The 57,179-nt window shown below is 58.6% G+C and carries 54 protein-coding genes (1 of these 54 running past the window's edge); 34 read left to right on the top strand and 20 right to left on the bottom strand.

The window, feature by feature from the left end:
* Both PMI36_RS21570 and PMI36_RS21575 read left to right on the top strand, forming a co-directional pair.
* Window positions 1-404, top strand: partial view of a LysE/ArgO family amino acid transporter gene (locus PMI36_RS21570; RefSeq protein ID WP_008069553.1) — the 3' portion only. The gene continues 199 nt to the left of window position 1, outside the view; 404 of the gene's 603 nt are visible here — the last part of the coding sequence; its start codon lies off the left edge, out of view; its stop codon occupies window positions 402-404.
* 176 nt (window positions 405-580) lie between these two features.
* Window positions 581-1,177 (top strand): superoxide dismutase, encoded by a 597-nt coding sequence (locus tag PMI36_RS21575; RefSeq protein ID WP_007898423.1) that lies wholly within the window; start codon window positions 581-583, stop codon window positions 1,175-1,177.
* Window positions 1,178-1,393: 216 nt separating this feature from the next.
* On the opposite strand, the gene PMI36_RS21580 is transcribed toward PMI36_RS21575, so the two are convergent.
* On the bottom strand, window positions 1,394-1,762 hold the full coding sequence (locus PMI36_RS21580) for a DUF6124 family protein (RefSeq protein WP_008069551.1): 369 nt from the start codon (window positions 1,760-1,762) through the stop codon (window positions 1,394-1,396).
* An 851-nt stretch (window positions 1,763-2,613) separates the two neighbouring features.
* Between PMI36_RS21580 and PMI36_RS21585 the strand changes: the two genes are divergently transcribed.
* The 7 genes from PMI36_RS21585 to PMI36_RS21615 all read left to right on the top strand — a co-directional run bounded on the left by PMI36_RS21585 (window position 2,614) and on the right by PMI36_RS21615 (window position 14,580).
* Window positions 2,614-4,662 (top strand): putative bifunctional diguanylate cyclase/phosphodiesterase, encoded by a 2,049-nt coding sequence (locus PMI36_RS21585; protein WP_008069547.1) that lies wholly within the window; start codon window positions 2,614-2,616, stop codon window positions 4,660-4,662.
* 247 nt (window positions 4,663-4,909) lie between these two features.
* Window positions 4,910-6,253 (top strand): imelysin family protein, encoded by a 1,344-nt coding sequence (locus tag PMI36_RS21590; RefSeq protein WP_008069541.1) that lies wholly within the window; start codon window positions 4,910-4,912, stop codon window positions 6,251-6,253.
* A 322-nt stretch (window positions 6,254-6,575) separates the two neighbouring features.
* Window positions 6,576-8,003, top strand: a complete 1,428-nt coding sequence (locus PMI36_RS21595; protein ID WP_008069540.1) for a di-heme oxidoreductase family protein — start codon at window positions 6,576-6,578, stop codon at window positions 8,001-8,003.
* Between the two features lie 27 nt (window positions 8,004-8,030).
* The gene (locus PMI36_RS21600; protein WP_008069539.1) at window positions 8,031-9,095 is read left to right on the top strand and encodes an imelysin family protein; all 1,065 of its coding nucleotides are present in this window, start codon (window positions 8,031-8,033) and stop codon (window positions 9,093-9,095) included.
* A gap of 14 nt (window positions 9,096-9,109) precedes the next feature.
* Entirely contained in the window at window positions 9,110-10,210 is a 1,101-nt protein-coding gene (locus PMI36_RS21605) for a DUF1513 domain-containing protein (RefSeq protein ID WP_008069538.1), read from the top strand.
* A 169-nt stretch (window positions 10,211-10,379) separates the two neighbouring features.
* Complete coding sequence (locus tag PMI36_RS21610) at window positions 10,380-11,528, top strand: efflux RND transporter periplasmic adaptor subunit (protein ID WP_008069537.1); 1,149 nt, start codon at window positions 10,380-10,382, stop codon at window positions 11,526-11,528.
* A 13-nt stretch (window positions 11,529-11,541) separates the two neighbouring features.
* Window positions 11,542-14,580, top strand: a complete 3,039-nt coding sequence (locus tag PMI36_RS21615; RefSeq protein ID WP_008069530.1) for a multidrug efflux RND transporter permease subunit — start codon at window positions 11,542-11,544, stop codon at window positions 14,578-14,580.
* 241 nt (window positions 14,581-14,821) lie between these two features.
* Here the strand turns inward: PMI36_RS21615 and PMI36_RS30335 are convergent, their stop codons facing one another.
* From PMI36_RS30335 to colR, 5 genes are all read right to left on the bottom strand, one after another.
* Window positions 14,822-15,049, bottom strand: coding sequence for a hypothetical protein (locus tag PMI36_RS30335; protein ID WP_026331876.1), 228 nt, complete (start codon window positions 15,047-15,049; stop codon window positions 14,822-14,824).
* A 2-nt stretch (window positions 15,050-15,051) separates the two neighbouring features.
* The gene (locus tag PMI36_RS21620) at window positions 15,052-15,765 is read right to left on the bottom strand and encodes a lipopolysaccharide kinase InaA family protein (RefSeq protein ID WP_008069529.1); all 714 of its coding nucleotides are present in this window, start codon (window positions 15,763-15,765) and stop codon (window positions 15,052-15,054) included.
* A 4-nt stretch (window positions 15,766-15,769) separates the two neighbouring features.
* Entirely contained in the window at window positions 15,770-16,438 is a 669-nt protein-coding gene (locus PMI36_RS21625) for a class I SAM-dependent methyltransferase (protein ID WP_008069528.1), read from the bottom strand.
* A gap of 148 nt (window positions 16,439-16,586) precedes the next feature.
* Window positions 16,587-17,867, bottom strand: a complete 1,281-nt coding sequence (locus PMI36_RS21630; protein ID WP_008069527.1) for a sensor histidine kinase — start codon at window positions 17,865-17,867, stop codon at window positions 16,587-16,589.
* Window positions 17,857-18,540, bottom strand: coding sequence for a two-component system response regulator ColR (gene colR / locus PMI36_RS21635; protein ID WP_008069526.1), 684 nt, complete (start codon window positions 18,538-18,540; stop codon window positions 17,857-17,859). Before colR ends, PMI36_RS21630 begins: the two co-directional genes overlap by 11 nt.
* Before the next feature lie 217 nt (window positions 18,541-18,757).
* Here colR and PMI36_RS21640 point away from each other — a divergent pair, with 217 nt between their 5' ends.
* Window positions 18,758-19,501 (top strand): phosphatase PAP2 family protein, encoded by a 744-nt coding sequence (locus PMI36_RS21640; RefSeq protein WP_008069525.1) that lies wholly within the window; start codon window positions 18,758-18,760, stop codon window positions 19,499-19,501.
* A gap of 193 nt (window positions 19,502-19,694) precedes the next feature.
* Here PMI36_RS21640 and groL read toward each other — a convergent pair whose 3' ends face one another.
* The 4 genes from groL to PMI36_RS21660 form a co-directional block, all read right to left on the bottom strand.
* A complete protein-coding gene (gene groL / locus PMI36_RS21645) occupies window positions 19,695-21,338 on the bottom strand; it encodes a chaperonin GroEL (protein WP_008069524.1) in 1,644 nt (547 codons plus the stop codon).
* Window positions 21,339-21,387: 49 nt separating this feature from the next.
* Entirely contained in the window at window positions 21,388-21,681 is a 294-nt protein-coding gene (locus tag PMI36_RS21650; protein ID WP_007898444.1) for a co-chaperone GroES, read from the bottom strand.
* Window positions 21,682-21,928: 247 nt separating this feature from the next.
* A complete protein-coding gene (locus PMI36_RS21655) occupies window positions 21,929-22,405 on the bottom strand; it encodes an FxsA family protein (RefSeq protein WP_008069522.1) in 477 nt (158 codons plus the stop codon).
* 66 nt (window positions 22,406-22,471) lie between these two features.
* Window positions 22,472-23,203: a HugZ family pyridoxamine 5'-phosphate oxidase gene (locus PMI36_RS21660; protein WP_032830189.1), complete on the bottom strand. Its 732-nt coding sequence runs from the start codon at window positions 23,201-23,203 to the stop codon at window positions 22,472-22,474.
* Between the two features lie 169 nt (window positions 23,204-23,372).
* On the opposite strand from PMI36_RS21660, the gene PMI36_RS21665 reads away from it, so the two are divergent.
* Window positions 23,373-24,131 carry an SDR family oxidoreductase gene (locus PMI36_RS21665; RefSeq protein WP_008069518.1) on the top strand — a complete coding sequence of 253 codons (759 nt, stop codon included), beginning with the start codon at window positions 23,373-23,375 and terminating at the stop codon, window positions 24,129-24,131.
* A 130-nt stretch (window positions 24,132-24,261) separates the two neighbouring features.
* On the opposite strand, the gene apbC is transcribed toward PMI36_RS21665, so the two are convergent.
* Window positions 24,262-25,356, bottom strand: a complete 1,095-nt coding sequence (apbC, locus tag PMI36_RS21670; protein WP_008069516.1) for an iron-sulfur cluster carrier protein ApbC — start codon at window positions 25,354-25,356, stop codon at window positions 24,262-24,264.
* Window positions 25,357-25,723: 367 nt separating this feature from the next.
* Here apbC and metG point away from each other — a divergent pair, with 367 nt between their 5' ends.
* The 8 genes from metG to PMI36_RS21710 all read left to right on the top strand — a co-directional run bounded on the left by metG (window position 25,724) and on the right by PMI36_RS21710 (window position 32,714).
* Entirely contained in the window at window positions 25,724-27,775 is a 2,052-nt protein-coding gene (metG, locus tag PMI36_RS21675) for a methionine--tRNA ligase (protein WP_008069514.1), read from the top strand.
* Window positions 27,776-28,018: 243 nt separating this feature from the next.
* The gene (locus PMI36_RS21680; protein WP_008069513.1) at window positions 28,019-28,588 is read left to right on the top strand and encodes an Rnf-Nqr domain containing protein; all 570 of its coding nucleotides are present in this window, start codon (window positions 28,019-28,021) and stop codon (window positions 28,586-28,588) included.
* A complete protein-coding gene (rsxB, locus tag PMI36_RS21685; RefSeq protein ID WP_008069512.1) occupies window positions 28,585-29,592 on the top strand; it encodes an electron transport complex subunit RsxB in 1,008 nt (335 codons plus the stop codon). Before PMI36_RS21680 ends, rsxB begins: the two co-directional genes overlap by 4 nt.
* Window positions 29,579-30,571, top strand: a complete 993-nt coding sequence (locus tag PMI36_RS21690; protein WP_008069510.1) for an RnfABCDGE type electron transport complex subunit D — start codon at window positions 29,579-29,581, stop codon at window positions 30,569-30,571. The genes rsxB and PMI36_RS21690 overlap by 14 nt, the downstream gene beginning before the upstream one ends.
* Window positions 30,568-31,179 (top strand): RnfABCDGE type electron transport complex subunit G, encoded by a 612-nt coding sequence (locus tag PMI36_RS21695; protein ID WP_008069506.1) that lies wholly within the window; start codon window positions 30,568-30,570, stop codon window positions 31,177-31,179. The genes PMI36_RS21690 and PMI36_RS21695 overlap by 4 nt, the downstream gene beginning before the upstream one ends.
* Window positions 31,172-31,762, top strand: a complete 591-nt coding sequence (locus PMI36_RS21700; RefSeq protein ID WP_008069504.1) for an Rnf-Nqr domain containing protein — start codon at window positions 31,172-31,174, stop codon at window positions 31,760-31,762. Before PMI36_RS21695 ends, PMI36_RS21700 begins: the two co-directional genes overlap by 8 nt.
* A 25-nt stretch (window positions 31,763-31,787) precedes the next feature.
* A complete protein-coding gene (nth, locus tag PMI36_RS21705; protein ID WP_007938911.1) occupies window positions 31,788-32,426 on the top strand; it encodes an endonuclease III in 639 nt (212 codons plus the stop codon).
* Between the two features lie 108 nt (window positions 32,427-32,534).
* Window positions 32,535-32,714, top strand: coding sequence for a PA3496 family putative envelope integrity protein (locus tag PMI36_RS21710; RefSeq protein WP_007898493.1), 180 nt, complete (start codon window positions 32,535-32,537; stop codon window positions 32,712-32,714).
* Between the two features lie 86 nt (window positions 32,715-32,800).
* Here the strand turns inward: PMI36_RS21710 and PMI36_RS21715 are convergent, their stop codons facing one another.
* Window positions 32,801-33,427, bottom strand: a complete 627-nt coding sequence (locus PMI36_RS21715; RefSeq protein WP_008069501.1) for a response regulator transcription factor — start codon at window positions 33,425-33,427, stop codon at window positions 32,801-32,803.
* Window positions 33,428-33,974: 547 nt separating this feature from the next.
* Between PMI36_RS21715 and PMI36_RS21720 the strand changes: the two genes are divergently transcribed.
* On the top strand, window positions 33,975-34,556 hold the full coding sequence (locus PMI36_RS21720) for a hypothetical protein (RefSeq protein ID WP_008069500.1): 582 nt from the start codon (window positions 33,975-33,977) through the stop codon (window positions 34,554-34,556).
* A gap of 174 nt (window positions 34,557-34,730) precedes the next feature.
* Here PMI36_RS21720 and PMI36_RS21725 read toward each other — a convergent pair whose 3' ends face one another.
* On the bottom strand, window positions 34,731-35,948 hold the full coding sequence (locus tag PMI36_RS21725) for an argininosuccinate synthase (RefSeq protein WP_008009296.1): 1,218 nt from the start codon (window positions 35,946-35,948) through the stop codon (window positions 34,731-34,733).
* Between the two features lie 129 nt (window positions 35,949-36,077).
* Entirely contained in the window at window positions 36,078-36,986 is a 909-nt protein-coding gene (locus PMI36_RS21730; RefSeq protein ID WP_032830193.1) for a flagellar protein MotY, read from the bottom strand.
* 157 nt (window positions 36,987-37,143) lie between these two features.
* On the opposite strand from PMI36_RS21730, the gene pyrC reads away from it, so the two are divergent.
* Both pyrC and rnt read left to right on the top strand, forming a co-directional pair.
* A complete protein-coding gene (gene pyrC / locus PMI36_RS21735; protein WP_008069498.1) occupies window positions 37,144-38,190 on the top strand; it encodes a dihydroorotase in 1,047 nt (348 codons plus the stop codon).
* Window positions 38,187-38,864 carry a ribonuclease T gene (gene rnt, locus PMI36_RS21740; RefSeq protein ID WP_008069497.1) on the top strand — a complete coding sequence of 226 codons (678 nt, stop codon included), beginning with the start codon at window positions 38,187-38,189 and terminating at the stop codon, window positions 38,862-38,864. Before pyrC ends, rnt begins: the two co-directional genes overlap by 4 nt.
* Window positions 38,865-39,074: 210 nt before the next feature.
* Here rnt and PMI36_RS21745 read toward each other — a convergent pair whose 3' ends face one another.
* A complete protein-coding gene (locus PMI36_RS21745; RefSeq protein ID WP_007898510.1) occupies window positions 39,075-39,677 on the bottom strand; it encodes a peroxiredoxin in 603 nt (200 codons plus the stop codon).
* A gap of 325 nt (window positions 39,678-40,002) precedes the next feature.
* Here PMI36_RS21745 and PMI36_RS21750 point away from each other — a divergent pair, with 325 nt between their 5' ends.
* Window positions 40,003-40,221, top strand: coding sequence for a bacterioferritin-associated ferredoxin (locus PMI36_RS21750; protein WP_007898511.1), 219 nt, complete (start codon window positions 40,003-40,005; stop codon window positions 40,219-40,221).
* A gap of 198 nt (window positions 40,222-40,419) precedes the next feature.
* Window positions 40,420-40,893: a bacterioferritin gene (gene bfr, locus PMI36_RS21755; protein ID WP_008069496.1), complete on the top strand. Its 474-nt coding sequence runs from the start codon at window positions 40,420-40,422 to the stop codon at window positions 40,891-40,893.
* 197 nt (window positions 40,894-41,090) lie between these two features.
* Here the strand turns inward: bfr and grxD are convergent, their stop codons facing one another.
* From grxD to PMI36_RS21770, 3 genes are all read right to left on the bottom strand, one after another.
* Complete coding sequence (gene grxD / locus PMI36_RS21760; RefSeq protein ID WP_007898513.1) at window positions 41,091-41,432, bottom strand: Grx4 family monothiol glutaredoxin; 342 nt, start codon at window positions 41,430-41,432, stop codon at window positions 41,091-41,093.
* A gap of 97 nt (window positions 41,433-41,529) precedes the next feature.
* Window positions 41,530-43,635: a molybdopterin oxidoreductase family protein gene (locus PMI36_RS21765; RefSeq protein WP_008069495.1), complete on the bottom strand. Its 2,106-nt coding sequence runs from the start codon at window positions 43,633-43,635 to the stop codon at window positions 41,530-41,532.
* Between the two features lie 134 nt (window positions 43,636-43,769).
* Entirely contained in the window at window positions 43,770-44,060 is a 291-nt protein-coding gene (locus PMI36_RS21770; RefSeq protein WP_008069494.1) for a hypothetical protein, read from the bottom strand.
* 406 nt (window positions 44,061-44,466) lie between these two features.
* Here PMI36_RS21770 and argF point away from each other — a divergent pair, with 406 nt between their 5' ends.
* Together argF and PMI36_RS21780 are read left to right on the top strand one after the other, a co-directional pair.
* On the top strand, window positions 44,467-45,387 hold the full coding sequence (gene argF / locus PMI36_RS21775; protein WP_032830187.1) for an ornithine carbamoyltransferase: 921 nt from the start codon (window positions 44,467-44,469) through the stop codon (window positions 45,385-45,387).
* Window positions 45,384-46,493 (top strand): ABC transporter ATP-binding protein, encoded by a 1,110-nt coding sequence (locus PMI36_RS21780; RefSeq protein WP_008069492.1) that lies wholly within the window; start codon window positions 45,384-45,386, stop codon window positions 46,491-46,493. Before argF ends, PMI36_RS21780 begins: the two co-directional genes overlap by 4 nt.
* A 115-nt stretch (window positions 46,494-46,608) precedes the next feature.
* On the opposite strand, the gene PMI36_RS21785 is transcribed toward PMI36_RS21780, so the two are convergent.
* On the bottom strand, window positions 46,609-47,391 hold the full coding sequence (locus PMI36_RS21785; protein ID WP_008069491.1) for a PhzF family phenazine biosynthesis protein: 783 nt from the start codon (window positions 47,389-47,391) through the stop codon (window positions 46,609-46,611).
* 116 nt (window positions 47,392-47,507) lie between these two features.
* Complete coding sequence (ybaK, locus tag PMI36_RS21790; RefSeq protein WP_007938929.1) at window positions 47,508-47,978, bottom strand: Cys-tRNA(Pro) deacylase; 471 nt, start codon at window positions 47,976-47,978, stop codon at window positions 47,508-47,510.
* 371 nt (window positions 47,979-48,349) lie between these two features.
* On the opposite strand from ybaK, the gene PMI36_RS21795 reads away from it, so the two are divergent.
* The 8 genes from PMI36_RS21795 to PMI36_RS21830 all read left to right on the top strand — a co-directional run bounded on the left by PMI36_RS21795 (window position 48,350) and on the right by PMI36_RS21830 (window position 57,163).
* The gene (locus PMI36_RS21795) at window positions 48,350-49,201 is read left to right on the top strand and encodes an MIP/aquaporin family protein (RefSeq protein WP_008069485.1); all 852 of its coding nucleotides are present in this window, start codon (window positions 48,350-48,352) and stop codon (window positions 49,199-49,201) included.
* Window positions 49,202-49,277: 76 nt separating this feature from the next.
* Window positions 49,278-50,783 (top strand): glycerol kinase GlpK, encoded by a 1,506-nt coding sequence (gene glpK, locus PMI36_RS21800; protein WP_008009318.1) that lies wholly within the window; start codon window positions 49,278-49,280, stop codon window positions 50,781-50,783.
* 83 nt (window positions 50,784-50,866) lie between these two features.
* Window positions 50,867-51,622 carry a DeoR/GlpR family transcriptional regulator gene (locus PMI36_RS21805; RefSeq protein ID WP_008069483.1) on the top strand — a complete coding sequence of 252 codons (756 nt, stop codon included), beginning with the start codon at window positions 50,867-50,869 and terminating at the stop codon, window positions 51,620-51,622.
* Window positions 51,623-51,915: 293 nt separating this feature from the next.
* A complete protein-coding gene (gene glpD, locus PMI36_RS21810; protein ID WP_008069481.1) occupies window positions 51,916-53,454 on the top strand; it encodes a glycerol-3-phosphate dehydrogenase in 1,539 nt (512 codons plus the stop codon).
* 452 nt (window positions 53,455-53,906) lie between these two features.
* Window positions 53,907-54,821 (top strand): glutamate/aspartate ABC transporter substrate-binding protein, encoded by a 915-nt coding sequence (locus tag PMI36_RS21815; protein ID WP_008069479.1) that lies wholly within the window; start codon window positions 53,907-53,909, stop codon window positions 54,819-54,821.
* 193 nt (window positions 54,822-55,014) lie between these two features.
* A complete protein-coding gene (locus PMI36_RS21820; RefSeq protein ID WP_008069477.1) occupies window positions 55,015-55,761 on the top strand; it encodes an amino acid ABC transporter permease in 747 nt (248 codons plus the stop codon).
* On the top strand, window positions 55,761-56,432 hold the full coding sequence (locus PMI36_RS21825) for an amino acid ABC transporter permease (RefSeq protein WP_008069476.1): 672 nt from the start codon (window positions 55,761-55,763) through the stop codon (window positions 56,430-56,432). Before PMI36_RS21820 ends, PMI36_RS21825 begins: the two co-directional genes overlap by 1 nt.
* Window positions 56,429-57,163, top strand: coding sequence for an amino acid ABC transporter ATP-binding protein (locus tag PMI36_RS21830; RefSeq protein ID WP_008069475.1), 735 nt, complete (start codon window positions 56,429-56,431; stop codon window positions 57,161-57,163). The genes PMI36_RS21825 and PMI36_RS21830 overlap by 4 nt, the downstream gene beginning before the upstream one ends.
* Window positions 57,164-57,179: the final 16 nt, after the last annotated feature.

The following is a 57,179-nucleotide window of genomic DNA, read 5'->3' as shown; positions in this document are numbered from 1 at the left end:
CCCTGCTGGCCATCGCCCGCTGGGGAGGCGCGGCGTTTCTGCTGTGGTATGGCAGCCTGGCGTTGCGTCGGGCCTGCTCGAAACAAAGCCTGCAACAGGGTGAAAACCAGACCGTGCGCTCGCTGCGGGCAGTGCTGCTCAGTGCGTTGGCGGTGACGTTGCTCAACCCGCACGTTTATCTGGACACCGTGTTGCTGATCGGCTCCCTCGGCGCTCAACAAACCGAGCCCGGTGCTTATGTGGTGGGCGCGGCCAGTGCGTCATTGCTGTGGTTTTTTACTTTGGCCCTTGGCGCGGCATGGCTGGCGCCGTGGCTGGCACGGCCAAGCACCTGGCGAATTCTCGACCTGTTGGTTGCCGTCATGATGTTCACCGTAGCGTTCCAGTTAATCAGCGCCGGGTGATTTATTCCAAAAGGCTCTGGAACCTCTATTCCACACAGTTGTTGCGTGGTTATGCCGCACCCCCGGTGCTATGATCCGATCCCTGCGCCGCAAAGAGTACAAACTCCCCGGCGCATGTCTGGCCGCCCGTGATCGGCCTTGCGCTCACCGCAACTGACCTGATTAGGAGAATCATCATGGCTTTCGAATTGCCGCCGCTGCCTTACGCACACGATGCCTTGCAGCCGCACATTTCAGAGGAAACTCTGCAGTATCACCACGACAAGCACCACAACACCTACGTCGTGAACCTGAACAACCTGGTGCCAGGCACCGAGTTCGAAGGCAAGACCCTGGAAGAAATCGTCAAGACTTCCTCGGGCGGTATCTTCAACAACGCCGCTCAGGTCTGGAACCACACGTTCTACTGGAACTGCCTGGCGCCAAACGCCGGCGGTCAACCAACCGGCGCGCTGGCTGATGCCATCAACGCAGCGTTCGGTTCGTTCGACAAGTTCAAGGAAGAGTTCAGCAAAACGTCGATCGGCACCTTCGGTTCCGGTTGGGGCTGGCTGGTGAAAAAGGCTGACGGTTCCCTGGCCCTGGCCAGCACCATCGGCGCCGGCAACCCGCTGACCAGCGGCGACACCCCGCTGCTGACCTGCGACGTCTGGGAACACGCTTACTACATCGACTACCGCAACCTTCGTCCGAAGTACGTCGAAGCGTTCTGGAACCTGGTCAACTGGAAATTCGTGGCTGAGCAGTTCGAAGGCAAAACCTTCACCGCTTAAGCTTCGCGCCAGTCAAGAAACCCGGCTTTTGCCGGGTTTTTTTGTGGGCTGTGGGAAAGCTCGGGAACCTGGTTTGCCTGACAAGAATACGACGCCTGCCAAGCCGCCTTCGCGAGCAAGCCCGCTCCCACAGGGGTTCATCGTTGCCCACAAATTCCGTGTACAACACAAATCAACTGTGGGAGCGGGCTTGCTCGCGAAGAACGATAACGCGGTCTATGCCGGATCGACGTTATCCAGCGCCCGGTTCACCGCCAGCTCCGCCAGCATGATGACCTGCTGAATCGCCATCGCCGTATGGCGCTGCGGGCCGATCAGATTGTTGGCAAAATCGCTGGCCAGGACACTCGCTGAGGCTAACGATTCACAGGCGTGGGCCAGCAGGCTTTCGGTGCCGGCATCCGGGGCGACCAAGAACAGGGTGCTGGGGCGACGGGGTTTTTCGGTGTATTGCGCCGGAGGATCGAGGTAGCAGTCGAGGGCGCGTTTGATGGCTTCGCGGTCTTTGAGCAATTCTTCGGTGCGCAAGGCTTCGGCGTTGGGAGTGGTGGTGTTGAAAGGTGGGTCGGGAATCAATTTGTCCATTGGAAATTCTCCAGCGTTGGAGCCTCCACTTGCCGCTTCTCACACGGCGAAGAGGTGGCAGCTATGTGCGAGGTGAGAAGACCGGTTATGGACACCCGGCCGGACCGAAGTCCGCCCGCACACAGCCGCCATAACGCATTTTCCGGCAGCAATAAGCTGGCGGCGATTATGCGTGTACAGACACTGGATGACCATAAGTTGCCGGGCTCTCACACCCGATCGCTGAGTTTTCAGCGACAGCCCAAGGCTAGAGGGCTCGCTTCCGACGAACAACCTGAAAAATGCATGGGAAAGTTCTAGGTTTTGACACATCCATCAAACATTCAAAAGCGGAACGCGAGCGTCCCTGGCGGCATTCCCACGCAGAGCGTAGGAACGATCGGTCGAGTGCAGCAGAAAGAAATTAGTCGGCTGTCAGGACGCTATCGCGAGCAGGCTCGCTCCCACAGGGTTTGTGTCGTACACAGTTTTTTGTATATGACCGCTTCCCCTGTAGGAGCGAGGCTTGCCCGCGAAGAACGATAACGCGGTCCATACCATTTCATAATGGGATTGGCGGGGCTTCCATTAAAAATCAGGGCGCTTTCCCACAAATGCGAGTGGCATTCGCCCTCTTGCCCCCACACCACAGCCGTCTAACATCAACCACAAGGAAAAATTGTCCCGTTCCCCTCAAGTTGAGGGCCTCAACAACCGACACAGTGCTAATAGGGCAAATACTCCAAACAACAGCCTATCGGCCAAGCTACCGGCAAAATCCCCTGGGTTGGATTGTCCCTTTGACTGACCTCACGGGATTGCCAATACTCATGGCAACTTGACGCTAGCCGCACGGAACAAGGAATAACCCTTTGAAGCTGGAACTCAAGAACAGCTTGTCGGTGAAGTTGCTTCGGGTCGTGCTCCTGTCGGCATTGATCGTCGGCGTGGTCTTGAGCTGCGCGCAGATCGTTTTCGATGCCTATAAAACACGTCAGGCCGTAGCCAGCGATGCCCAGCGCATACTCGATATGTTCCGTGACCCTTCGACCCAGGCCGTCTACAGCCTGGACCGGGAAATGGGCATGCAGGTGATCGAGGGCCTGTTTCAGGACGACGCCGTGCGCATGGCCTCCATCGGCCACCCTCACGAAGCTATGCTGGCGCAAAAAACCCGTGAATTGCAGCACTCCAACAGCCGCTGGCTGACCGATCTGATCCTCGGCCAGGAACGCACCTTCACCACCCAACTGGTGGGCCGCGGGCCCTACAGCGAATACTACGGCGACCTGAGCATTACCCTCGACACTGCCACCTACGGCAAGGGCTTCATTGTCAGCTCGGTGATCATCTTCATCTCTGGCGTATTGCGCGCCATGGCCATGGCCCTGGTGCTGTATCTGGTCTATCACTGGCTGCTGACCAAACCGCTGTCGCGGATTATCGAACACCTGACCGAAATCAACCCGGACCGGCCCAGCGCCCACAAGATTCCCCAGCTCAAGGGTCATGAAAAGAATGAGTTGGGCGTGTGGATCAACACCGCCAACCAGTTGCTCGAATCCATCGAGCGCAACACCCACCTGCGCCACGAAGCGGAAAACAGCCTGCTGCGCATGGCCCAGTACGATTTCCTCACCGGTTTGCCGAACCGCCAGCAATTGCAGCAACAACTGGACAAAATCCTCGTCGACGCCGGTAAATTGCAGCGTCGGGTTGCGGTGCTGTGTGTCGGGCTCGATGATTTCAAAGGCATCAACGAACAGTTCAGCTATCAGGCCGGCGACCAATTGCTGCTGGCCCTGGCCGATCGACTGCGGGCCCACAGCGGCCGCCTCGGCGCCCTCGCCCGTTTGGGGGGCGACCAGTTCGCACTGGTCCAGGCCGACATCGAACAACCCTACGAAGCCGCCGAACTGGCGCAAAGCATTCTTGACGATCTGGAAGCGGCGTTCGCCCTCGATCATCAGCAAATTCGCCTGCGCGCCACCATCGGCATCACCCTGTTCCCCGAGGACGGTGACAGCACCGAGAAGTTGCTGCAAAAAGCCGAGCAGACCATGACCCTGGCCAAGACGCGCTCGCGCAACCGCTATCAGTTCTATATCGCCAGCGTCGACACCGAAATGCGTCGGCGCCGCGAGCTGGAAAAAGACTTGCGCGATGCCTTGATCCGCGACCAGTTCTACCTCGTTTATCAACCGCAGATCAGCTACCGCGATCATCGCGTGGTGGGCGTCGAGGCGTTGATTCGCTGGCAACATCCCGAACACGGGCTAGTGCCGCCGGACCTGTTCATTCCGCTGGCCGAGCAGAACGGCACCATTATCGCCATCGGCGAATGGGTGCTGGATCAGGCCTGCAAACAATTGCGCGAATGGCACGATCAGGGTTTCGACCTGCGCATGGCGGTGAACCTGTCCACTGTGCAACTGCACCACGCCGAGTTGCCGCGGGTGGTCAATAACCTGCTGCAGATGTACCGCCTGCCACCGCGCAGCCTGGAACTGGAAGTCACCGAAACCGGCCTGATGGAAGACATCAGCACCGCCGCCCAGCACTTGTTGAGCCTGCGTCGCTCCGGCGCGCTGATCGCCATCGACGACTTCGGCACCGGTTATTCATCCCTGAGTTATCTGAAAAGCCTGCCGCTGGACAAGATCAAGATCGACAAGAGCTTCGTTCAGGACCTGCTCGATGACGACGACGATGCGACCATCGTTCGCGCCATCATCCAGTTGGGCAAGAGCCTGGGCATGCAGGTGATCGCCGAAGGCGTGGAAACCGCCGAGCAAGAGGCCTACATCATCTCCGAAGGCTGCCACGAAGGTCAGGGCTATCACTACAGCAAACCGCTGCCGGCACGGGAATTGAGTGCCTACCTCAAGCAAGCCCAACGCAGTAACGCGGCTATTTTGTAGAACATCAAAAGATCGCAGCCTCGTTTCACTCGACAGCTCCTACACAGCTCCTACGTGGACCGCGTTCCCCTGTAGGAGCTGTCGAGTGAAACGAGGCTGCGATCTTTTAATGCGCCCCACATCTTTGCGTGAATAAGAAATATTTACAGGAACAACCCTTTACACATAATGCGAAAGATTTGCATTATGTCGCAGTTTTGCGCGCCCTCCACGCGCGTCCATCAATCACCGAAGCAGGATGTTCGCCATGATTCGTATGCCTCTGGCCACCGCCAGTCTGCTGGCCATCGCTATTTCCCTCGCCGGTTGCGGCGAAGGCAAAGACAAGGCTGCCGCTCCACAAGCGCCGACCCCGGCCGCCAGCACCACTGCCCCGGCTGCGCCTGCTGCTATCGGTAAAGTCGATGAAGCCGCCGCCAAGGCTGTGGTTGCGCACTACGCCGACATCGTCTTCGCCGTTTACAGCGATGCCGAATCCACCGCGAAAACCCTGCAAACCGCCGTCGACGCGTTCCTGGCCAAGCCAAACGCCGATACGCTGAAAGCCGCCAAGGCTGCCTGGGTCGCGGCCCGCGTGCCTTACCTGCAGAGCGAAGTGTTCCGCTTCGGCAACACCATCATCGACGACTGGGAAGGTCAGGTGAACGCCTGGCCACTGGACGAAGGCCTGATCGACTACGTCGACAAATCCTACGAACACGCACTGGGTAACCCGGGCGCCACCGCCAATATCATCGCCAACACTAAAGTTCAGGTCGGCGAAGACAAGGTCGACGTGAAAGACATCACCCCGGAAAAACTCGCCAGCCTGAACGAGCTGGGCGGTTCCGAGGCCAACGTCGCCACCGGCTACCACGCCATCGAATTCCTGCTCTGGGGCCAGGACCTGAACGGCACCGGCCCTGGCGCCGGCAACCGTCCGGCTTCCGACTATCTGGAAGGCAAAGGCGCTACCGGCGGTCACAACGATCGTCGCCGCGCTTACCTGAAATCCGTGACCCAACTGCTGGTCAACGACCTGCAAGAAATGGTTGGTAACTGGAAGCCGAACGTGGCCGACAACTACCGCGCCACCCTGGAAGCGGAACCGGCTGAAACCGGTCTGCGCAAAATGCTGTTCGGCATGGGCAGTCTGTCCTTGGGCGAACTGGCGGGCGAGCGCATGAAGGTTTCCCTGGAAGCCAACTCCCCGGAAGACGAACAGGATTGCTTCAGCGACAACACCCACAACTCGCACTTCTACGACGCCAAAGGCGTGCGTAACGTGTACCTGGGCGAATACACCCGCGTCGATGGCAGCAAAATGACCGGCGCCAGCCTGTCGTCGCTGGTCGCCAAAGCCGACCCGGCAGCCGACACCGCCCTGAAAGCCGACCTGGCCGCCACCGAAGCCAAGCTTCAGGTCATGGTCGATCACGCCAACAAGGGTGAGCACTACGACCAACTGATCGCTGCCGGTAACACCGCTGGCAACCAGATCGTGCGCGACGCCATCGCCTCGCTGGTCAAGCAGACCGGTTCGATCGAAGCCGCCGCTGGCAAACTGGGCATCAGCGACCTGAACCCGGACAACGCTGATCACGAGTTCTGATCAACGCTGGCTGAGTGAATACAAAGGCGACCTTCGGGTCGCCTTTTTTGTTAGCCCGAACGCAGATCAAAATGTGGGAGCGGGCTTGCTCGCGAAGAGGGAGTGTCAGTCGACATCAATGTTGCCTGACACACCGCCTTCGCGAGCAAGCCCGCTCCCACAGGGTCTTGTGCTGACCTGGGCGAATGTGACTCTTGCGCGATGCCACCCGGTTCCAAGAGAACGATTGCGCCAAATCAACCAAACGATAATTCCTCTTATTCAAACTCCCCTGCCCTGTTAGACTTTGCGCCCTTGTTTTGCTCGTCTTGCAGGATGTCCGATGCCCTCGCTGCCTCTTCGCTTGTCCGCTCTGTTGCTGGCCCTGGGCCTGAGTGCCTGCGATGACGCCCCGCGTTTCACCCAGGCCGAACCCGGTGAAGCCCGCTCCGGCGGCAGCGCAACGGTGCGCAAGACCGATCAGAACGCATTCTCCCTGCCGTCCGCCAATCTGCCGCCGTCACGGCGCGTCGATTTCAGCGTCGGCAACAGTTTCTTTCGCAGCCCTTGGGTGATTGCCCCATCGACCACCACCGCGCGCGATGGCCTTGGCCCGTTGTTCAATACCAACGCCTGCCAGAACTGCCACATCAAGGACGGGCGCGGTCACCCGCCCGCGCCCGATGCACCGAATGCGGTGTCGATGCTGGTGCGCCTGTCGATTCCTGATACGCCGGCTTATGCCAAAGTCATCGAACAATTGGGCGTGGTGCCAGAGCCTGTCTACGGTGGGCAGTTCCAGGACATGTCGGTGCCCGGCGTCGTTCCGGAAGGCAAGGTGCGCGTCGATTACACAGCGGTCCCGGTGCGGTTCAAGGACGGCAGCGAAATCGAATTGCGTAAACCGACCTTGCAGATGACCCAGCTCGGCTACGGCCCGATGCACCCCGACACGCGTTTCTCGGCGCGCATCGCACCGCCGATGATTGGCCTGGGCTTGCTTGAGGCGATCCCCGACGAGGCCATCCTGGCTAACGCCGAGGCCCAGGCTCGGGAGAAGAACGGCATCACCGGGCGACCTAACCGGGTCTGGGATGACGCGCAGCAGAAAACCGTCCTCGGGCGATTTGGCTGGAAGGCCGGGCAACCGAACCTCAATCAACAAAACGTTCACGCGTTCTCTGGTGATATGGGCCTCACGACCAGCCTGAGACCCGTTGATGACTGCACCGATGCGCAAACCGCTTGCAAGCAGGCGCCCAACGGCAATGGCCCGGATGGCGAGCCGGAAGTCAGCGACAACATTCTGCGTCTGGTGCTGTTCTATAGCCGTAACCTCGCGGTGCCGGCCCGTCGCGATGTCGGCGCGCCGCAGGTGCTGGCCGGCAAGAATCTGTTTTTCCAGGCGGGATGCCAGTCCTGCCACACCCCGAAATACACCACCGCCGCCAACGCCGCGGAACCTGAATTGGCCAATCAAGTGATTCGCCCTTACAGCGACCTGCTGCTGCATGACATGGGCGACGGCCTGGCCGACAACCGCACCGAATTCCAGGCCAGCGGCCGCGACTGGCGCACCCCGCCGTTGTGGGGCATAGGCCTGACACAAGCGGTCAGCGGCCATACCCAGTTTTTGCATGACGGCCGCGCCCGCAATCTGCTTGAAGCCGTGCTCTGGCATGGCGGCGAGGCACAGGCGGCGCAGCAACAGGTTTTGTCTTTCAATGCCGAGCAGCGTGCAGCGTTGCTGGCGTTTTTGAATTCCCTTTAATACGTTTTCCTTCAGCGGGAGCCCGACATGTTCCGTCCCAAATTGTTGTTCACCAGCCTTGCCGCCCTCGCCTTGGGCGCCTGTTCGCCCCAGGATCCGCAAGCGGTCACGTCGGCGGCCATCGCCAAGCAAGTCATCCTGCCGACCTACAGCCGCTGGGTCGAAGCCGACCGTCAATTGGCGGTCAGCGCCCTGGCGTTCTGCCAAGGCAAGGAAAACCTCGAAACCGCCCGCGCCGACTTCCTGCACGCGCAGAAAGCCTGGGCCGAGTTGCAACCGCTGCTGATCGGGCCGTTGGCCGAGGGCAACCGTTCGTGGCAAGTGCAGTTCTGGCCGGACAAGAAGAACCTCGTCGGCCGTCAGGTCGAGCAATTGGTGACCGCGCAGCCGCAGATCGATGCCGCCGCCCTGACCAAGTCCAGCGTAGTGGTTCAGGGGCTCTCGGCCTATGAATACATTCTGTTCGACAGCAAGATCGACATGGCCGACAGCGCTCAGAAAGCCAAATACTGCCCGCTGTTGACTGCCATTGGCGAACGTCAGAAGCAACTGGCCGAAGAGATCCTGTCACGCTGGAACACCAACGACGGCATGCTCGCGCAGATGAGCAAATTCCCGAACCAGCGCTACGCCGACTCCCACGAGGCGATCGCCGATCTGCTGCGCGTGCAAGTGACGGCGTTGGACACCCTGAAGAAAAAACTCGGCACGCCGATGGGCCGTCAGAGCAAGGGCACGCCCCAGCCGTTCCAGGCCGATGCCTGGCGCAGCCAATCGTCGCTGCAAGGCCTGCAAGCGAGCCTGAGCGCGGCGCAAACGGTCTGGGTCGGTGTCGACAACAAAGGCCTGCGCGGTCTGTTGCCGAGCGAGCAGAAACCCTTGGCCGACAAGATCGACGAGGCCTACGCAGCGTCCCTGAAACTGCTCGCCAGCAACCAGCGCTCGCTGACCGACATGCTCACTGACGATGCCGGGCGCCAGCAGCTCAACGCCATCTACGACAGCCTCAACGTTGTCCATCGCCTGCACGAAGGCGAACTGGCCAAGGCGCTGGGCATCCAACTGGGCTTCAACGCCAACGACGGTGACTGATGAGGGCAAGTGCCATGCTGCGACGCCAGGCTCTGACGTTAGGGAGTTTGCTGCTGGGTGCGGTGACACTGGGCGGCTGGACGCTGTTCAAGCAAAAGGACAAAAGCCCGCTGTTGCTCTCGGCGCGGGACGACGGTGACGGCAAGCATTACGCCGTCGGTTATCGGCTGGATGGCACCCGGGTGTTCGCCACCCAGGTCGGCCAGCGGTGCCACGACATCATCAACCACCCGACGCTACCGATAGCACTGTTCGTCGCTCGGCGTCCGGGCACCGAGAGTTACCTGATCGACCTGCGCGACGGCACGCTGCTGCAAACCGTGGTCTCGCAGCCGAACCGGCACTTCTACGGTCACGCAGTGATTCACCACAGCGGCGACTGGCTGTACGCCACCGAGAACGACACCTCCGATCCGGGCCGTGGCCTGCTCGGTGTGTATAAGTTCGAAGGTGAGCGGCTGGTGCACAGCGGCGAGCTTTCCACCCACGGTGTCGGCCCGCATCAGGTGTCGTGGATGCCCGATGGCGAGACGCTGATTGTGGCCAACGGTGGCATTCGCACCGAGGCCGAAAGCCGGGTCGAGATGAACCTCAACGCGATGGAGCCGAGCCTGGTTTTAATGCAGCGCGATGGCACTTTGTTGAGCAAGGAAACACTGGCTCAGCAAATGAACAGCGTGCGGCACTTGGGCGTCGCCAGCGATGGCACCATCGTCGCCGGCCAGCAGTTCATGGGCGATGCCCACGAGTCATCGGAGCTGCTGGCGATCAAGCGTCCCGGCCAACCGTTCGTGGCGTTCCCGGTGCCCGAGCATCAGTTGCAGGCCATGGGGCATTACACCGCCAGCGTCGCCGTGCACAGCGAACTGCGTCTGGTCGCCCTGACCGCGCCGCGGGGTAACCGCTTTTTTATGTGGGACCTGGACAGCGGTGAAGTACGCCTGGATGCGCCACTTCCCGACTGCGCCGGCGTCGGGGCCGTGGCCGATGGTTTTGTCGTGACCTCCGGCCAAGGCCGTTGCCGCTACTACGATTGCCGCCAGACAACCCTTGTCGCAAAACCTCTGGAGTTACCTGCGGGGCTCTGGGACAACCATCTGCATCTGATGGTTTAAAAGATCGCAGCCTGCGGCAGCTCCTACAGGGGAATGCGTACCTGTAGGAGCTGCCGCAGGCTGCGATCTTTTCCGTAAGATCACGCAAAAAACATCCATTGGAATCCCCCTTACACTCGGAGTAATGTTCCCGCCTGTCTCACCTGATTTTCTCCAAGGAAATGGAAATATGCTGCGTCGCCGCATGCTGATCATGTTGGGTGTTGTCCTGCTAATCGTGCTGGTCCTGGCCGGTTACAAAGCCTTCTCCATCTACACGATGATGCAGGGCTTCTCCGTGCCGAAACCACCGATAAGTGTCGCCGTGGCCACCGCCACCGAACGTCCGTGGCAAAGCCGTTTGCCAACGGTCGGCACCCTCACGGCGCTGCAAGGGGTCGACCTGAGCCTGGAGATCGCCGGCACCGTCAAGGAGGTGCAGTTCGAGTCGGGACAGAAGGTCAAGGCCGGTCAGCCGATCCTGCAACTCGACACCGCCGTTGAAACGGCCCTGCTGGCAACCGCTCAAGCCGACCTGGGACTGGCGCAACTGGATTACGGTCGCGGCAGCCAATTGGTAGGCAGCCAGGCCATTTCCAAAGGCGAGTTCGACCGACTCTCGGCGGTGTTGCAAAAGAGTCGTGCCACCGTCAATCAGCTCAAGGCGGCACTGGAGAGAAAACGCATCCTCGCCCCGTTCAGCGGCACCATCGGCATTCGTCAGGTAGACGTCGGCGACTACGTGGCCAGCGGCACGATGATCGCCACCCTGCAAGACATCAGCAGCCTCTACGTCGACTTCTTTGTGCCCGAACAATCGGTGCCGAAAATCGCCCTCGGCCAACCGGTGCAAGTCATTGTCTCAGCCTACCCGACAGAGAGTTTCCCCGGCACTATCAGTGCGATCAACCCGAAGGTCGAGAGCAGCACCCGCAACGTGCTGGTGCGTGCAACCCTGGCCAACCCCGATGACAAACTGCTGCCGGGGATGTTCGCCAGCCTGCAGGTGATGTTGCCCGATCCGCAGCCACGCATCGTCGTGCCGGAAAGCGCGATCACCTACACCCTTTATGGCAACTCGCTGTACGTCGTCGCGCAGAAAAAGGCCGAAGACGGCAGCCTCGAAAAAGACGACAAGGGCGAGCCGATTTTGATCGCCGAGCGGCGCTTCATCGAAACCGGCGAGCGCCGCGACGGGATGGTCATGATCACCAAAGGCGTGCAGAACGGCGAAAAAGTGGTCACGGGGGGCCAGATCAAACTGGACCACGGCGCACACATTGCCATTAGCGACGACAAGACCCTAGCCGAGAAGAGCAGTCAGCCGCACGCTGACTGATCAAGGAATCCCCATGGCTTTTACCGACCCGTTCATCCGCCGCCCGGTGCTCGCCACCGTGGTCAGCCTGTTGATTGTGCTGCTGGGCTTCCAGGCCTGGAGCAAATTGCCGCTGCGCCAATACCCGCAAATGGAAAACGCCCTGATCACAGTGACCACCGCTTACCCCGGGGCTAACGCCGAAACCATCCAGGGTTACATCACCCAACCGATGCAGCAGAGTCTGGCCAGCGCCGAAGGCATCGACTACATGACGTCGGTCAGTCGCCAGAATTTCTCGGTGATCTCGATCTACGCGCGCATTGGCGCCAACAGCGATCGCTTGTTCACCGAGCTGCTGGCCAAGGCCAACGAGGTCAAGAACCAGCTACCTCAGGACGCCGAAGACCCGGTGCTTAGCAAGGAAGCCGCCGACGCTTCGGCGCTGATGTACATCAGCTTCTTCAGCGACGAACTGAGCAATCCGCAGATCACCGATTACCTGTCACGGGTTATCCAGCCGAAGCTGGCGACCCTGCCGGGTATGGCCGAAGCCGAGATTCTTGGCAACCAGGTATTCGCCATGCGCCTGTGGCTGGACCCAGTGAAACTCGCCGGTTACGGCCTGAGCGCCAGCGATGTGACCAACGCCGTGCGCCAGTACAACTTCCTCTCCGCCGCCGGCGAAGTGAAAGGCGAGTATGTAGTCACCAGCATCAACGCCAACACCGAACTCAAATCCGCCGAAGCCTTCGGCGCGATTCCGCTCAAGGTCGATGGCGACAGCCGCGTGCTGCTGCGGGACGTGGCGCGGGTCGAGATGGGCGCGGAGAACTACAACACCATCAGCTCTTTTGGCGGCACCCCCTCGGTGTACATCGGTATCAAGGCCACGCCAGGCGCCAACCCGCTGGATGTGATCAGGGAAGTGCGCAAGATCATGCCGGAGCTGGAAGCCCAGCTGCCGCCGAACCTGAAAGGTGAAATCGCCTACGACGCCACGCTGTTCATCCAGGCCTCCATCGACGAAGTGGTGAAAACCCTGTTCGAAGCGGTGCTGATCGTGATCGTGGTGGTGTTCCTGTTTCTCGGCGCCTTGCGCTCGGTGGTGATCCCGGTGGTCACCATTCCGCTGTCGATGATCGGCGTGATGTTCTTCATGCAGATGATGGGCTACTCGATCAACCTGCTGACCCTGCTGGCGATGGTATTGGCCATCGGGCTGGTGGTGGACGATGCCATCGTGGTGGTGGAAAACATCCACCGGCATATCGAAGAAGGCAAGACGCCGCTGGATGCGGCTATCGAGGGTGCCCGGGAAATCGCCATGCCGGTGGTATCGATGACCATCACCCTGGCGGCGGTCTATGCGCCGATCGGCTTCCTGACAGGTCTGACGGGGGCGCTGTTCAAGGAATTCGCCCTGACCCTGGCCGGGGCGGTGGTGATCTCCGGCGTCGTTGCCCTGACGCTGTCGCCGATGATGTGCGCCCTGCTGCTGCGCCACGATGAAAACCCTACCGGCCTGGCCCATCGCCTGGACGTGATCTTCGAGGGCCTCAAGCGCCGCTACCAGAGTGTGCTTCATGGCACCCTCAATACCCGGCCGGTGGTGCTGGTGTTCGCGGTGATCGTGCTGTGCCTGATTCCGGTGCTGCTGAAATTCACCAAATCGGAGCTGGCGCCGGACGAAGACCAAGGCGTGATCTTCATGATGGCCAGCGCTCCGCAGACGGCCAACCTCGACTACCTGAACACCTACACCGACGAGTTCCTCACGATTTTCAAGGAGTTCCCCGAGTACTACTCCTCATTCCAGATCAACGGTTTCAACGGCGTGCAATCGGGGATCGGCGGCTTCCTGCTCAAACCCTGGAACGAACGCGACCGGACCCAGATGCAGATCCTCCCCGAGGTCCAAAGCAAGCTGGAGAACATCCCCGGGTTACAAATCTTCGGCTTCAACCTGCCTTCCCTGCCGGGTACCGGCGAAGGCTTGCCGTTTCAATTCGTGATCAACTCGGCCAACACCTACGAGTCATTGCTGGAAGTGACGGACCGGGTGAAAAAAAGAGCGATGGAATCCGGCAAGTTCGCCTTCGTCGACGTCGACTTGGCCTTCGACAAACCCGAAGTCGTGGTGGATATCGATCGAGCCAAGGCCGCACAAATGGGCGTGTCCATGCAGGCCCTGGGCGGGACCCTGGCGACGTTATTGGGTGAGGCGGAGATCAACCGTTTCACTATCGAAGGCCGCAGCTACAAAGTCATTGCGCAGGTGGAGCGACCTTTTCGCGATAACCCCGACTGGCTGAACCACTATTACGTCAAGAACACCAAGGGCGAATTGCTGCCGCTGTCGACCCTGATCACCGTGACCGACCGGGCTCGGCCGCGCCAGTTGAACCAGTTCCAGCAACTCAATTCGGCGATTCTTTCCGGGGTCCCGCTGGTCAGCATGGGTGAAGCCATCGACACCGTGCGCCAGATCGCTCGAGAAGAAGCTCCGGCAGGTTACGCCGTCGACTATGCCGGCGCATCACGGCAATACGTTCAGGAAGGCAGCGCGCTATGGGTCACCTTCGCCCTGGCGCTGGCGATCATCTTCCTGGTGCTGGCAGCCCAGTTCGAAAGTTTCCGCGACCCACTGGTGATTCTGGTCACCGTGCCGCTGTCGATCTGTGGCGCGTTGATCCCGCTGTTCCTTGGCTGGTCGAGCATGAACATCTATACCCAGGTGGGATTGGTGACGTTGATCGGGCTGATCAGCAAGCACGGGATCCTGATCGTCGAGTTCGCCAACCAGTTGCGCAAGGAGAAGGGCCTGTCGCCTCGCGAGGCGGTGGAGGAAGCGGCGGCCATTCGTCTGCGTCCGGTATTGATGACCACGGCGGCGATGGTGTTCGGCATGGTGCCGTTGATCATCGCCACGGGCGCGGGTGCGGTCAGCCGGTTCGACATCGGCACGGTGATCGCGACGGGGATGTCGATCGGGACGCTGTTCACGTTGTTTGTGTTGCCGTGCATCTACACGTTGCTGGCCAAGCCCGATAAACCTGAAAAACACCCATAAACCTTTGAAGCCTTCAATCCTATGGGCGAAGCAGAACCAATGTGGGAGCGGGCTTGCTCGCGAAGGCGGTGTGTCAGTCGACATCACTAGTGAATGTCAGACCGTATTCGCGAGCAAGCCCGCTCCCACATTGAACGATCGGTGTCTAGTCCTGAAACAGGTGTAAACCTTATTCAGGACTAGACACGGATACAAAAAAGGCCTCGCAACTGCGAGGCCTTTTATTTGGGCTTCAATCTGTTCAACTTTGTGGCCTCAGTCCCTGAGAAAGTCCGAACATGAACAGTAACAAGTCATGATCGGGTTGAGTGGCCACGGGTGCTTTGGCAACCCGGGGCAACGGACAATGCGCGTCACCGTGCACGGAGCTGAGGACTTGCGTGCGGGGTTGCTCCCAGGCCGCCACCGCCAATGAAGCAACTGCCAAGGCTCCGGCTAAAAACAAACCTCGTGCAATTTCGAGTTTCATTGTTATAAGCCTTTGATAGCGCTGCCAAACGCCGTCTCATAAAAATAGACGAGTTTTTTCCAGTCCGTATCGCTGAACGACGAGTGGCGACGCAGTTGCTTCAGGTCATGGGCCGCCGCTTGATGGGGGGTCAAGCGCTGCCGACATTTTTCCAGATCGATCAACGCCACCTCGACCTTGGCTGACTCGCCTTCGCCGGTGACCCGCACGAATACGTGCTTGATGTAGATACAGCTGTGTTGCCAACGGCCCTTGTGCATGCGGGCCAGGTTGTCGGCCAGATCCTTCAACACGCGATCGTGCAGCGCCTCACCGTAACGTTCGCGACCGCCACCCGCGTACCAGTGCTGGATTTCCCCGAAGCCATCCAGGGACTTGGTAACCAGCAATGCGCGCCATTTGTGCATGGGATCGCGCTGCGCCCCGCAGAAAACGATTTCCGGAACACGAACGTTGAGCAGACGCAGGCCAATGAGCGCATCGCGCTCGCGCAACACCGTCGGTCGGCCGAACGGGTGTAACGCACTGCGATAGATATGCCCGGTTTGACGCTTGGTGTAGAGCAACTGTCCATCACGGCCCCTAACGCGCTGCACGCCACTTTCGCCACCGCGACGGACGTTGGGTTCTTCTACCCATTCACCGCGCAGGTTCCAGAAGTAGTCGAAGCGGTCCTGAGAAGCCACTTCTGTTTGTGCTGCACATTGCATTGCCATCTTGTTACCTCTTGCGTAATACGTATACCCGCCACATGGCATAGAACGGTAAAAAATCCAGATGTTCCTGGATCCGAAAACCCGCCTGCTTGAATTCCTTTTCAACCGTGGCGACCGGTAACACAAATCGATTCTGGTAACCCTCCTGACTACGTCGTTTCTCCGCGCGCTTGCGTTTCCAGGCCTTGAAATTGCCGTCCACCCACAACGAAACAATCACGCTGTCACGGGTGACTCGTTCGAATTCGCGCAGGATGGTCAGTCGATGCTCGGCTTCACCGATGTGATGAAGCAAGCGCATGCAGAAAATGCTGTCGACGGCGTTATCGGGCAAGGCAATGTCGAATGCAGAAGTGTGCAAGGGTTGTACCCGTTTCACCACGTCGGCGGGTTGCGCCTGCATGGCAGTCTTCAACATGGACTCCGAGTTGTCGGCCCCGATGATGACACGGTTGTGTTTTTCCGCCAGCAGCGGCCAGAAACGCCCCGCGCCGCACGGTAAATCGAGGACCAATCCTGGCTCACCGGCCAGCGTCAGCGCTTTTCGCGCCAATTGTTCGTCACGCCAATGGGACAGTCGGCGGCTGGGACCTTCCTGATGCTTGCGCAAATATTTCTGGGCGTGTTGATCATCGTACTTTTCGGAAAAATCGAGTTTGATCGGACCAGCCATCACTGCAGTCTCCTGAACTTCTGATGACCACCACCTTAGGTAGCGTCGTGTCAGTGTCAGGTCGTGCCTTCGTGAAAAAATTGTCATGTAAAACCCGGAATTATTTCAGGGTTTTACAGGGCCAATTCAGGATCTTTTCGTTTTTCCTTCAGATCAAAGACGGACTCAAATCCACCTGAAAGCGGCAACCATTGGGTTCCATGTTGGTCAGGCTGACGTTCCAGCCCTGGTTCTCGCAAATCCGTTGCACCAGCGATAGCCCTAACCCGAGGCCCTCGCCGCGTTTCTCGTTGCCGCGCACGAAAGGCTCGAACATCGCCTCGCGTTTTTCCTCGGGAATGCCTACGCCGCTGTCCTCGACCACGAACCCCGTGTCCGTCAGGGCGAGGAGGATGTAGCCGTGCTCGGTGTAATGCAGCGCATTACGCAACAGGTTGCCCATCACCGCATGCAAAAGCGTCGCGTTATAGCGGGTGTCCGGCGGATTTTCCGGCTCGAATTTCAGTGTCAGGCCCTTGGCTTCGATCGGCTCGCGCCATTGAGAAAGTAGCCCGTCGGCCACTTGGCTCAGGGTCTGCTGGGGAGCCATGCTGGCGTCTTCATGTTGAGCGCGAGCCAGCATGAGGAAGGTTTGCACCAGCTCGCGCATCTCGGCACACGCACGGGCAATTCGCTCCACCTGAGCACGGCCGCGCTGATCGATACCGGGGTTTTCCAGCAACAGTTCACAGGAACTGGCCAACACCATCAACGGCGTGCGTAGCTCGTGGCTGACGTCACTGGTGAACAATCGCTCACGGGTCAATGCTTGACGCAAACGCCCAAGGGTGGCGTCGAAGGCCACGGCCAGCTCGCCCACTTCATCGGCGGCATAGTCCGGCGCCAGTGGCGGCGCCAGCCCTAGCAGTTGATCGCGATGACGCACCTGACGGGCCAGTCGCACCACTGGCGCCATGACCTTGCGTGCCAGCACCCAGCCCAGAAATACCGCCAATGCCAGGCTCAGTACGAAACCCACCAGCACCACGGCAAACAGCACCCGCTCACGCTCTTCGAAATCGCTCTGGTCCTGCAACAGCACGTAACGCCGACCGTCAACGACTTCGACCATCGCGTGATATGACAGCTGCTCGCGAAAGACTTCATGAAAGCCTGAGTCCAGGTGCCGCAAATCCTTAGGTAATTCGAAGTCGCCCGGGCCGCCGCTGAAATAGAACAGTTGGTCCGGCTCGGGGCGGTGGCTCCAGTCCGACACGCTGTCCATCAGCAGCAGGCGTTGCAAATCGCCGCCCAGACCTGCCGAAATCAGTTTCTCTTCCACCAGGTGCACGGTCGCCACAATGCCCATGGCGAAGGCTCCCGCCACCAGCGCGCTCATCAACGCAAAGGCGATGATGATCCGTTGCGCAAGGCTCTGTTTAAACTCCATCACGGCCCTCGGCCAAGCGATAACCGACGCCATGCACCGTGTGCAGCAAGGGCTTGTCGAACGGCTTGTCGATCACCTGACGCAGTTGATGGACGTGGCTGCGCAGGCTGTCGCTGTCCGGACAGTCATCGCCCCACAGGGCTTCTTCGAGAACTTCGCGGCGTAATACATGGGGGCTTTTCTGCATCAACACGGCCAGCAACTTCAGGCCCACCGGGTTGAGTTTCAGCAGACGGCCTTCGCGCGTGACTTCCAGGGTATCCAGGTCGTAGCTCAGATCACCGACTTGCAAGGCACGGCGACCGCCCCCTTGGGCGCGGCGCATGACCGCCTCGATCCGCGCGGCGAGTTCGGACAGGGCAAAGGGTTTGATCAAATAGTCGTCTGCACCGGATTTGAAGCCTTGCAAACGGTCATCCAGTTGATCGCGGGCAGTGAGCATGATCACTGGCGTGTCGCGGCGGGCGTCTTCGCGCAGACGTTTGCACAGGGTGTAACCGTCGATGCCGGGCAGCATGATGTCGAGCACGATCAAATCGTAATGTTCGGTGGCCGCCAGGTGCAGGCCCGACAAACCGTCCTGCGCGCAATCCACGGTGTAACCCTTGAGCCCCAGATAATCGGCCAGATTGGCCAGGATATCGCGGTTGTCTTCAACCAATAGAATTCGCATCGGCACCTCCTCCGTACACAGTAACGGCTGTCTTGGCGCGCAGCTTAAGGCCAAGTGTGGCTCAGGGATAGTGGCGGCGTGCAGGGGTAAATCCGAGAAAAAAACCTGAAACGGCCTTAACAACTTTTTCACCATCGATTCACAAGCTGACGACAGAGGCGTGTTCAGACTCCCGCGGTTGCGCTCTTCAGAACATTTCACTCACCAAGGAATTGCCATGGCTTCGACCGCTGCCCGCCCCGCTTCCAGGCCACTGAATGCCTGGCTATGCCTGGGAGTGCCCGCCATTGCGGCGATCACCCTGCTGTTGCTCGAACTGACGTCCCTGGACATGGACCTTGCCAAGCTGTTCTATGACCCGGTCGCCGGGGCGTTCATCGGGCGGCACAGTTACTTCCTGGAAGACATCCTGCATGACCGGGCCAAGCAAGTGGTCATCGCCTTCTCGGTGTTCGCCATCCTGGGCTTCATCGGCGCCTTTTTCATGGACAGGCTCAAACCGTTCAAACGTGAGCTGGGTTGCCTGGTGTTGTCTCTGGCACTGGCAACCTCGTTTGTCACCCCGGTCAAAGCGGTGACGGCGGTGCAATGCCCATGGAGCCTGGAGCAATTCGGCGGGCACGAAACCTACAGCGAACTGCTCAGCCCTCGCCCGCATACCGACAAGCCGGGCCGCTGCTGGCCTGGCGGTCATGCGGCGACTGGCTTCACATTGTTTGCGCTGTTCTTTGTATTGCGCGACCGTCGCCCGCGGCTGGCGCGCAAAGCCTTTGTCTTCGCCTTCGCGTTGGGTTCGGTGTTTTCCATCAGCCGGATGATGCAGGGCGCGCACTTCTTTTCGCACAACGTGTGGACGGCGATTTTCTGCTGGCTGATTTGTCTGGGGGCGTATTACTACATTCTTTATCGCCCGGCTTCGAAGGCTGAGCTAGTCACCAAGGCACAATCCGTCAGCGCCTGATACACAGATCTAAATGTGGGAGCGGGCTTGCTCGCGAAGGCGGTGTGTCAGTCAGTATTGATGGTGACTGACACACCGCCTTCGCGAGCAAGCCCGCTCCCGCAATGGACCGAGGTGACCCTCGAAATCAGGGCAATAAAAAACCCCGCCTGCTCAACGCAGGCGGGGTTTTTATGTACGGGGTAAGGCTGGCTTACATCATGCCGCCCATGCCGCCCATACCGCCCATGTCTGGCATGCCGCCGCCAGCTGGTGCGTCGTCCTTGATCTCAGCGATCATGGCTTCGGTGGTGATCATCAGGCTGGCAATCGACGAAGCCGCTTGCAGAGCCGAACGAGTCACTTTAGCCGGGTCCAGGATACCCATTTCGATCATGTCGCCGTATTCGCCGGTAGCAGCGTTGTAACCGAAGTTACCCGAACCCTGCTTGACCTTGTCGACAACTACGCTTGGCTCGTCGCCGGAGTTGGCAACGATCTGACGCAGTGGCGCTTCAACAGCGCGACGCAGCAACTGGATGCCAACGTTCTGGTCATCGTTGTCGCCTTTCAGCTCGGAGATAGCCTGCAGAGCGCGAACCAGTGCCACGCCGCCGCCAGGTACCACGCCTTCTTCAACGGCTGCACGAGTAGCGTGCAGGGCGTCTTCAACGCGGGCTTTCTTCTCTTTCATTTCAACTTCGGAACCGGCGCCAACCTTGATCACTGCAACGCCGCCGGACAGCTTGGCCAGACGCTCTTGCAGTTTTTCACGGTCGTAGTCGGACGAAGTATCAGCCACTTGCTGACGGATCTGCAGAACGCGGGCCTGGATGTCAGCCTCAACGCCGGCACCGTCGATCACGGTGGTGTTTTCTTTGGACAGGATCACGCGCTTGGCATTACCCAGGTGTTCCAGGGTAGTGCTTTCCAGGCTCAGGCCGATCTCTTCGGAGATAACGGTACCGCCAGTCAGAACAGCGATGTCCTGCAGCATGGCCTTGCGACGGTCGCCGAAGCCTGGAGCCTTGACGGCTGCGACTTTAACGATGCCACGCATGTTGTTCACAACCAGAGTCGCCAGGGCTTCGCCTTCAACGTCTTCGGCAACGATCAGCAGTGGACGGCCGGCTTTGGCAACGGCTTCCAGTACTGGCAGCATTTCGCGGATGTTGGAGATCTTTTTGTCGACCAGCAGGATCAGCGGACCGTCCAGCTCGGCGGTCATGGTCTCTGGCTTGTTGACGAAGTACGGGGACAGGTAGCCACGGTCGAACTGCATGCCTTCAACAACCGACAGTTCGTTTTCCAGGCCCGAGCCTTCTTCAACGGTGATCACGCCTTCTTTGCCGACTTTTTCCATGGCTTCGGCAATGATGTCGCCGATGGAGCTGTCGGAGTTGGCCGAGATGGTGCCGACCTGAGCGATGGCCTTGGTGTCAGCGCAAGGCTTGGACAGGGCTTTGAGCTCTTTGACGATAGCGATGGTCGCTTTGTCGATACCGCGCTTCAGGTCCATCGGGTTCATGCCGGCAGCGACGGCTTTCAGGCCTTCGTTGACGATCGACTGAGCCAGAACGGTAGCGGTGGTGGTGCCGTCGCCTGCGTCATCGTTGGCACGGGAGGCAACGTCTTTGACCAGCTGCGCGCCCATGTTTTCGAAGCGATCTTTCAGCTCGATTTCTTTGGCAACGGAAACGCCGTCCTTGGTGATGGTCGGAGCGCCGAAGCTCTTCTCGATGATCACGTTACGGCCTTTAGGGCCCAGGGTCGCTTTTACTGCGTCAGCCAGGACGTTGACACCGGCGAGCATTTTCTTGCGGGCGGAATCGCCGAATTTAACTTCTTTAGCAGCCATGATCGATATTCCTTAAATACTTTGTAGTAGCGGGAAAATGAGCGGGGAATCAGCCTTCGATAACGGCGAGGATTTCGCTCTCGCCAATTACCAGCAGGTCTTCGCCGTCAACTTTCACAGTGTTGCTGCCGGAGTAAGGGCCGAACACAACCTTGTCACCCACTTTCACGGCCAGCGCACGCACTTCACCGTTGTCCAGTGCTTTGCCTGGGCCTACAGCGAGGACTTCACCCTGGTTTGGCTTTTCAGCAGCCGAACCTGGCAGGACGATACCGCCAGCGGTTTTCTTTTCTTCTTCGCTGCGACGGACGACGACGCGGTCATGCAGAGGACGAAGCTTCATTGTCGATCTCTCCTAATTGTGGTTTTCATCGGCCGGTGTAGTCCCGGCGGGTTTAACAAATCCGGCGGCGCCGGGTGCGGTTCGTCAAGCGAACCGCGGAAGTCTGTCTGGCGCAATTGCCAGAAACCTTGCGGTGACCGTTACATAAGGGCGTACAAGCTTATTTCAAGGGCGGGGAGCGAAAAATTTTTATCTCAATGCCCTGAAAATGAACACGACACCCGAAGGTGCCGTGTCGATGGAAGGGTTACTTGGAATCGCGGTGTTCGAACTCGCCTTCGATCACGTTCGGCTCACGGCCCAGTGGCTGCCGCGGAGCAGGACCGCCCCGTGGCTGAAGGTCATCGGCGAACGCACGCTGACGCATCGCTTGTTCCTCGGCGCGCAGACGCATTTTGTTCGCCAGCAGCCGACGAGAGATCGGCAGCAACATGATCAGGCCCAGCACGTCGGTGACGAAGCCCGGCAGAATCAACAGACCGCCCGCCAGGGCCAGCATCAGGCCTTCGAGCATGGTCTGGGCCGGCAGCTCACCACGGTTCAGGCTTTCACGGGCGCGCAGCGCAGTAGCAAGACCGGCGATGCGCAGCACGAACACGCCGAGCATCGAGCCGAGAATGATCAGCAGCAGGGCCGGGAAAAACCCGATCGCCCCGCTGACCTTGACGAATACGAACAGCTCCAACACCGGGAACAGTACAAAGAGCAACAAAAAAGGGCGCATCAAATGGTTCCTCAACGCAAGAATGCCTTGCCAGTTTTCCTTAGATGACGTCGCCGTTTCGTGAATTCAAGCGTCGGCCACTTCATTTTTCGGCCAATGCTCGGCGTGAGCCAGGAAAACCAAGGCTTCCCGGACTTGTGTCGGCGTATTACAGGGCGTTTGAAACGGTAGCCAGTAAAGTCCCTGACCAATGCGCAAGTGCATGCCTTCGGTGTCGATGCCGGCCAATTGCGCCGGAGCGGTTTTCGGCAGACCCGCCAGCTCGACGTAGTGCGCAATGGCTTTGGCGTGATCGGCATTCATGTGCTCGACCATGCTCACTTCGGCTTTGCCGGCGAACGGGTTGGCGAGGGTCAACTGATCGATCCAGTGGATCGCACCGAAGCCACCGATGTAACGATGACGTACCTCGTTGAGCACCCAGAAATCGAAATCATGGGCCTTGTGATAGTTCTGCGAATCGGGGAAATAGCGGTAGTAACGCTCGGCGGCCGCCTCGATGGCAGCGGTGTCTTGCAGCTTTTCTGCCTCGGCGAGGTAAGTCAGGCGACCAACGGCTTGTACGTCTTCGGCTTCACGCTCACCCACCAGCAGCGAGCATTTCGGATCTTTCTGCAGGTTGTGAGTGTGCTGAGCGATGCGGCTTATAAGGATCAGCGGTCGGCCCTGCTCATCCAGGCAGTAGGGAACCACGGAGCCAAACGGGAAACCGGGCATCGCTTTGGAGTGCGTCGAGAGCACTCCACGGTATTCCTTGAGAAGCAATTCTCGGGCATGCTTAGCCACTACAACGCTCAATTTATGACTCCTTATATAGAATCCGTCAAAAAAACGGACAGGCGCCTGGGTAAAGTTCCAGCACGCCATAGGGGCAGTTCTCATGTGCAGCCAGGCCATATCAGGCTCAGATCGAGAGGCCCTCTAGAATAGAAGGAAAACCACTCCGAACTGCTATGGGGCTATGCGAATGCAACTCACTGACAAAGTAATCATTATCACCGGCGGTTGCCAGGGTTTAGGCCGCTCCATGGCCGAGTATCTCGCAGGCAAAGGCGCGAAGCTGGCGCTGGTGGACCTGAATCAGGAAAAACTCGACGCCACCGTCGCCGCTTGCAAAGCCAAGGGTGTCGAGGCCCGCGCCTACCTGTGCAACGTCGCCGATGAAGAGCAAGTGACCCATATGACCGCTCAGGTGGCCGACGATTTCGGCGCGATCCATGGCCTGATCAACAACGCCGGCATTCTGCGCGACGGCCTGCTGCTGAAGGTCAAGGATGGCGAAATGACCAAGATGAGCCTGGCCCAATGGCAGGCAGTCATCGACGTCAATCTGACCGGTGTGTTCCTGTGCACCCGTGAAGTCGCGGCAAAAATGATCGAGCTGCAAAACAGCGGCGCGATCATCAATATCTCGTCGATCTCGCGCGCCGGCAACGTTGGCCAGACCAACTACTCCGCTGCCAAGGCCGGTGTCGCTGCGGCGACCGTGACCTGGGCCAAGGAACTGGCACGCTACGGCATTCGCGTGGCGGGCATTGCGCCGGGTTTCATCGAAACCGAGATGACCCTGAGCATGAAACCGGAAGCGCTGGAGAAAATGACGTCCGGGATTCCGCTCAAACGCATGGGCAAACCTGAAGAGATTGCCCAGTCGGCGGCTTACATTTTCGAGAACGACTACTACACCGGTCGGATTCTGGAATTGGATGGCGGGTTGCGGATCTAGGGTCAACACAAAACAAATGTGGGAGCGGGCTTGCTCGCGAAAGCGGTGGTTCAATCAACTTATCTGTTGAATGTTATACCGTCTTCGCGAGCAAGCCCGCTCCCACAATGGATCGCATTTCTTCAGCGATTTAATCGTCGCTGACGGTGATGTTCGGCATCGCTGGCGTTGCCGCTTCCTGCAACACAATTCGCGCGCCGACATGGCGGGCCAGTTCCTGGTAAACCATGGCGATCTGGCTGTCTGGCTCGGCGATCACCGTTGGCTTGCCGCCATCGGCCTGTTCGCGGATCAGCATCGACAGTGGCAACGAAGCCAACAGTTCGACACCGTACTGGTTGGCCAGCTTCACACCGCCACCCTCACCGAACAGATGCTCGGCATGCCCGCAGTTGGAGCAGATGTGCACGGCCATGTTTTCCACCACGCCCAGCACCGGGATGTTGACCTTGCGGAACATCTCCACGCCTTTGCGCGCGTCCAGCAATGCCAGATCCTGCGGGGTGGTCACGATCACCGCGCCGGCCACCGGGACTTTCTGCGCCAGGGTCAACTGGATATCGCCGGTGCCTGGCGGCATGTCGATGACCAGGTAATCCAGATCGCCCCAGGCCGTTTGCGTGACCAGTTGCAACAAGGCGCCGGACACCATCGGCCCGCGCCAGACCATCGGCGTGTTGTCGTCGGTCAGGAACGCCATGGACATCACTTCGACACCATGGGACTCAATCGGAATGAACCACTTCTGATCCTTGACCTTTGGTCGGGTACCTTCAGGGATGCCGAACATGATGCCCTGGCTCGGACCGTAGATATCCGCGTCGAGAATCCCGACTTTGGCGCCTTCACGGGCCAGCGCGAGGGCCAGGTTGGCAGCCGTGGTGGACTTGCCCACGCCACCCTTGCCGGACGCCACGGCCACGACGTTCTTGACGTTGGCCAGCCCCGGAATCTGTGCCTGGGCCTTGTGCGCGGCAATCACACTGGTGATCTCGACGCGCGCGGTGACGACGCCGTCCAGGCCTTCGATGGCCAGTTGCAACAACTGCGCCCAGCCGCTCTTGAACAGACCGGCGGCATAGCCCAGCTCCAGCTGGACGCTGACGCGATCACCCTGGATGTCGATGCTGCGCACGCACCCGGCGCTGACCGGGTCCTGGTTCAGGTAAGGGTCGGTGTATTGGCGAAGGACGGCTTCCACCGCTGCGCGATTGACGGCGCTCATGGGCAACTCCGATAGCAAGACTGGAAAATCAGGCGGGTATCCTAACCGTTCTACATCATAGACGGCATGCCCCACGATGAATTGTGGCAAACACATCCCTGTGGCGAGGGAGCTTGCTCCCGCTCGACTGCGCAGCAGTCGTAATCCAGCTGACGCGATCCTTCTGTCGGAACCGGGTGGCAGGGGTTGGGGCGGCTTCGCCACCCAGCGGGAGCAAGCTCCCTCGCCACAAAAGCCCTCTTGCACCCAGCGAACTCATCACCACTTTTTTCAGGGCCGATGCATCCGGAAACAGGCCCGAAGGGTGAAAAATATGCGCCGGCGCTTTATAGTGGCCGACCTCCGTTTCATCAAGTAGCCGAGCCCCATGTCCGAGCCACGCAAGATCCTCGTCACCAGCGCCCTGCCCTATGCCAATGGTTCGATCCACCTCGGCCATATGCTGGAATACATCCAGACCGATATGTGGGTGCGCTTCCAGAAGCATCGCGGTAATCAATGCATTTATGTCTGCGCCGACGACGCCCACGGTTCGGCCATCATGTTGCGCGCGGAAAAGGAAGGCATCACCCCGGAACAACTGATCGCCAATGTCCAGGCTGAACACAGCGCCGACTTTGCCGAGTTCCTGGTGGACTTCGACAACTTCCACTCCACTCACGCCGAAGAAAACCGTGAGCTGTCGAGCCAGATCTACCTAAAGCTGCGCGACGCCGGGCACATCGCCACGCGCTCGATCACTCAGTACTTCGACCCGGAAAAGAAAATGTTCCTGGCCGACCGCTTCATCAAGGGCACCTGCCCCAAATGCGGCACCGAAGACCAGTACGGCGACAACTGCGAAAAATGCGGTGCGACCTACGCGCCGACCGACCTCAAGGATCCAAAGTCGGCCATCTCCGGCGCCACGCCCGTGCTCAAGGATTCCCAGCACTTCTTCTTCAAGCTGCCGGACTTCCAGGAAATGCTGCAAGCCTGGACCCGCAGTGGCACGTTGCAAGAGGCCGTGGCCAACAAGATCGCCGAGTGGCTGGATGCCGGCCTGCAACAGTGGGACATTTCCCGCGACGCGCCGTACTTCGGCTTCGAGATTCCCGACGAGCCGGGCAAATATTTCTACGTGTGGCTGGATGCGCCAATCGGCTACATGGCCAGCTTCAAGAACCTCTGCGCCCGCCGTCCAGACCTGGACTTCGACGCGTTCTGGGGCAAGGATTCCACCGCCGAGCTGTACCATTTCATCGGCAAGGACATCGTCAACTTCCACGCCCTGTTCTGGCCAGCCATGCTTGAAGGCGCCGGTTTCCGCAAACCGACCGGCATCAACGTACACGGCTACCTGACCGTCAACGGCCAGAAGATGTCCAAATCCCGCGGCACGTTCGTCAAGGCGCGGACTTACCTGGATCACCTGTCGCCGGAATACCTGCGCTACTACTACGCCGCCAAGCTGGGCCGTGGCGTCGATGACCTGGACCTGAACCTCGAAGACTTCGTGCAGAAGGTCAACTCCGACCTGGTCGGCAAAGTCGTCAACATCGCCAGCCGTTGCGCCGGTTTCATTCATAAAGGTAATGCTGGTGTACTGGTAGCCGGCAACGCCGCGCCGGAACTGACCGACGCTTTCCTGGCCGCAGCGCCAAGCATTGCCGATGCCTATGAGGCTCGCGACTTCGCACGTGCCATGCGCGAAATCATGGGCCTGGCCGACCGCGCCAACGCCTGGATCGCCGACAAGGCACCGTGGTCGCTGAACAAACAGGAAGGCAAGCAGGATGAAGTCCAGGCTATTTGCGCCTTGGGCATCAACCTGTTCCGCCAACTGGTGATTTTCCTCAAACCGGTACTGCCGCTGCTGGCCGCCGATGCCGAGGCGTTCCTGAACGTCGCCCCGCTGACCTGGAACGATCACGCGACCTTGCTCAGCAACCATCAGCTGAACGAGTTCAAACCGTTGATGACCCGCATCGACCCGGTAAAAGTACAAGCCATGACCGACGCCTCGAAAGAAGACCTGACCGCCAGCGCAACCGACACCGGTGAAGCTGCGCCCGCCGGCAACGGCGAACTGGCCAAGGATCCGCTGTCGCCAGAGATCGAGTTCGACACCTTTGCCGCTGTAGACCTGCGCGTTGCGCTGATCGTCAAGGCCGAAGCCGTGGAGGGTGCCGACAAATTGCTGCGCCTGACCCTGGACATCGGTGACGAGCAACGCAACGTGTTCTCCGGGATCAAGAGCGCTTACCCGGACCCGTCCAAGCTCAATGGTCGCCTGACCATGATGATCGCCAACCTCAAGCCCCGCAAAATGAAATTCGGGATCTCTGAAGGCATGGTGATGGCGGCAGGCCCCGGCGGTGAAGAAATCTACCTGCTGAGCCCCGACAGCGGCGCCAAGCCGGGTCAGCGCATCAAGTAAGGCTCGATCCGCTGGACCGATCCCACAGTCGTGCCTGGCATGACTGTGGGTTTTTCATGTCTGGCCCATACTATCTCTCAACTCCGGCCTCACCTTGTAGGCGCTGTCGAGTGAAACGAGGCTGCGATCTTTTGACCTTGTCTTTAAAAAACAAAGTCAAAAGATCGCAGCCTGCGGCAGCACCTACAGATTTACCCAGCAGCCCAACGATGTGTGGACACGGACGCTTCAGGTAGACCGATCATGACCGAACTGCTTCTTACGCTTATCAGCGCAGCCTTGATCAACAACCTCGTGTTGCACTGGCCGCTGGGCGTCGATCCGGTGCTGGGCAGCGAGCGGCCGCAGGTCCATGCGCTGGGCATCGCGACGACGTGCCTGATGCTGATCGTCGGCATACTCGGCTATGCGCTCTACCACTGGCTACTGGTGCCATTGGGGCTGACGTCGCTGCGTCTGTTCGCGTTCCTGCCGTTGAGCGTTCTGCTGATCGCCCCCCTGTTGAAGCTGCTTTCACGGTTATTGGCGAAGCTTTCATTTGATGGCCTCTGGCCCCTGCTGCTGGGGAATGCCGGGGTGCTTGGGCTGACGTTGATCAACGCTCAAGAAGACAAGGGAATTTTCCACGCCATAGCCCTGAGCCTTGGCGCCGGATTGGGTTTCTGGCTGGTGCTGAGTCTGTTCAGCGACTTGCGCCAGCGCACACTCGACAACGATATCCCCCTGCCCTTTCGCGGCCTGCCGATCGAATTGATCGGCGCCGGATTGATCGCAGTGATTTTTCTCGGATTCAGCGGGCTGATCAAAACATGAGTCTGATTCAACGCATCGACGCCCTCTTGCCGCAGACTCAATGCGGCAAGTGTGGTCACCCCGGATGTAAACCCTACGCCGAAGGTATCGCCAGCGGCGAGCCGATCAACAAGTGCCCACCGGGCGGCAGCGAAACCATCGCGGCCCTGGCCGACCTGCTGAAAGTGCCGGTGCTGGAACTGGACGTCAGTCGCGGTTCGGCACCCGCGCAGATCGCTTACATCCGTGAAGCCGAATGCATCGGCTGCACCAAGTGCATCCAGGCCTGCCCGGTCGACGCCATTGTCGGCGCGGCGAAATTCATGCACACGGTCATCGTCGACGAATGCACCGGTTGCGACCTCTGCGTGGCGCCCTGCCCGGTGGATTGCATCGAGATGCATCCGTTACCGCTGGCCACGGTGCTGCCGATTGTCGGCGGGCTGGCGTTCAGCCTGGAGGAACAACAGGCTCGGGCCGCCAAGCGCAATCACGCGCGACGCCGATTCGAACAGCGCAATGCCCGTTTGCATCGCGAAGAGGAACAGAAGCTCGCCGAACGCCAGGCCCGCGCCCAACGCGCCGTGCAGCACAGCGAAGTGACGCTCGACCCGGTTCAGGCCGCACTCGAGCGCGTCCGCGCACAGAAAGCCGCCAATGCCGATGCGGCATTGAAAAAGGCCAAGGTGGATCTGGCGATGAGTCGGGCGCAGTTGAACAAGTCGCTCAAGGCCTTCGGGCATCCGCCAACCTTCGAACAGCAATCGCAACTGATCGTGCTGCAACAGCAGTTCGAAGCCGCCGAACAGGCGCTGGCGCAACTGGAAAGCAGCCCACCGCCGGTCTCTGCGCCACCTGCCCCGGCAAAAGATGCCGAGCTGAAACGGGCAAAGATCCAGCTGGCCATGCGCCGCGCCGAACTCAAGAAAGCTCAAACAAGCGAGGCGCCGGCCGAACAGATCGCAGCGCTGGAACACGCGCTCAGCGAAGCCGAACGTCAGGTGGATGCCTATGCCGCCCCTTGAATCGGTGGACGAACGCCTTCAACAGGCCATGAAGCTGGTATTGCTGGCCACCGTGCCGGGGATGCTGATGTTGTTCTGGCTGTATGGTTGGGGGGTGTTGATCAACCTGATTCTGACAGCGGCAACCGCGTTGGCCGTTGAAGCGGCGGTGTTGCAGCTGCGCAAGCAACCGGTAAAACCGACATTGAGCGACGGCAGTGCGCTGGTCAGCGCGACGCTGTTGGCGCTGGCCTTGCCACCTTATTGTCCGTGGTGGCTGACAGTCAGCGCTGCGGCATTCGGACTGTTTTTCGGCAAGCACTTGTATGGCGGCGTCGGCAAGAATCCGTTCAATCCGGCGATGCTCGGTTTCGCGCTGGTCCTGGTGATGTTTCCCCAGCCAATGACCCATTGGCCGGCGTCCCATGGCATGGATTTGTTCGGTGGGCTGCAACAGGTGTTCGGCTTCAGCTTCGGCCAGACACCCGATGCGTGGGCCCAGGCCACGGCGCTGGACAGTCTGCGAATCAACAAAAGCCTGACCATGGAAGAACTGTTCGCCGGTAATCCGGCATTCGGCCGTTTCGGCGGCCGAGGCGTGGAATGGGTCAACCTGGCGTTTCTGGCGGGCGGTGCGTTTCTGCTGCAGCGGCGGGTGTTCAGCTGGCATGCCCCGGTCGGCATGCTCGCCAGCCTGTTCGTCATCAGCCTGTTGTGTTGGAACGGTACGGGCTCCGACTCTCATGGCTCGCCACTGTTTCATCTGCTCACCGGCGCGAGCATGCTCGGTGCCTTCTTCATCGTCACGGAACCGATATCCGGCGCGAAAAGCCCCATGGCCCGATTACTGTTCGGCGCAGGCGTGGGATTGCTGACTTATCTGATTCGGACGTGGGGCGGGTATCCGGACGGCGTGGCCTTTGCGGTTCTGCTGATGAACCTCTGTGTACCGGCGCTGGAACGGTTTGCCGCGTCCAGACAGGAACAGGTTGCCCCATGAACCGAGCGACGAGCGTTGTGATTCTGGTAGTGCTGGCGGGCCTGGGGATGGGCGCGACTTACCTCGTGCAGCACACCAGTGCCGCGCGCATTGCCGCCGAACAACGCCTGATCGACAGCCGCCGGTTACTGGATCTGCTACCGCCCGACAGCTACGACAATCAGCCACTGGAACAATCCCTCAGCGTCGAAAGCACTCGCCTGGCCAACAGCACACTGTTGGGTGGCTATCTGGCTTCCAAGGCCGGCCAACCGAGCGCCGTGTTGCTGCGCAGCCAGACTCTGGGCTACGCCGGCTCCATCGAATTGTTGATCGCCATCGACCGCCAAGGCCGGTTAGTGGGCGTCAAAACCCTCAAGCAATCGGAAACCCCGGGGCTGGGCGGCAAGCTCGCCGACTGGCCCAATACCTGGCTTGAGGTGTTTACTGGCAAGTCCCTAACCGACCCCGATGACAATGGCTGGGCCTTGAAAAAGGACCAAGGGCAATTCGATCAGATTGCGGGCGCGACCATCACCTCAAGAGCGGTGATCAATGCCACTCATGACGCGTTGCGCTACTTCGATGAACACCGGCAACGGCTGATCGGGAGCAGCGCTCATGAATAAGTCATCAACCTTACAGAACTCGCTGATGCTTACGCCGTTGATCGGCGTCACTGATTCATTGGTAACGGCCCTGGGCCTGTGGTTGATGTTCGCCCTGGTGCTCAGTGCTTATGGTGTGAGCATAGGCGTCTTGCGCTCGCGACTGATGCCGGCCACACATTTGCTTGCCTGCCTCCTACTGGCCGCCACGCTGACCAGTTGCGCGGAACTCGCCATGCAAGCCTGGTCGCTCCAATGGCACCAGCAGCTGGGTTTCTACGCAGGATTGATCGCCCTGCAATGCGTTGTGCTGGAACACAACGGTTTTTTCCAGAGCCCACCGCGTGATCGACTGCGTCTGTGTGGCTTGTTCGGCGCCTTGATGGTGGGCTTGGGCTTGCTGCGCGAGTTCATCGGCAACGGGACACTCGGTCGCCATCTGTTCTGGATGGCCGGTGCCACGCAACCGGACTGGCAAGGCTGGACGCTGATCGTCGACGGTGGCCTGCATCTGGCCACACTGGCCCCTGGCGGGTTTATTCTGCTAGGACTGCTGATCGCCGCACATCAAGCCTGGACCCGCCGCCCGGCAGCATCACATTGACCGCCTTCGAGGAAACGCATCGCCCATGAATGCCGCAAAACGTCTTGAAATTTTCCGCAGGTTTCACGAAGACAACCCTGAACCGAAGACCGAACTGGCCTACTCCTCACCGTTCGAATTGTTGATCGCCGTGATTCTCTCGGCGCAATCGACCGATGTCGGCGTGAACAAGGCCACCGCCAAACTGTTCCCGGTGGCCAATACGCCAGCGGCGATCCATGCCTTGGGCGTCGAAGGGCTGTCGGAGTACATCAAGACCATCGGCCTGTTCAACAGCAAAGCGAAAAATGTGATCGAAACCTGTCGCTTACTGGTGGAGCGCCATGGAGGTGAAGTACCGCAGACCCGCGAGGCACTGGAGGCTTTGCCGGGCGTCGGTCGCAAGACCGCCAACGTGGTGCTCAATACCGCCTTTCGTCAGCTGACCATGGCCGTGGACACTCACATTTTCCGGGTCAGTAATCGTACCGGCATTGCTCCGGGCAAGAACGTGGTCGAGGTGGAGCAAAAACTGATGAAGTTCGTGCCCAAGGAATATCTGCTCGACGCCCATCACTGGCTGATTCTTCATGGACGCTACGTTTGCCTGGCCCGCAAGCCGCGTTGTGGCAGTTGCCGGATCGAGGATTTGTGCGAATACAAGCAAAAGACCTCGGACGATTGAGGCTCTATTAGTTTTTTTGATTGATCGATTGAAAAAATCTTTTTTACCCGCCGGGAAATTGTCGATATAAGGAGCGCCAAAGGGCAGCCTTAGCCTGGAGTTAACCTTATGAGCACTGGCAAAGAGCAATTGGACGTAGAAGACGACTTCACCCCCGTTGAGGCCGATGACGCAGAGCCGGTAGTGGAAGTGGCAAAGACCAACCTGAGCAAACGCCGCACCATCGACAACCTGCTGGAGGAGCGCCGACTGCAGAAGCAATTGGCCGATTACGATTTTGACTTATGACACTTAAAAGCCTCCCGAAACGGAGGCTTTTTACTAAGTGCCGCCCCCTGACAAACACCTGTTCATCGCGCCAAATGCTGGCAGTTTCATACCAGGCCGTTGCGCTGGGCCAATTCAATCAGGTCGACCAGTGAGCGAGCATTGAGCTTTAACAGAAGACGAGTCTTATAAGTACTAACGGTTTTATTGCTGAGAAACATTCCGTCGGCGATCTCCTTGTTTGTCTTTCCTCGGGCCAATTGTTGCAGGACCATCATCTCTCGCCCGGACAAACGATCCACCATATCAGCTTCACTGGCGTTCCCAAGACTGGAACGCACGGTATGCAGAGCCTGATTAGGAAAGTAGCTGTAGCCTGACAGCACGGCTTTTATTGCACTGAGCAACTCAGTGAGATCCTGCTGTTTGCAAACATATCCGGCGGCACCCGATTGCATGCAACGCATGGAAAAATGCCCTGGCGCCTGGGATGTCAATATCAGTACTTTAAGAGGCATCGCCGTTGATGTCAGGCGCGCGATAACTTCCAACCCATCCAGTTTCGGTATTCCAATATCCAGTATGACAATATCCGGCATAAGATCACGGGCAAGTTGTAATGCGTCCACACCATTATCTGTTTCTGCAATGACTTCGTAGCCATGACGTTCCATTAGCATACGTACCGCAAGACGAATGACGGGGTGATCATCCACGATCAGCACTTTATTCATGGGCAAGTCCAATTTTCGCTGTTCGAATTTTTAGAGCCCGCACCATAGCCTAGTCGTTTCACCCATGGCACGCCGTCACCCTCGGCCACTCGCAGCGAGAGACATAGCCTACAAACAACACGGATTATTCCTACAAAAAATCATTGCCATACGAAGAAGCAGAGATTTTACTGACCTACTATTGTTCAGTGCTTCGGCCGTTTTTTTGTATCGACTTACAACCAAAAAACGACAAAAAACAGTGTCGACGCATTAATCCACGATGCGCCGACTATTGAGCTACCCTTAAAAGTAACGGGTATTTTCCAGTACCTTCTTGCGCAATCTGGCTCAACAATCGAAAAAGCTCACACACCGTAACACTTGACCAATAACATAGCGCCATCAAAACAATTAAACAGCCATACCCGAACCCGCAACAATACGGCTACTATAACAACTTCACCACGCTAATAAAAACAGCTCAACACAACAGCAAAACAACCTGATATTAGTTACTACAACCATAAACCAATCGAGAAAAGACAATATTCAATGAGCATACAATATGATAAAACTCAAAAAAAGAATCACCAACCCCATGACAATTATTGCCATATTTGCAGCACTGTCTGAAACATCGGCCGCCGTATCCCTACCCTTTCTCGACAATGAGGAGAGGGAACTCTATGTGTGGTTCCTGATCAGTTTTCCCTTTTATTTGCTTTTTCTTTTCTTCGTTACTCTCAACTTCAACTATCGATCGCTTTACGCGCCCTCCGATTTTGTGAAGGGAAAGCATTTCATAAAAGCCATGGAGAACGTTCATCATCCGAGTAACAGCCCATCCAGCGTAGCGCCCGAAAGCTCGACCCAGCACCATGTAAACCTGCCTGCCCCCCTAAAGGATCTGCACATCGTCGATGCACGGTGGATACACAAAAAAATGGCGTTCAGCGCCCTGATGGAGAGCATTCAGTACCCTGCGGACAATCCCGCACAAGTGATCGTATTTCTCACGTGTACCGATTCGGATAAATTGCTGAAGGCAAACACGCTCAAACATTGGAAACAAATAAAGAAACGCAACAGCGCAACGTTCTGTATTTCTTACAATTTGAGCTCACAGGGCGTGACGATTATGGGCTAGGTATAGAACTGTCGCACATCAGAAAGGCAGCCCTTGAAGCAGATCAAGGACAGGAAGCAGAAGGAACGGTCAGCGGAAACAAGAAGAAAGCGAAAGGTTATATGCAGCAGCCCCTCTTCCAATTTGTGGCCTTGTCATCAACAAGGCCACAAATTCATTACCGACTCAAAGGTCTCAGAAAAGCTTCCGGCCCTTGTTCGCCGCGATACGCATGCGCAAGGCGTTGAGCTTGATGAAGCCCGCCGCATCAGCCTGGTTGTAGGCGCCGCCATCTTCCTCGAAGGTCGCGATGTTGGCGTCGAACAACGACTCGTCGGACTTGCGGCCGGTGACGATCACATTGCCCTTGTACAGTTTCAGGCGCACTACGCCGTTCACGTGGGCCTGGGAAGCATCGATCATCTGTTGCAGCATCAGACGCTCAGGGCTCCACCAGTAACCGGTGTAGATCAGGCTGGCGTATTTAGGCATCAGCTCGTCTTTGAGGTGAGCCACTTCGCGGTCCAGAGTGATCGATTCGATCGCGCGGTGAGCGCGCAGCATGATGGTGCCGCCCGGGGTCTCGTAGCAGCCGCGGGACTTCATGCCGACGTAGCGGTTTTCGACGATGTCCAGACGGCCGATACCGTGTTCGCCACCGATACGGTTCAAGGTCGCCAGCACGGTGGCCGGGGTCATTTCGACGCCGTCCAGTGCGACGATGTCGCCGTTACGGTAGGTCAGTTCCAGGTACTGCGCTTTATCGGGAGCCTTCTCCGGGGAGACGGTCCAGCGCCACATGTCTTCTTCGTGCTCGGTCCAGGTGTCTTCCAGCACGCCGCCTTCATAGGAGATGTGCAGCAGGTTGGCATCCATCGAATACGGGGATTTTTTCTTGCCGTGACGCTCGATCGGGATGTTGTGCTTTTCAGCGTAATCCATCAGCTTTTCACGGGAGAGCAGGTCCCATTCGCGCCACGGAGCGATCACTTTCACACCTGGCTTCAAAGCGTAGGCACCCAGTTCGAAACGAACCTGGTCGTTGCCCTTGCCGGTCGCGCCGTGGGAGATGGCGTCAGCGCCAGTTTCGTTGGCGATTTCGATCAAGCGCTTGGCGATCAACGGACGAGCAATGGAAGTACCCAGCAGGTACTCGCCTTCATAAACGGTGTTGGCGCGGAACATCGGGAACACGAAATCGCGCACGAATTCTTCACGCAAATCGTCGATGTAGATTTCTTTTACGCCCATGGCCTGTGCCTTGGCGCGGGCCGGTTCGACCTCTTCGCCCTGACCCAGGTCAGCGGTGAAGGTCACTACTTCACAGTTATAAGTATCCTGCAGCCACTTGAGGATCACCGAAGTGTCCAGGCCGCCGGAATACGCCAGAACGACCTTGTTTACGTCCGCCATGCCATCACTCCACGGGGTTCTACGGAAAGCCGTCAAGTCTACCGCTCATGCAGGATAATTTACAGAGGCGCGACAGCTTATGACGACGAAGCGACAGATTATGTCGAGCGAGCGACGATTTCAGCTGGTTCAGGAGGTCTTCGCGCTGCCCGCGGAAGCAGTGGCTGGAGGCGCCGGTTGCTCGGTCGGCGCTACCCGTTCAAGACGTACGGCAACCCGGCGGTTCTTCGCTCGATTGGCGGCATTGTTGTTCGGTGCCAGAGGATAGCGCTCACCGTGAAAACGCAGGGTGATCTGCGATTCCTGGATACCATTGGCCTTGAAGAAATCCATCACGGCCAGCGCCCTGCGTCGTGATAGTTCGCGGTTGGTCAGGCGGTTGCCGCTGTTGTCGGAATGGCCGTCGAGTTCAATGTGGTTGACCGTCGGATCGGCTTTCATGAATTCCAGCATGACCTGCAAATGAGCCTTGGCTTGGATGTCTAGATCGATGCCCTCCCCCGGAAAGCCGATTTCGGATTGCTTCACCTGCTCGAAATTCTGCGGCAGCAACCTGGCCACGCAACCCTGGTAGTCACTGTAGGCCTTGCTGAATTTGACCGGCAGCAGACGGACTTCAGATACCCGACCCTCGCCCGAGGAGTGTCGAACCACCGGGCTGCGACCGTCCAGTAACCCGCTGATCAGGCGCCCGGCCTGAACTTGCGAGCTGTTGAACAGCACGTTGCCACTGCCGATTCGTACCGACCCCAGGTTGATGTCGCCACGCCCCGGCTGCCATGGCGCAGCGGCCGCCAGCAAGGTCGCGGAACCGCCACCGATCATCGAGTTGTAGGCCTTCAAGCGAAATGTCGCCTGTTCGCCGGCACGACGCACGAACTCTCCCGAGCCGAAATCGGTGATGGGTTGAGTCAGGCGGCATTCGAACTTGTCACCTTCGACCGTCCACTCGATGCTCTCCAGACGGGTCTGGAAAGTGAGCGCCATCGCGGGAAGGCTGGCAAACACACTGAGCAAGGCTAAATAACGCTGGCGCACGGGAGGCTCCACTGGCTTGTGCAACAAAAAGACCGACACACACATTTACGGCATACCTGTTGGGTATCGGAAGGTTGCCGCAAAACTTGATAGCGAGTGCCTGCAAGAGTCTTTTCCGGTAGCATTCCCCTGAGTTCGACCCGCCTGGAATCCCCTCATGTCCGACCGCCTGACCCTGCTGCGTCCCGACGACTGGCATATTCATCTTCGCGATGGTGCTGTGTTGACCAATACCGTCGCGGATGTCGCGCGCACCTTTGGTCGCGCCATCATCATGCCCAACCTGGTACCGCCGGTGCGCAACGCGGCTGAAGCCAATGGCTATCGCCAGCGGATTCTCGCCGCGCGTCCGGCCGGCAGCCGTTTCGAACCGCTGATGGTTCTGTACCTGACCGACCGCACCCAGCCCGAAGAAATTCGTGAGGCCAAGGCCAGCGGTTTCGTTCACGCCGCCAAGTTGTACCCGGCCGGCGCGACCACCAACTCGGACTCTGGCGTCACCAGCATCGACAAGATTTTCCCTGCACTCGAGGCCATGGCCGACGTCGGGATGCCCTTGTTGGTTCACGGTGAAGTCACCCGTGGCGATGTCGACGTTTTCGATCGCGAAAAAATCTTCATCGACGAGCACATGCGTCGAGTGGTCGAGCGTTTCCCGACCCTCAAAGTGGTGTTCGAACACATCACCACCGCTGACGCCGTGCAGTTCGTCAACGAGGCTTCGGCCAACGTCGGCGCTACCATCACCGCGCATCACCTGCTGTACAACCGCAACCACATGCTGGTGGGCGGGATTCGGCCGCACTTCTACTGCCTGCCGATCCTCAAGCGCAATACTCACCAGGAAGCCCTGCTCGACGCCGCCACCAGTGGCAGCGACAAGTTCTTCCTCGGCACCGACTCGGCACCCCATGCCCAGCACGCCAAAGAAGCGGCTTGCGGCTGTGCCGGTTGCTACACCGCTTATGCCGCAATCGAGATGTATGCCGAAGCCTTTGAACAGCGCAACGCGCTGGACAAGCTCGAAGCCTTCGCCAGCCTCAACGGCCCGCGCTTCTACGGCCTGCCGGTGAACACCGATCGCATCACCCTGGTCCGCGATGAGTGGACCGCCCCAACCAGCCTGCCGTTTGGCGAGCTGACTGTAATCCCGCTGCGCGCCGGTGAAAAACTGCGCTGGCGCCTGCTGGAGGAACACGCGTGAGTGAAGACCATTTCGACGACGAACAGGACGGTCAAGGCAACGGAGGTGGTCCTCGTCATCCAATGGCTGCCAGATTCCGTGGTTACCTGCCGGTTGTCGTCGACGTAGAAACCGGTGGCTTCAATTCGGCCACCGATGCCCTGCTGGAAATTGCGGCGACCACCATCGCCATGGACGAAAAGGGCTTTGTGTATCCCGATCACACCTACTTCTTCCGCGTCGAGCCATTTGAAGGCGCGAACATCGAAGCGGCCGCTCTGGAGTTCACCGGGATCAAGCTCGATCACCCGTTGCGCATGGCCGTGAGTGAAGAAGCAGCCCTGACTGATATTTTCCGCGGCATCCGCAAGGCCCTGAAAGCCAACGGCTGCAAACGGGCGATTCTGGTCGGGCACAACAGCAGCTTTGATCTGGGCTTCCTCAACGCCGCTGTCGCACGCCTGGACATGAAACGTAACCCGTTTCATCCATTTTCCAGCTTCGATACCGCGACCCTCGCAGGTCTGGCCTACGGTCAAACCGTATTGGCCAAGGCCTGTCAGGCAGCCGATATCGACTTCGACGGTCGCGAGGCTCATTCGGCTCGCTACGACACAGAGAAGACTGCCGAGCTGTTCTGCGGCATCGTCAATCGCTGGAAACAAATGGGCGGCTGGGAAGACTACAACGACTGATCCATCACTGATCTCTCGAGACGCAAACCTGTGGCGAGGGAGATTGCTCCCGTCGGACTGCGCAGCAATCCCATTCTTTCAGGAAGAGAGTGGGGCCGCTTCGCTGCCCAGCGGGAGCAAGCTCCCTCGCCACAAGTGAACAGCCTGGGTTTATCCCGCCCATAAAAAAACCGGCCTTGGCAGCCGGTTTTTTTATGCCTCGAACGTGCCTTACAGCGCAGCAGCGTTCTCGGTCAGGTAAGCCGCAACACCTTCGGTGGAAGCGGTCATGCCTTTGTCGCCTTTTTTCCAGTTGGCAGGGCAAACTTCGCCGTGCTCTTCGTGGAATTGCAGAGCGTCGACCAGACGGATCAGCTCTTCGATGTTACGGCCCAGCGGCAGGTCGTTGATGATCTGCGAGCGGACAACGCCTTTGTCGTCGATCAGGAACGCGCCACGGAAAGCCACGCCGCCTTCGGACTCAACGTCGTAGGCCTTGGCGATTTCGTGCTTCAGGTCGGCCGCCATGGTGTAGCGAACTTCGCCGATGCCACCATTGTTGACCGGGGTGTTGCGCCAGGCATTGTGGGTGAAGTGCGAGTCGATCGAAACGGCTACCACTTCCACGTTGCGTGCCTTGAAATCAGACATGCGGTTGTCCAGAGCGATCAGCTCGGACGGGCAAACGAAGGTGAAGTCCAGTGGGTAGAAGAACACCAGGCCGTATTTGCCTTTGATGGCCGAGGACAGGGTGAAGCTGTCTACGATTTCGCCATTGCCGAGTACGGCCGGTACGGTGAAGTCAGGGGCTTGTTTGCCTACGAGTACGCTCATTGGATATCTCCTGGTGTAATAACGTTGAAGAACAGGGTTCATGCCAGCCTGCCACCCTCGGGCGACAGCCCTGTGACACAAACCTGCTTCGCAAAAGGCCGACCATCATACACCGCGTTTTTCACCTGTCCTTAGCGCCTTAATGGTTTTTTTCCTGGAAGGTAAAAAGACCGCTGCTATATTTTTCTCCTGACAACGTGAGAAGAAACCGTTCGTCAGTCACATGCCCTTATGACGAAAACCTTTCAGAAACCACTTTGACAATCATTCTCGTTAACATTAAGATCCATCGCAATTGAGTCACAACCAGCGACGGTTTTCACTTATGTATGTCTGCCTCTGCACTGGCGTCACCGACGGTCAAATCCGCGATGCAATCTATGAAGGTTGCTGCAGCTATCGGGAAGTCCGTCAGGCCACCGGCGTTGCCAGCCAATGCGGTAAATGCGCCTGCCTTGCCAAGGAAGTGGTCCGTGAAACCCTGGGCAAACTGCAATCGGCCCAGGCGGCGATCCCCTACCCCGCAGAATTTACCGCCGCATAACTACCGTCTTTCAAAGAACCGGACTTGATGTCCGGTTTTTTTATGTCTGGAAATCAATCGCTTAGGCGCTAGACGCGGAACAAAAACATTCTTATTCCGATTAATTTTCATTTAAGTTTCAATAACTTAGGTTTGACACTCTTAATTACGCGGCTCAAACTCTGCGTTATAGACAGCTACTCAGGGCAGGACCCCATCATGAAAGGCGACGTTACAGTCATCCAGCATCTCAACAAGATCCTTGCCAATGAGCTGGTCGCGATCAACCAATACTTTTTGCATGCACGCATGTATGAAGATTGGGGCCTGAACAAGCTCGGTAAGCACGAGTACCACGAATCCATCGACGAGATGAAGCACGCCGACAAGCTGATCAAGCGCATCCTGTTCCTTGAAGGCCTGCCGAACGTCCAGGACCTGGGCAAGCTGAACATCGGCGAACACACCAAGGAAATGCTTGAGTGTGACTTGAAGATCGAACGCGAAGGCCATGCCGATCTGAAAGTCGCTATCGCTCACTGCGAAACTGTCGGCGACTTCGGTAGCCGTGAACTGCTCGAAGACATTCTTGAATCCGAAGAAGAACATATCGACTGGCTGGAAACCCAACTGGGCCTGATCGACAAAGTCGGTCTTGAGAACTATCTGCAGTCGCAGATGGGCGAAGAGTAAATGCTACGCCGCTAATCGCGATGCAATAAAAAGCCCCGCTCTCTTTTAAAGAGGCGGGGCTTTTTAATGACCGAACTTCAGGCTCACCCTGGAACAAATGTGGGAGCGGGCTTGCTCGCGAAAACGGTAGGTCAGTCAACTTATCTGTTGAATGTCATACCGCCTTCGCGAGCAAGCCCGCTCCCACAAACAGCGAATCAGGCGTCGGTCTTGTTGGCCGCAGCAGCTTCAACAGCGGCTTTGATCGTCGCTTGCAACGAACCATCAGCAGCCATTTCAGTCATGATGTCGCTACCGCCGACCAGCTCACCACCGACCCACAGTTGCGGGAAGGTTGGCCAGTTGGCGTACTTTGGCAGGTTGGCGCGGATTTCCGGGTTCTGCAGGATGTCCACATAGGCAAACTTTTCGCCACAGGCCATTACAGCCTGAGCGGCTTTCGCGGAGAACCCACACTGTGGGGCATTCGGCGAGCCTTTCATGTAAAGCAGAATGGTGTTGTTGGCAATCTGCTCTTTAATCGTTTCGATGATATCCATGGAGCACCTCGGCTGAACTTTCCGACTCAGTGGTCGGCACGGTGGCGCATTGTAACGGAAACCCGAGCGCCATGCTCGGCCTCCCCGACAGTCATATTCATGCCGCCGCCACGGTCACCGGCACGCCGTTCAACGCCGCATTACCCGACAACTCATCGAGCTGACATTCGTCAGTCAGGTCATTGGCGCTGGAGCCGGGTTGAGCGCTGGCAATCGTCATCTGCACACCCGGTCGCGCATGACCCCAACCGTGAGGAAGGCTGACCACACCTTTCATCATATCCAGGCTGGCGACCACTTCAACCTCGATCACCCCGACCCGCGAACTGACGCGCACTCGCTGCCCATCGTGGAGCCCGCGGCTGGCCAGGTCATCCGGGTTCATCAGCAGTTGATGGCGCGGTTTGCCCTTCACCAGACGGTGATAGTTGTGCATCCATGAGTTGTTGCTGCGCACATGGCGGCGGCCGATCATCAGCAGCTCATCGGCAGCCGGTGCTTGTAGCGCCGCGAAGCGCGCCAGGTCGGCGAGGATCTCGACGGGTGCTGCCTGGACTCGCTGATTGGCGGTCTTCAGGCGTGGCGCCAGGTTGGGTTTGAGCGCGCCCAGATCGATACCGTGAGGATGATCGAACAGGGTCGCCAATGACAGTTTGTGTTCCGAAGCGTCGCCATACCGCCCCATCCGCAGCCCCAGGTCGATCATCTGCGCGGGGGCAATGGTCGGCTTCAGCTCTTTGCCAGTCTTCGCTGCAAAAGCCTTGGCCAGCCCCACGAAGATTTCCCAGTCATGCAGCGCGCCTTCGGGTTTGGCCAGGATCGCCCGGTTAAAGCGGGTGACGTTGCGCACCGCGAACATGTTGAACGTGGTGTCGTAGTGATCGTTTTCCAGCGCCGAAGTCGACGGCAGGATCAGGTCGGCATAACGCGTGGTTTCATTGATGTACAGGTCAACGCTGACCATGAACTCCAATCCGTCCAGCGCCTGCTCCAGTTGTCGGCCATTGGGCGTGGACAGCACCGGATTACCCGCCACGGTGATCAGCGCGCGGACCTGCCCTTCCCCTTCGGTGAGCATCTCTTCGGCCAGCGCCGATACCGGCAGCTCTCCCGCGTATTCCGGACGCCCGGACACGCGGCTCTGCCACCGGTTGAAATGACCGCCCGAGGTCGATGCCACCAGATCCACCGCAGGCTCGGTGCACAACGCACCGCCCACCCGGTCGAGGTTGCCGGTGACCAGATTGATCAGTTGCACCAGCCAATGGCACAGGGTGCCGAAAGCCTGGGTCGAAACCCCCATGCGCCCGTAGCAGACCGCTGTCGGCGCTGCCGCGAAGTCCCGTGCCAGTTGGCGGATCTGCTCGGCGGGTATCGCGCACAGCGGGCTCATGGCCTCGGCGGTGAACCCTGCGATTGCCTCACGCACTTCATCCAGGCCATCGACCGGTAAATGACTGTCGTGGGTCAAGCCTTCGGCAAACAAGGTATTGAGCAGCCCGAACAACAGCGCCGCATCACCACCGGGACGCACGAACAAATGCTGATCAGCCATCGCCGCTGTTTCGCTGCGACGCGGATCGACCACCACGACTTTGCCGCCCCGGGCCTGAATCGCCTTGAGGCGCTTCTCCACATCCGGCACGGTCATGATGCTGCCGTTGGAGGCCAGTGGATTGCCGCCCAGGATCAGCATGAAATCGGTGTGATCGATGTCCGGGATCGGCAGCAGCAAGCCGTGGCCGTACATCAAGTGGCTGGTCAAGTGATGGGGCAACTGATCGACCGATGTCGCGGAAAACCGGTTGCGGGTTTTCAGCAGGCCGAGGAAATAATTGCTGTGGGTCATCAACCCGTAGTTGTGTACGCTGGGATTGCCCTGATAGACCGCCACCGCGTTCTGCCCGTGACGCTCCTGGATCGCCGCCAGGCGTTCGGCTACAAGGCTGAAAGCGTCTTCCCACTCCATAGGCTGCCATTCGCTGCCTGTTCGCCGCATCGGCTGACGCAGGCGATCCGGATCGTTCTGAATGTCTTGCAGGGCAACTGCTTTGGGGCAGATGTGCCCGCGGCTGAAAGTGTCCTGTGGATCACCCTTGATCGAGGTGATCTGTACGCCGCCTTCGACCTCGGTGGTTTCGATGGTCAGGCCGCAGATGGCTTCACACAGGTGGCACGCACGGTGATGGAGAGTCTTGGTCATGGCCAGTCTCTGTTTTGTTCTGGGCGGGCAAGATCGGCCGCGGGAACAAAACTATGGCGCGCGACTCACCCCTTGGCCAGCGACGTTCGTCTTGTGAATCGGCGGCCATCAGGCCAGCCAATGGCAGCAAAAGATCAGTTCGACGGCAGGCTCGGCGGCGCCTGCAACTGGATCTCCTCGATGGTTTCGATCTGCTCATGGGCAACATGCACGCCGGTGAGCTCGCCGATCAGTCGCCAATGTTCGTCGAGCCCGGCGCTGATGGTGGCCATGCGGTCAATCATGCGCCGGCCAGCCGCTTTCGTGACTTCGTCTTCACTGCGCAACAACTCGAAAGACATCGAGGTCATGGAAGCGGTGAGGTGAGTCAGAGAGCGGGCCGTAAGCCCGAGTAATTCCATTAACAGCTGTTCTTTCGATTCCATTCCAGATGGCTTCCTGCGTCGCTCGTGCCTTAGTTATAACGCAGCACTTTGCTTTAGCAAATGTTTCGGACAAGACACATTGCCCGCCAAAGGTCCGAATGACAGGTCAAAAACCGACCGCCAGCGTGTCGCCCGCGTCCTGTTTGATTGCCAAGTCCGGCGAGCGCGGTGTACAAATGGTTAGCTGCTGTCAGGAAACAGGCTTCAAAAGCGCTACTGCGGTCACCCGTAGCCCCTCTGAAATCCCCTAAACACCGTAGCCCATTGGAAAAACGCGACATTTAATGTCAATATCGCGCCTTCCCCTATTTCGTCGCCCCGTGCGGCTTACGCCGCAGGTCTCGCCCGTTTTTCAGTTAAACAAGGCTTTGAGTATCTGCGGTCTGTTGCAAAAAGGTAGTCAATGATGAGCGCAAGGCACTTTCTCTCCCTGATGGATTGCACGCCCGAAGAGCTGGTCAGCGTGATCCGTCGAGGCGTTGAGCTCAAGGACCTGCGTAACCGCGGCGTACTGTTCGAGCCTTTGAAAAACCGCGTCCTGGGGATGATTTTCGAGAAGTCCTCGACCCGCACACGCATCTCGTTCGAAGCCGGCATGATCCAGCTCGGCGGCCAGGCGATCTTCCTGTCGCCACGCGACACCCAATTGGGTCGAGGCGAGCCGATCGGCGACTGCGCCATCGTCATGTCGAGCATGCTCGATGCGGTGATGATCCGTACCTTTGCCCACAGTACCCTGACCGAATTCGCCGCCAATTCCCGCGTGCCGGTGATCAATGGCCTGTCCGATGACCTGCACCCCTGCCAATTGCTGGCCGACATGCAAACCTTCCTCGAACACCGTGGTTCGATTCAAGGCAAGACCGTGGCCTGGATCGGCGATGGCAACAACATGTGCAACAGCTATATAGAAGCGGCGATCCAGTTCGACTTCCAGTTGCGCATAGCCTGCCCGGAAGGTTACGAACCCAACCCTGAGTTCGTGGCTAAAGCCGGCGATCGGGTGACCATCGTCCGCGACCCGCAGGAAGCCGTGCGCGGTGCGCACCTGGTGAGCACCGACGTCTGGACCTCCATGGGCCAGGAAGAGGAAACCGCCAAGCGCCTGAAGTTGTTCGCACCGTTCCAGGTCAACCGTGCCCTGCTCGACCTGGCCGCGCCGGACGTGCTGTTCATGCATTGCCTGCCGGCCCACCGTGGCGAGGAAATCAGCCTCGACCTGCTCGACGACTCGCGTTCGGTGGCCTGGGATCAAGCCGAAAACCGTCTTCATGCACAAAAGGCCTTGCTCGAATTCCTCGTCCCGCCTTCGTACCACCACGCATGAGCCAGACCTTACTGCTGAACCTGCGCAATCTGGCCTGCGGTTACCAAAACCAGCGGGTCGTGCAGAACCTCAACCTGCATTTGAATGCTGGGGATATCGGTTGCCTGCTGGGGTCTTCGGGCTGCGGCAAAACCACCACCCTGCGGGCGATTGCCGGTTTTGAACCGGTGCATGAAGGTGAAATCCAGTTGGCGGGCGAGACCATCTCCAGCGCCGGCTTCACCCTTGCCCCGGAGAAGCGCCGGATCGGCATGGTGTTTCAGGATTACGCACTGTTTCCGCATTTGAGTGTGGCCGAGAACATCGCTTTCGGGATCCGCAAGCACCCGCAAAAGGATCGCATCACCGAAGAGCTGCTCGAACTGGTCAACCTGAAAAACCTCGGCAAGCGCTTCCCCCATGAGCTGTCCGGTGGCCAGCAGCAACGTGTCGCCCTCGCCCGCGCCCTGGCGCCGGAACCGCAACTGCTGTTGCTCGACGAACCGTTCTCTAACCTGGACGGCGAATTGCGACGCAAGCTCAGTCATGAAGTACGCGCCATTCTCAAGGCTCGCGGCACCAGTGCAATCCTGGTGACCCACGATCAGGAAGAAGCCTTCGCGGTCAGTGACCACGTGGGCGTTTTCAAGGAAGGTCGCCTGGAGCAGTGGGACACGCCCTACAACCTCTATCACGAACCCCTGACGCCATTCGTGGCCAGTTTCATTGGCCAGGGTTACTTCATTCGCGGCCAGTTAAGCAGCCCGGAATCGGTGCAGACCGAGTTGGGTGAATTACGCGGCAACCGTGCCTACACCTGGCCGATCGGATGCGCCGTGGACGTGTTGTTGCGTCCGGACGATATCGTCTATGCGCCGGACAGCCCACTGAGGGCGCAGATTGTTGGCAAGAGCTTCCAGGGGGCATCGACTCTGTACCGCTTGCAGTTGTCTACGGGCGCGCAGCTGGAGTCGATTTTCCCGAGTCATGCCGATCATCTGGTCGGTGCTGAAGTAGGCATTCGGGTGGCGGCTGAACACTTGGTGCTGTTCCAGGCCTCCGGCAGCACGGCGGCGCAGATTCCGGTAATCGAATCCGGTGTTCGGCGGTACAGCACCGCCAGCTGAACAACGCGAACACATGTGGGAGCGGGCTTGCTCGCGAAGGGGCCATAACATTCAACATCATTGTTGACTGTTACACCGTTTTCGCGAGCAAGCCCGCTCCCACATTGGATTTTGGTTAACCCAACATTAGTGTTCCGCTCGCAACCAGCGTTGCATTACCGCCAATACTCACTCGATCCCCTTCCAACTGGCAGAACAACTCCCCGCCTCGCGCCGAACACTGATAAGCCGTCAGATTCGACTTGTTCAAGCGTTCCGACCAATACGGAATCAGGCTGCAATGGGTCGACCCGGTCACCGGGTCTTCGTTGATACCGATTGCTGGCGCAAAGTACCGCGATACAAAATCATGCGTGTTGCCCTTGGCCGTCACAATGGCGCCTGGCCAGGGCAGTTTTGCCAGCGCAACCATGTCCGGCTGACAATCGAGCACGGCTTGCTCGGACTCCAGCACCACGAACAATTCTTTGGAACCCAACACATCGACTGCTTTCACACCCAAGGCGTGCTCGACATCCAGGGTCACGCCCACTTCTGTCGGCACGACGGCCGGGAAATCCAGCCACAAGCGCGTGCCCTCACGGCTGACACTCAGCGGGCCGGACTTGCAGATGAAGTCCAGACGTTCGGCCGGCTCCTTATGGATTTCAAACAGAACATAGGCGCTGGCCAGGGTCGCATGGCCGCATAACGGGACTTCGGTGGTCGGGGTAAACCAGCGGATGTGCCAGACGGAACCCTCACGTACCAGAAATGCGGTTTCGGCAAGGTTGTGTTCGGCGGCGATTTTTTGCATCAACTCATCGTCGAGCCAGGTATCGAGCCGGTACACCATCGCCGGGTTGCCACTGAACGGCCGATCACTGAACGCGTCCACCTGATGAAACTCTAGCTGCATGCCACATCTCCCTTTTTCAGGTCGACGAGCATGGAGCCACGAAGAACCCTTCACCAGTGACAGAGCGAATCAATTTTCACCATACAGCGCCGGGCTGAACGCCCGAGACCTTCTGCTCAGGCGCGACCGATATCGGCGAACTTCGCCTGGGTGTGTTCGGCCAATACGGCGGGCGCCAGCTCAACTTCCAGACCACGCCGTCCGGCGCTGACAAAGATACTGGAAAATGGCTGAGCCGAATGATCGATAAAGGTACGCAGGCGCTTCTTCTGCCCGAGCGGACTGATGCCGCCTAACAGATAACCTGTCGACCGCTGTGCAGCCGCGGGATCGGCCATTTCGACTTTCTTCACACCAGCGGCCTGCGCCAGCGCCTTCAAGTCCAGACTTCCGACGACCGGCACCACCGCCACCAACAATTCCCCCTTTTCGCTGGCCGCCAGCAATGTCTTGAACACCTGCGCCGGGTCCAACCCCAGTTTTTCCGCGGCCTCCAGACCATAGGACGCTGCCTTCGGATCATGTTCGTAACTGTGCACGCGATGTTCGGCACGAACTTTTTTCAACAAATCCAATGCGGGTGTCATGGCAACTCCAGACTTGGCGGCAGAAGAAAAAATACTGCGCAGGATTCTAGGTCATTGATCGATAAAAGGCTCTATTACAACGCTATTTCAAAAGCATGTCCGGGCTTCTGTGCCGTTCGTCCACGGTCGGCCTGCCTGATGAACGATGCGGTCATTCACGTGACTAATAGTTGAAATGTGACCGACAGTTCACTTTCGACCTTTGACAGCAGCGTTTCTTGTCTATATTTTTTCGAATCTGAATACTGTACGAATGTCTCACCGCAGCACCCAGCAGTAAGCCGAGCACAGGATGGGGATCCTGCCTCGGTGAAAATCGCGCTTTGACCTGGATGAAAAAGCGCCAGACAACAACAAAAAAGAGGTTTTCAATGACAACTGCTTTACAACAACCGTCGCTCTCGAGCCAATGCATGGCCGAGTTTCTGGGTACTGCACTGCTCATCTTTTTCGGTACCGGCTGCGTTGCCGCGCTCAAGGTGGCGGGTGCCAGCTTCGGACTGTGGGAAATCAGCATCATCTGGGGGGTTGGCGTCAGCATGGCGATCTACCTCACCGCCGGCGTTTCCGGTGCCCACCTCAATCCTGCCGTGAGTATCGCGCTGAGCATTTTCGCTGACTTCGAAAAGCGCAAACTGCCTTTCTATATCTTCTCCCAGGTGGCCGGTGCCTTCTGCGGGGCCTTGTTGGTTTACACGCTGTACAGCAACCTTTTCTTCGATTTCGAACAAACTCACCAAATGGTTCGTGGCACCCAGGCCAGCCTTGAATTGGCTTCGGTGTTCTCCACTTTCCCAAATCCTGCCCTGACCACTGCCCAGGCCTTTTTGGTTGAAGTGATCATCACCGCCATATTGATGGGCGTGATCATGTCGTTGACCGATGACAACAACGGTCTGCCCAAAGGGCCGCTGGCGCCGTTGCTGATCGGCCTGCTGATTGCCGTGATTGGTAGCTCGATGGGCCCTCTGACCGGTTTCGCGATGAACCCGGCCCGAGACTTCGGTCCTAAACTGATGACTTTCTTCGCCGGCTGGGGTGAAATTTCCTTAACTGGCGGGCGCGATATCCCGTACTTCCTGATCCCGATTTTTGCACCGATTGTCGGTGCCTGCCTCGGTGCTGCAGCTTATCGCGGGCTGATTGCCCGTCATCTTCCCAGCGCCATACCTGCTACAAAGGATGCAGTACCGGCCATTGACGGCAAACCAAGAACGTCTTGAAACCGTTGGCGCGTGATCCTGCCCATGCGGTCCCGCGCCTGACCTCACTTCCTAATTTTCGTCCAAGGCAATCGACATGACCGACATACAGAATAAGAACTACATCATTGCCCTCGATCAGGGTACGACCAGCTCCCGCGCGATCATTTTCGACCGTGACGCGAACGTGGTCTGCACCGCCCAGCGCGAATTCGCGCAGCATTACCCGCAAGCCGGTTGGGTCGAACATGACCCGATGGAAATCTTCGCCACCCAGAGCGCCGTGATGGTCGAGGCCCTGGCTCAAGCCGGCCTGCATCACGATCAGGTCGCAGCCATCGGCATCACCAACCAGCGCGAAACCACCGTGGTCTGGGACAAGACCACCGGCCGCCCGATCTACAACGCGATCGTCTGGCAGTGCCGGCGCAGCACCGAAATCTGCCAACAGCTCAAGCGCGATGGCCACGAGCAATACATCAGCGACACCACAGGCCTGGTCACCGACCCGTACTTCTCTGGCACCAAGCTCAAGTGGATCCTCGACAACGTCGAAGGCAGCCGTGAACGTGCGCGCAAGGGTGAACTGCTGTTCGGCACCGTCGACAGCTGGCTGATCTGGAAATTTACCGGCGGTAAAGTACACGTCACCGACTACACCAACGCCTCGCGCACCATGCTCTTCAACATCCACACGCTGGAGTGGGACGCGAAGATGCTGGAGGTCCTCGACATCCCGCGCGAGATGCTGCCGGAAGTTAAATCCTCGTCCGAGATCTACGGCCACACCAAAAGTGGCATCGCCATTGGCGGTATCGCCGGCGACCAGCAGGCGGCCCTCTTCGGCCAGATGTGCGTCGAGCCAGGCCAGGCGAAAAATACCTATGGCACCGGTTGCTTCCTGCTGATGAACACCGGCGACAAAGCCGTGAAATCCAAACACGGCATGCTCACCACCATCGCTTGCGGCCCGCGTGGCGAAGTGGCCTACGCCCTGGAAGGCGCGGTGTTCAACGGTGGCTCCACCGTGCAGTGGCTGCGTGACGAGTTGAAAATCATCAACGACGCCCACGACACCGAATACTTCGCCAACAAGGTCAAGGACAGCAACGGTGTGTACCTGGTGCCAGCCTTCACCGGCCTGGGTGCTCCCTACTGGGACCCGTATGCCCGTGGCGCATTGTTCGGCCTGACTCGCGGCGTACGCGTGGATCACATCATTCGTGCCGCGCTGGAGTCGATTGCCTACCAGACCCGCGACGTCCTGGACGCCATGCAGCAGGATTCCGGCGAACGCCTCAAGTCCCTGCGCGTGGACGGCGGCGCAGTCGCGAACAACTTCCTGATGCAATTCCAGGCCGACATCCTCGGCACTCAGGTCGAGCGTCCGCAAATGCGCGAAACCACAGCGTTGGGCGCGGCTTACCTGGCGGGCCTGGCGTGTGGCTTCTGGGGCAGCCTGGACGAGTTGCGCGGCAAGGCAGTGATCGAGCGCGAGTTCGAACCGACGCTGGACGAAACCGCGAAGGAAAAACTCTACGCCGGCTGGAAAAAAGCCGTCAGCCGCACTCGTGATTGGGAACCGCATGAGGGTGCTGAATAAGCCAAGGTCGGGTTCTAACTGGTAGGGAGCAGATTCCTGCGGCATCATGGGCAAATTTTGCACGGCAGCCCAAAGGAAGCCCCATGAATCTGCCTCCCCGTCAGCAGCAAATCCTCGAACTGGTCCGCGAGCGCGGCTATGTCAGCATCGAGGAAATGGCCCAGCTGTTCGTCGTTACACCGCAAACCATCCGCCGCGATATCAATCAACTGGCGGAAGTCAATCTGTTGCGTCGCTACCACGGCGGCGCAGCCTACGACTCCAGCGTCGAAAACACTGCCTACGCCATGCGCGCCGATCAGATGCGCGATGAAAAACAGCGTATCGGCGAAGCCATTGCCGCTCAGATTCCCGATCACGCCTCGCTGTTCATCAATATCGGCACCACCACCGAATCCATCGCTCGGGCGCTGCTCAACCACAGCCACCTGAAGATCATCACCAACAACCTGCATGTGGCCTCGATGCTCAGCGCCAAGGACGATTTCGACGTGCTGCTGACCGGCGGCAACGTGCGGCGTGACGGTGGCGTGGTCGGTCAGGCGAGTGTCGACTTCATTAACCAGTTCAAGGTCGACTTCGCCCTGGTCGGCATCAGCGGCATCGATGAAGATGGCAGCTTGCTGGATTTCGATTATCAGGAAGTGCGGGTGTCCCAGGCGATCATCGCCAACGCCCGGCAGGTAATCCTCGCGGCGGACTCCAGCAAATTCGGGCGCAATGCCATGATTCGCCTGGGGCCGATCAGCCTGATCGATTGCCTGGTCACCGATCAGCAGCCTTCGCCAGCCTTGGCGCAACTGTTGAGCCAGCACAAGATTCGGTTGGAAGTGGTTTAACCCCCCCCACATTTTCGTCGTCTGTACCGACGCCATCGCGGGCAAGCCCGCTCCCACAGGGTCTGCATGTAACCTGTGGGAGCGGGCTTGCCCGCGATGGCGACAGGCCACACAACACACCTCTTGCGCCCAATCGCGCGTCTAAATGTTCGTAAATTTTCCTTTAACCGCCCTTCGATCAGTATTTTCAATCGAAGTTGACTGGCTGTGCGCGTCTTTATGGGCTAGTATTTTCGTAAATGAACATTAATGTTCGAATTCAAATATAGAAAATCAAAGCCCGAGGCCAGCCGATGCCCACTTCTACCTTGCCTACGCCCCCTCTCGCCGAGGTTTACGATATCGCCGTCATCGGTGGTGGGATCAATGGCGTGGGGATCGCAGCGGATGCCGCCGGTCGCGGTCTTTCGGTGTTCCTTTGCGAAAAGGATGACCTGGCCAGCCACACTTCGTCCGCCAGCAGCAAGCTGATCCACGGCGGCCTGCGCTACCTCGAACATTACGAATTTCGCTTGGTGCGCGAAGCCCTCGCCGAGCGCGAAGTGCTGCTGGCCAAGGCGCCGCACATCGTCAAGCAGATGCGTTTCGTGCTGCCGCACCGCCCGCACCTGCGTCCGGCCTGGATGATCCGCGCCGGCCTGTTCCTTTATGACAACCTGGGCAAACGGGAAAAACTCGAAGGTTCGAAAAGCCTGAAGTTCGGCCCGGACAGTGCACTGAAAAGCGAAATCACCAAAGGCTTCGAATATTCCGATTGCTGGGTCGATGACGCACGCCTGGTCGTACTAAACGCCATGGCCGCCCGCGAGAAAGGCGCTCACGTTCACACCCAGACCCGCTGCGTCAGTGCTCGTCGCACCAAAGGCCTGTGGCATCTGAACCTGGAACGCGCCGATGGCAGCCTGTTTTCGATCCGCGCCAAAGCGCTGGTGAATGCAGCCGGCCCGTGGGTCGCCAAGTTCATCCGTGATGACCTGAAGATGGAATCGCCGTATGGCATCCGTCTGATCCAGGGCAGCCACCTGATCGTGCCGAAGCTGTATGAAGGCGAACACGCGCACATTCTGCAAAACGAAGATCAGCGCATCGTGTTCACCATTCCCTACCTGAACCACTTCACCCTGATCGGCACTACCGACCGCGAGTACACCGGTGACCCGGCCGCAGTTGCAATCACCGAAGGCGAAACCGATTACCTGCTCAAAGTGGTCAACGCCCACTTCAAGAAGCAAATCAGCCGCGACGATATCCTGCACAGCTATTCCGGTGTTCGCCCGCTGTGCAACGACGAATCCGACAACCCGTCGGCCGTCACCCGCGACTACACCTTGGCATTGTCGGGCAGTGCAGAAGAAGCGCCGCTGCTGTCGGTGTTCGGCGGCAAACTGACGACTTACCGCAAACTGGCGGAATCGGCGCTGGCGCAACTGGCCCCGTACTTCGCGCACATCAAGCCGAGCTGGACTGCCAGCGCCACCTTGCCCGGCGGCGAAGACATGACCACCCCGCAGGCCTTGAGCTCGCGGATCCGCGACAAGTTCGACTGGGTACCCACCGAAATCGCCCGACGCTGGGCCACCACGTATGGCAGCCGCACCTGGCGCATGCTCGAAGGTGTGGAAAGCCTTAATGATCTGGGCGAACACATCGGCGGCGGTCTCTACACTCGCGAAGTTGATTACCTGTGCAGCGAAGAATGGGCGACCACCGCCCACGACATTCTGTGGCGCCGCACAAAGCTTGGGCTGTTCACTACCCCGGCGGAACAGCAGAAGCTCGAAGATTACCTGAACAAGGTCGAACAGAACCGCAGCAAGATCGAAGCGGCCTGATCGGGAATCCGGTTAAAACCAAGCCCCTGAATCTCATGATTCAGGGGCTTTTTGCATTCCGGCAGGCGCCGCCGATCAACTGTGGGAGCGGGCTTGCTCGCGAAGACGGACTAGCATTCAACCTATCCACCGACCGATAGACCGCTTTCGCGAGCAAGCCCGCTCCCACAGGCAGATATGTGCATGGCGCTAGATATCATTCGGTTTTCCGAACGCGACTTGTCAGTCGATTCGGTTAACCGGATTCTTCACCATGAAAATTCACGCCATAAATATTTAATATCTTTATAAATCAATAACTTGATCTATATCGCCTGGCCTGGCACGAGTCATGCTCTACACTCTTGGACGAATGTTCGTTGCGCCACCCCTTCAGGAGCCGGCAAGCATTCGAAGCACCAAAAAGGGCCGATGAACTGGCTCCATATAAAAACAATGTCGAGGAAAATTTGATGCGCATCGTTCCCCATATCCTGGGCGCAGCCATTGCTGCCGCTCTGATTAGCACTCCAGTTTTCGCCGCCGAACTCACCGGCACACTGAAGAAGATCAAAGAGTCCGGCACCATCACCCTCGGGCATCGTGACGCTTCCATTCCGTTTTCCTACATCGCGGACGCTTCCGGCAAACCGGTTGGCTACTCCCACGATATCCAGCTGAAAATCGTCGAAGCCATCAAGAAAGACCTGGACATGCCCAACCTCCAGGTCAAATACAACCTGGTGACCTCGCAAACCCGTATCCCGCTGGTGCAGAACGGCACCGTGGACGTCGAGTGCGGCTCCACCACCAACAACGTCGAACGTCAGCAGCAAGTTGACTTCTCCGTCGGCATCTTCGAAATCGGCACCAAGCTGCTGTCCAAGAAAGATTCCCCATACAAAGACTTCGCCGACCTCAAAGGCAAGAACGTCGTGACCACCGCCGGCACCACGTCCGAGCGCATCCTCAAGTCGATGAACGCCGACAAGCAGATGGGCATGAACGTGATCTCCGCCAAAGACCATGGCGAGTCCTTCCAGATGCTGGAAACCGGCCGTGCCGTGGCTTTCATGATGGACGACGCCTTGCTGGCCGGTGAAATGGCCAAGGCCAAGAAGCCGACCGACTGGGCCGTGACCGGGACTGCGCAGTCCAATGAAATTTACGGTTGCATGGTTCGCAAAGGCGACGCGCCGTTCAAGAAAGCTGTCGACGACGCCATCATCGCGACCTACAAGTCCGGCGAGATCAACAAGATCTACGAAAAATGGTTCATGCAGCCAATTCCGCCAAAAGGCCTGAACCTGATGTTCCCGATGAGCGAAGAGCTCAAGGCCCTGATCGCCAATCCGACCGACAAAGCGGCTGACGAAAAGAAATCCTGATTTCTGACTAACCTTATCCCCTGAGAGAGCCTTTGCCCTTTCAGGGGTTGTCACTCCCTGCTGGCATTTTCTGGAAACACTCGAACCGGTGGCTGTCGAGCCGCTCGTGTGTGCCTGATCTTCAAGATCGGGCGGGAACGGAGCTTCCCCAGGCGGGCATTTGTACATCGAACGAATCCGAGGGGAGACCCTAATGAATTACAACTGGGACTGGGGCGTGTTCTTCAAGTCCACCGGCGTGGGCAGCGAGATTTATTTCGACTGGTACCTCTCCGGTTTGGGCTGGACCATCGCCATTGCCGTCGCAGCCTGGATCATCGCGCTGCTGCTGGGCTCGATTCTGGGCGTCATGCGCACGGTACCGAATCGCATCGTATCGGGCATCGCGACCTGCTACGTCGAACTCTTCCGTAACGTGCCGCTGCTGGTTCAGCTGTTCATCTGGTACTTCCTGGTGCCCGACCTGCTGCCTGCGGACATCCAGGAGTGGTACAAGCAGGATCTCAACCCCACCACTTCGGCGTTCCTCAGCGTCGTCGTGTGCCTGGGTCTGTTCACCACCGCTCGCGTTTGCGAACAAGTGCGCACCGGTATCCAGGCGCTGCCCCGCGGCCAGGAAGCCGCCGCTCGCGCCATGGGTTTCAAGCTGCCGCAGATTTACTGGAACGTGCTGCTGCCCCAGGCTTACCGCATCATCATTCCGCCGCTTACCTCGGAATTTTTGAACGTCTTCAAGAACTCCTCCGTCGCGTCGCTGATTGGCCTGATGGAGCTGCTCGCGCAGACCAAACAGACCGCCGAGTTCTCCGCCAACCTGTTCGAAGCCTTCACCCTGGCCACGCTGATCTACTTCACGCTGAACATGAGCTTGATGCTGCTGATGCGTTCGGTCGAGAAGAAAGTCGCCGTACCGGGCCTGATTTCCGTAGGGGGTAAATGATGGAATTCGACTTCTCGGGCATCATTCCGTCCCTGCCGGGTTTGTGGAACGGCATGATCATGACCCTCAAGCTGATGGCCCTGGGCGTGATCGGCGGGATCATCCTCGGCACGCTCCTGGCGCTGATGCGCTTGTCCCACAACAAACTGCTGTCGAACATCGCCGGCGCCTACGTTAACTACTTCCGCTCGATCCCGTTGCTGCTGGTCATCACCTGGTTCTACCTGGCGGTGCCGTTTGTATTACGCTGGATTACCGGCGAAGACACCCCGATCGGCGCGTTCGCCTCGTGCATCGTGGCCTTCATGATGTTCGAAGCCGCGTATTTCTGCGAAATCGTCCGGGCTGGCGTGCAGTCGATCCCCAAGGGTCAGATGGGCGCTGCCCAGGCGTTGGGTATGGAATACGGCCAGATGATGCGACTGATCATCCTGCCGCAAGCGTTTCGCAAGATGACCCCGTTGCTGCTGCAACAGAGCATCATCCTGTTCCAGGACACCTCGCTGGTTTACGCGGTGGGTCTGGTGGACTTCCTCAATGCCTCCCGTGCCAGCGGCGACATCATCGGTCGCTCCAATGAGTTCCTGATCTTCGCAGGTCTCACGTACTTCACAATCAGCTTTGCCGCCTCGCTGCTGGTCAAGCGTCTGCAAAAAAGGTTTGCCGTATGATCTCTATCAAGAATGTCAACAAGTGGTATGGCGACTTCCAGGTACTGACTGACTGCAGCACCGAGGTCAAAAAAGGCGAAGTGATTGTGGTGTGCGGGCCGTCCGGCTCCGGCAAATCCACCCTGATCAAATGCGTCAACGCCCTGGAACCGTTCCAGAAAGGCGACGTGATCGTCGATGGCACATCCATCGCCGACCCGAAGACCAACCTGCCCAAACTGCGTTCGCGCGTTGGCATGGTGTTCCAGCATTTCGAACTGTTCCCGCACCTGAGCATCATGGACAACCTGACCATCGCACAGGTCAAGGTGTTGGGTCGCAGCAAGGAAGAGGCATCCAAGAAAGCCCTGCAACTGCTCGAACGCGTCGGCCTCTCCGCCCATGCCAAAAAGCATCCGGGCCAACTCTCCGGTGGTCAGCAACAGCGTGTGGCGATTGCCCGTGCGCTGGCGATGGACCCGATCGTCATGCTGTTCGACGAACCGACCTCGGCGCTGGACCCGGAAATGGTCAACGAAGTACTCGACGTGATGGTGCAACTGGCCCACGAAGGCATGACCATGATGTGCGTGACCCACGAAATGGGCTTTGCGCGCAAAGTGGCCGACCGGGTGATCTTCATGGACCAGGGCAAGATCATCGAAGACTGCAAGAAGGAAGAGTTCTTCGGCGACATCACCGCCCGCTCCGACCGCGCGCAGCATTTCCTCGAGAAGATTCTGCAGCACTAAGAAAGGCACCGCTCCC

Origin of the sequence: Pseudomonas sp. GM79 (assembly GCF_000282495.1) — a bacterium.
Lineage (GTDB): Bacteria > Pseudomonadota > Gammaproteobacteria > Pseudomonadales > Pseudomonadaceae > Aquipseudomonas.
Note: the sequence above shows the minus strand (reverse complement) of the source record. Positions and strands in the feature narration are given on the sequence as shown.

Coding starts and splice junctions, on each gene's coding strand:
- PMI36_RS21750 (WP_007898511.1), top strand. CDS start 40,003: ATGTATGTCTGCCTCTGCACTGGCGTCACCGACGGTCAAATCCGCGAT.
- PMI36_RS21605 (WP_008069538.1), top strand. CDS start 9,110: ATGCTGCGACGCCAGGCTCTGACGTTAGGGAGTTTGCTGCTGGGTGCG.
- PMI36_RS21580 (WP_008069551.1), bottom strand. CDS start 1,762: ATGGACAAATTGATTCCCGACCCACCTTTCAACACCACCACTCCCAAC.
- PMI36_RS21770 (WP_008069494.1), bottom strand. CDS start 44,060: ATGGAATCGAAAGAACAGCTGTTAATGGAATTACTCGGGCTTACGGCC.
- nth (WP_007938911.1), top strand. CDS start 31,788: ATGAATGCCGCAAAACGTCTTGAAATTTTCCGCAGGTTTCACGAAGAC.
- PMI36_RS21725 (WP_008009296.1), bottom strand. CDS start 35,948: ATGGCGGACGTAAACAAGGTCGTTCTGGCGTATTCCGGCGGCCTGGAC.
- PMI36_RS21590 (WP_008069541.1), top strand. CDS start 4,910: ATGATTCGTATGCCTCTGGCCACCGCCAGTCTGCTGGCCATCGCTATT.
- colR (WP_008069526.1), bottom strand. CDS start 18,540: ATGCGAATTCTATTGGTTGAAGACAACCGCGATATCCTGGCCAATCTG.
- PMI36_RS21595 (WP_008069540.1), top strand. CDS start 6,576: ATGCCCTCGCTGCCTCTTCGCTTGTCCGCTCTGTTGCTGGCCCTGGGC.
- argF (WP_032830187.1), top strand. CDS start 44,467: ATGAGCGCAAGGCACTTTCTCTCCCTGATGGATTGCACGCCCGAAGAG.
- PMI36_RS21715 (WP_008069501.1), bottom strand. CDS start 33,427: ATGAATAAAGTGCTGATCGTGGATGATCACCCCGTCATTCGTCTTGCG.
- PMI36_RS21695 (WP_008069506.1), top strand. CDS start 30,568: ATGAACCGAGCGACGAGCGTTGTGATTCTGGTAGTGCTGGCGGGCCTG.
- glpK (WP_008009318.1), top strand. CDS start 49,278: ATGACCGACATACAGAATAAGAACTACATCATTGCCCTCGATCAGGGT.
- PMI36_RS21610 (WP_008069537.1), top strand. CDS start 10,380: ATGCTGCGTCGCCGCATGCTGATCATGTTGGGTGTTGTCCTGCTAATC.
- pyrC (WP_008069498.1), top strand. CDS start 37,144: ATGTCCGACCGCCTGACCCTGCTGCGTCCCGACGACTGGCATATTCAT.
- PMI36_RS21780 (WP_008069492.1), top strand. CDS start 45,384: ATGAGCCAGACCTTACTGCTGAACCTGCGCAATCTGGCCTGCGGTTAC.
- groL (WP_008069524.1), bottom strand. CDS start 21,338: ATGGCTGCTAAAGAAGTTAAATTCGGCGATTCCGCCCGCAAGAAAATG.
- grxD (WP_007898513.1), bottom strand. CDS start 41,432: ATGGATATCATCGAAACGATTAAAGAGCAGATTGCCAACAACACCATT.
- PMI36_RS21650 (WP_007898444.1), bottom strand. CDS start 21,681: ATGAAGCTTCGTCCTCTGCATGACCGCGTCGTCGTCCGTCGCAGCGAA.
- bfr (WP_008069496.1), top strand. CDS start 40,420: ATGAAAGGCGACGTTACAGTCATCCAGCATCTCAACAAGATCCTTGCC.
- PMI36_RS21830 (WP_008069475.1), top strand. CDS start 56,429: ATGATCTCTATCAAGAATGTCAACAAGTGGTATGGCGACTTCCAGGTA.
- PMI36_RS21620 (WP_008069529.1), bottom strand. CDS start 15,765: ATGGCAATGCAATGTGCAGCACAAACAGAAGTGGCTTCTCAGGACCGC.
- PMI36_RS21795 (WP_008069485.1), top strand. CDS start 48,350: ATGACAACTGCTTTACAACAACCGTCGCTCTCGAGCCAATGCATGGCC.
- metG (WP_008069514.1), top strand. CDS start 25,724: ATGTCCGAGCCACGCAAGATCCTCGTCACCAGCGCCCTGCCCTATGCC.
- PMI36_RS30335 (WP_026331876.1), bottom strand. CDS start 15,049: ATGAAACTCGAAATTGCACGAGGTTTGTTTTTAGCCGGAGCCTTGGCA.
- PMI36_RS21680 (WP_008069513.1), top strand. CDS start 28,019: ATGACCGAACTGCTTCTTACGCTTATCAGCGCAGCCTTGATCAACAAC.
- PMI36_RS21820 (WP_008069477.1), top strand. CDS start 55,015: ATGAATTACAACTGGGACTGGGGCGTGTTCTTCAAGTCCACCGGCGTG.
- PMI36_RS21640 (WP_008069525.1), top strand. CDS start 18,758: ATGGCTTCGACCGCTGCCCGCCCCGCTTCCAGGCCACTGAATGCCTGG.
- rsxB (WP_008069512.1), top strand. CDS start 28,585: ATGAGTCTGATTCAACGCATCGACGCCCTCTTGCCGCAGACTCAATGC.
- PMI36_RS21625 (WP_008069528.1), bottom strand. CDS start 16,438: ATGGCTGGTCCGATCAAACTCGATTTTTCCGAAAAGTACGATGATCAA.
- PMI36_RS21665 (WP_008069518.1), top strand. CDS start 23,373: ATGCAACTCACTGACAAAGTAATCATTATCACCGGCGGTTGCCAGGGT.
- PMI36_RS21690 (WP_008069510.1), top strand. CDS start 29,579: ATGCCGCCCCTTGAATCGGTGGACGAACGCCTTCAACAGGCCATGAAG.
- apbC (WP_008069516.1), bottom strand. CDS start 25,356: ATGAGCGCCGTCAATCGCGCAGCGGTGGAAGCCGTCCTTCGCCAATAC.
- PMI36_RS21825 (WP_008069476.1), top strand. CDS start 55,761: ATGGAATTCGACTTCTCGGGCATCATTCCGTCCCTGCCGGGTTTGTGG.
- PMI36_RS21600 (WP_008069539.1), top strand. CDS start 8,031: ATGTTCCGTCCCAAATTGTTGTTCACCAGCCTTGCCGCCCTCGCCTTG.
- PMI36_RS21700 (WP_008069504.1), top strand. CDS start 31,172: ATGAATAAGTCATCAACCTTACAGAACTCGCTGATGCTTACGCCGTTG.
- PMI36_RS21815 (WP_008069479.1), top strand. CDS start 53,907: ATGCGCATCGTTCCCCATATCCTGGGCGCAGCCATTGCTGCCGCTCTG.
- PMI36_RS21710 (WP_007898493.1), top strand. CDS start 32,535: ATGAGCACTGGCAAAGAGCAATTGGACGTAGAAGACGACTTCACCCCC.
- PMI36_RS21720 (WP_008069500.1), top strand. CDS start 33,975: ATGATAAAACTCAAAAAAAGAATCACCAACCCCATGACAATTATTGCC.
- glpD (WP_008069481.1), top strand. CDS start 51,916: ATGCCCACTTCTACCTTGCCTACGCCCCCTCTCGCCGAGGTTTACGAT.
- PMI36_RS21785 (WP_008069491.1), bottom strand. CDS start 47,391: ATGCAGCTAGAGTTTCATCAGGTGGACGCGTTCAGTGATCGGCCGTTC.
- ybaK (WP_007938929.1), bottom strand. CDS start 47,978: ATGACACCCGCATTGGATTTGTTGAAAAAAGTTCGTGCCGAACATCGC.
- PMI36_RS21655 (WP_008069522.1), bottom strand. CDS start 22,405: ATGCGCCCTTTTTTGTTGCTCTTTGTACTGTTCCCGGTGTTGGAGCTG.
- PMI36_RS21765 (WP_008069495.1), bottom strand. CDS start 43,635: ATGACCAAGACTCTCCATCACCGTGCGTGCCACCTGTGTGAAGCCATC.
- PMI36_RS21630 (WP_008069527.1), bottom strand. CDS start 17,867: ATGGAGTTTAAACAGAGCCTTGCGCAACGGATCATCATCGCCTTTGCG.
- PMI36_RS21805 (WP_008069483.1), top strand. CDS start 50,867: ATGAATCTGCCTCCCCGTCAGCAGCAAATCCTCGAACTGGTCCGCGAG.
- PMI36_RS21575 (WP_007898423.1), top strand. CDS start 581: ATGGCTTTCGAATTGCCGCCGCTGCCTTACGCACACGATGCCTTGCAG.
- PMI36_RS21745 (WP_007898510.1), bottom strand. CDS start 39,677: ATGAGCGTACTCGTAGGCAAACAAGCCCCTGACTTCACCGTACCGGCC.
- PMI36_RS21615 (WP_008069530.1), top strand. CDS start 11,542: ATGGCTTTTACCGACCCGTTCATCCGCCGCCCGGTGCTCGCCACCGTG.